58 protein-coding genes and 1 tRNA gene (2 of these 59 running past the window's edge) are annotated in these 54863 nt (G+C 64.8%); 22 read left to right on the forward strand and 37 right to left on the reverse strand.

Annotation, left to right across the window (positions count from 1 at the left end):
• Positions 1 to 1197, forward strand: partial view of a tetratricopeptide repeat protein gene (locus AC13HB_RS14170; protein WP_482950428.1) — the 3' portion only. 588 nt of this gene lie to the left of the window's left edge; the window shows 1197 of its 1785 coding nt (coding positions 589-1785); the start codon falls outside the window, past its left edge; its stop codon occupies positions 1195 to 1197.
• Positions 1198 to 1206: 9 nt separating this feature from the next.
• Here the strand turns inward: AC13HB_RS14170 and AC13HB_RS14175 are convergent, their stop codons facing one another.
• Positions 1207 to 1992, reverse strand: coding sequence for a cytidylyltransferase domain-containing protein (locus AC13HB_RS14175; protein WP_482950429.1), 786 nt, complete (start codon positions 1990 to 1992; stop codon positions 1207 to 1209).
• Between the two features lie 98 nt (positions 1993 to 2090).
• Between AC13HB_RS14175 and pseG the strand changes: the two genes are divergently transcribed.
• From pseG to AC13HB_RS14200, 5 genes are all read left to right on the forward strand, one after another.
• Positions 2091 to 3152 (forward strand): UDP-2,4-diacetamido-2,4,6-trideoxy-beta-L-altropyranose hydrolase, encoded by a 1062-nt coding sequence (gene pseG / locus AC13HB_RS14180; protein WP_482950430.1) that lies wholly within the window; start codon positions 2091 to 2093, stop codon positions 3150 to 3152.
• On the forward strand, positions 3145 to 3708 hold the full coding sequence (pseH, locus tag AC13HB_RS14185; RefSeq protein WP_482950431.1) for a UDP-4-amino-4,6-dideoxy-N-acetyl-beta-L-altrosamine N-acetyltransferase: 564 nt from the start codon (positions 3145 to 3147) through the stop codon (positions 3706 to 3708). Before pseG ends, pseH begins: the two co-directional genes overlap by 8 nt.
• A 4-nt stretch (positions 3709 to 3712) precedes the next feature.
• On the forward strand, positions 3713 to 4795 hold the full coding sequence (gene pseI / locus AC13HB_RS14190) for a pseudaminic acid synthase (protein WP_482950432.1): 1083 nt from the start codon (positions 3713 to 3715) through the stop codon (positions 4793 to 4795).
• Positions 4796 to 4869: 74 nt separating this feature from the next.
• A complete protein-coding gene (locus AC13HB_RS14195; RefSeq protein ID WP_482950433.1) occupies positions 4870 to 5754 on the forward strand; it encodes an AAA family ATPase in 885 nt (294 codons plus the stop codon).
• A 108-nt stretch (positions 5755 to 5862) separates the two neighbouring features.
• Positions 5863 to 6621, forward strand: coding sequence for a hypothetical protein (locus tag AC13HB_RS14200; protein ID WP_482950434.1), 759 nt, complete (start codon positions 5863 to 5865; stop codon positions 6619 to 6621).
• 426 nt (positions 6622 to 7047) lie between these two features.
• On the opposite strand, the gene AC13HB_RS14205 is transcribed toward AC13HB_RS14200, so the two are convergent.
• Positions 7048 to 7476 (reverse strand): MerR family transcriptional regulator, encoded by a 429-nt coding sequence (locus AC13HB_RS14205; protein WP_482950435.1) that lies wholly within the window; start codon positions 7474 to 7476, stop codon positions 7048 to 7050.
• A gap of 76 nt (positions 7477 to 7552) precedes the next feature.
• Between AC13HB_RS14205 and AC13HB_RS14210 the strand changes: the two genes are divergently transcribed.
• From AC13HB_RS14210 to AC13HB_RS14220, 3 genes are read left to right on the forward strand one after another with little or no spacing between them, the layout of a single operon-like run.
• Positions 7553 to 7960, forward strand: a complete 408-nt coding sequence (locus tag AC13HB_RS14210) for a hypothetical protein (RefSeq protein ID WP_482950436.1) — start codon at positions 7553 to 7555, stop codon at positions 7958 to 7960.
• A complete protein-coding gene (locus AC13HB_RS14215) occupies positions 7947 to 8168 on the forward strand; it encodes a GDCCVxC domain-containing (seleno)protein (protein WP_482950437.1) in 222 nt (73 codons plus the stop codon). Before AC13HB_RS14210 ends, AC13HB_RS14215 begins: the two co-directional genes overlap by 14 nt.
• Positions 8169 to 8191: 23 nt before the next feature.
• On the forward strand, positions 8192 to 9367 hold the full coding sequence (locus tag AC13HB_RS14220; RefSeq protein WP_482950438.1) for a vWA domain-containing protein: 1176 nt from the start codon (positions 8192 to 8194) through the stop codon (positions 9365 to 9367).
• Here the strand turns inward: AC13HB_RS14220 and AC13HB_RS14225 are convergent.
• Together AC13HB_RS14225 and AC13HB_RS14230 are read right to left on the reverse strand one after the other, a co-directional pair.
• On the reverse strand, positions 9364 to 9870 hold the full coding sequence (locus AC13HB_RS14225; protein WP_482950439.1) for an NUDIX domain-containing protein: 507 nt from the start codon (positions 9868 to 9870) through the stop codon (positions 9364 to 9366). The genes AC13HB_RS14220 and AC13HB_RS14225 overlap by 4 nt on opposite strands.
• A gap of 4 nt (positions 9871 to 9874) precedes the next feature.
• Positions 9875 to 10507: a glutathione S-transferase family protein gene (locus tag AC13HB_RS14230; RefSeq protein WP_482950440.1), complete on the reverse strand. Its 633-nt coding sequence runs from the start codon at positions 10505 to 10507 to the stop codon at positions 9875 to 9877.
• 145 nt (positions 10508 to 10652) lie between these two features.
• Between AC13HB_RS14230 and AC13HB_RS14235 the strand changes: the two genes are divergently transcribed.
• On the forward strand, positions 10653 to 10985 hold the full coding sequence (locus tag AC13HB_RS14235; protein ID WP_482950441.1) for a chorismate mutase: 333 nt from the start codon (positions 10653 to 10655) through the stop codon (positions 10983 to 10985).
• A gap of 16 nt (positions 10986 to 11001) precedes the next feature.
• On the opposite strand, the gene AC13HB_RS14240 is transcribed toward AC13HB_RS14235, so the two are convergent.
• The gene (locus AC13HB_RS14240; RefSeq protein WP_482950442.1) at positions 11002 to 11337 is read right to left on the reverse strand and encodes an Hpt domain-containing protein; all 336 of its coding nucleotides are present in this window, start codon (positions 11335 to 11337) and stop codon (positions 11002 to 11004) included.
• A gap of 130 nt (positions 11338 to 11467) precedes the next feature.
• Here AC13HB_RS14240 and AC13HB_RS14245 point away from each other — a divergent pair, with 130 nt between their 5' ends.
• Together AC13HB_RS14245 and AC13HB_RS14250 are read left to right on the forward strand one after the other, a co-directional pair.
• A complete protein-coding gene (locus AC13HB_RS14245; RefSeq protein WP_482950443.1) occupies positions 11468 to 12571 on the forward strand; it encodes a Vgb family protein in 1104 nt (367 codons plus the stop codon).
• A 108-nt stretch (positions 12572 to 12679) separates the two neighbouring features.
• Positions 12680 to 12755: transfer RNA gene (locus AC13HB_RS14250), tRNA-Lys, on the forward strand.
• 117 nt (positions 12756 to 12872) lie between these two features.
• Here the strand turns inward: AC13HB_RS14250 and AC13HB_RS14255 are convergent.
• From AC13HB_RS14255 to AC13HB_RS14270, 4 genes are all read right to left on the reverse strand, one after another.
• Complete coding sequence (locus AC13HB_RS14255; RefSeq protein WP_482950444.1) at positions 12873 to 14576, reverse strand: methyl-accepting chemotaxis protein; 1704 nt, start codon at positions 14574 to 14576, stop codon at positions 12873 to 12875.
• Positions 14577 to 14717: 141 nt separating this feature from the next.
• Complete coding sequence (locus AC13HB_RS14260) at positions 14718 to 16733, reverse strand: TonB-dependent receptor plug domain-containing protein (RefSeq protein WP_482950445.1); 2016 nt, start codon at positions 16731 to 16733, stop codon at positions 14718 to 14720.
• Positions 16734 to 16764: 31 nt separating this feature from the next.
• Positions 16765 to 17277: a hypothetical protein gene (locus AC13HB_RS14265; protein ID WP_482950446.1), complete on the reverse strand. Its 513-nt coding sequence runs from the start codon at positions 17275 to 17277 to the stop codon at positions 16765 to 16767.
• 528 nt (positions 17278 to 17805) lie between these two features.
• A complete protein-coding gene (locus AC13HB_RS14270) occupies positions 17806 to 18270 on the reverse strand; it encodes a MarR family winged helix-turn-helix transcriptional regulator (RefSeq protein ID WP_482950447.1) in 465 nt (154 codons plus the stop codon).
• Between the two features lie 97 nt (positions 18271 to 18367).
• Between AC13HB_RS14270 and AC13HB_RS14275 the strand changes: the two genes are divergently transcribed.
• Together AC13HB_RS14275 and maiA are read left to right on the forward strand one after the other, a co-directional pair.
• Entirely contained in the window at positions 18368 to 19003 is a 636-nt protein-coding gene (locus tag AC13HB_RS14275; protein ID WP_482950549.1) for a fumarylacetoacetate hydrolase family protein, read from the forward strand.
• Positions 19004 to 19012: 9 nt separating this feature from the next.
• Positions 19013 to 19663, forward strand: coding sequence for a maleylacetoacetate isomerase (gene maiA, locus AC13HB_RS14280; RefSeq protein WP_482950448.1), 651 nt, complete (start codon positions 19013 to 19015; stop codon positions 19661 to 19663).
• Here maiA and AC13HB_RS14285 read toward each other — a convergent pair.
• Entirely contained in the window at positions 19660 to 20874 is a 1215-nt protein-coding gene (locus tag AC13HB_RS14285) for a DUF418 domain-containing protein (protein WP_482950449.1), read from the reverse strand. The two genes, maiA and AC13HB_RS14285, sit on opposite strands and share 4 nt — an antisense overlap.
• Positions 20875 to 21020: 146 nt before the next feature.
• Here AC13HB_RS14285 and AC13HB_RS14290 point away from each other — a divergent pair, with 146 nt between their 5' ends.
• Positions 21021 to 21275 carry a hypothetical protein gene (locus AC13HB_RS14290; protein WP_482950450.1) on the forward strand — a complete coding sequence of 85 codons (255 nt, stop codon included), beginning with the start codon at positions 21021 to 21023 and terminating at the stop codon, positions 21273 to 21275.
• Between the two features lie 185 nt (positions 21276 to 21460).
• Positions 21461 to 23518 carry a coiled-coil domain-containing protein gene (locus AC13HB_RS14295; RefSeq protein WP_482950451.1) on the forward strand — a complete coding sequence of 686 codons (2058 nt, stop codon included), beginning with the start codon at positions 21461 to 21463 and terminating at the stop codon, positions 23516 to 23518.
• Here AC13HB_RS14295 and AC13HB_RS14300 read toward each other — a convergent pair.
• The 5 genes from AC13HB_RS14300 to AC13HB_RS14320 are packed head-to-tail and all read right to left on the reverse strand — an operon-like array spanning position 23515 to position 28199.
• Positions 23515 to 24141 carry an ABC-type transport auxiliary lipoprotein family protein gene (locus AC13HB_RS14300; RefSeq protein ID WP_482950452.1) on the reverse strand — a complete coding sequence of 209 codons (627 nt, stop codon included), beginning with the start codon at positions 24139 to 24141 and terminating at the stop codon, positions 23515 to 23517. The two genes, AC13HB_RS14295 and AC13HB_RS14300, sit on opposite strands and share 4 nt — an antisense overlap.
• Positions 24138 to 25088 (reverse strand): MlaD family protein, encoded by a 951-nt coding sequence (locus AC13HB_RS14305; RefSeq protein ID WP_482950453.1) that lies wholly within the window; start codon positions 25086 to 25088, stop codon positions 24138 to 24140. The genes AC13HB_RS14300 and AC13HB_RS14305 overlap by 4 nt, the downstream gene beginning before the upstream one ends.
• 3 nt (positions 25089 to 25091) lie before the next feature.
• On the reverse strand, positions 25092 to 25865 hold the full coding sequence (locus AC13HB_RS14310; RefSeq protein ID WP_482950454.1) for an ABC transporter ATP-binding protein: 774 nt from the start codon (positions 25863 to 25865) through the stop codon (positions 25092 to 25094).
• A complete protein-coding gene (locus AC13HB_RS14315) occupies positions 25862 to 27016 on the reverse strand; it encodes an MlaE family lipid ABC transporter permease subunit (RefSeq protein ID WP_482950455.1) in 1155 nt (384 codons plus the stop codon). Before AC13HB_RS14315 ends, AC13HB_RS14310 begins: the two co-directional genes overlap by 4 nt.
• Before the next feature lie 10 nt (positions 27017 to 27026).
• On the reverse strand, positions 27027 to 28199 hold the full coding sequence (locus tag AC13HB_RS14320) for an MFS transporter (RefSeq protein WP_482950456.1): 1173 nt from the start codon (positions 28197 to 28199) through the stop codon (positions 27027 to 27029).
• Positions 28200 to 28319: 120 nt separating this feature from the next.
• Here AC13HB_RS14320 and AC13HB_RS14325 point away from each other — a divergent pair, with 120 nt between their 5' ends.
• From AC13HB_RS14325 to AC13HB_RS14335, 3 genes are read left to right on the forward strand one after another with little or no spacing between them, the layout of a single operon-like run.
• Positions 28320 to 29612, forward strand: a complete 1293-nt coding sequence (locus tag AC13HB_RS14325) for a glycosyltransferase family 4 protein (RefSeq protein WP_482950457.1) — start codon at positions 28320 to 28322, stop codon at positions 29610 to 29612.
• A 5-nt stretch (positions 29613 to 29617) separates the two neighbouring features.
• On the forward strand, positions 29618 to 30337 hold the full coding sequence (locus AC13HB_RS14330; RefSeq protein ID WP_482950458.1) for a class I SAM-dependent methyltransferase: 720 nt from the start codon (positions 29618 to 29620) through the stop codon (positions 30335 to 30337).
• A gap of 2 nt (positions 30338 to 30339) precedes the next feature.
• Positions 30340 to 31440 carry a prenyltransferase/squalene oxidase repeat-containing protein gene (locus tag AC13HB_RS14335; RefSeq protein ID WP_482950459.1) on the forward strand — a complete coding sequence of 367 codons (1101 nt, stop codon included), beginning with the start codon at positions 30340 to 30342 and terminating at the stop codon, positions 31438 to 31440.
• On the opposite strand, the gene AC13HB_RS14340 is transcribed toward AC13HB_RS14335, so the two are convergent.
• Together AC13HB_RS14340 and AC13HB_RS14345 are read right to left on the reverse strand one after the other, a co-directional pair.
• Positions 31397 to 32002 (reverse strand): class I SAM-dependent methyltransferase, encoded by a 606-nt coding sequence (locus AC13HB_RS14340; protein WP_482950460.1) that lies wholly within the window; start codon positions 32000 to 32002, stop codon positions 31397 to 31399. The two genes, AC13HB_RS14335 and AC13HB_RS14340, sit on opposite strands and share 44 nt — an antisense overlap.
• Positions 32003 to 32007: 5 nt before the next feature.
• Complete coding sequence (locus AC13HB_RS14345; protein WP_482950461.1) at positions 32008 to 32664, reverse strand: hypothetical protein; 657 nt, start codon at positions 32662 to 32664, stop codon at positions 32008 to 32010.
• 117 nt (positions 32665 to 32781) lie between these two features.
• On the opposite strand from AC13HB_RS14345, the gene pip reads away from it, so the two are divergent.
• Positions 32782 to 33747 (forward strand): prolyl aminopeptidase, encoded by a 966-nt coding sequence (gene pip / locus AC13HB_RS14350; RefSeq protein ID WP_482950462.1) that lies wholly within the window; start codon positions 32782 to 32784, stop codon positions 33745 to 33747.
• On the opposite strand, the gene AC13HB_RS14355 is transcribed toward pip, so the two are convergent.
• The 18 genes from AC13HB_RS14355 to AC13HB_RS14440 form a co-directional block, all read right to left on the reverse strand.
• Positions 33744 to 35096: a sodium-dependent transporter gene (locus AC13HB_RS14355; RefSeq protein ID WP_482950463.1), complete on the reverse strand. Its 1353-nt coding sequence runs from the start codon at positions 35094 to 35096 to the stop codon at positions 33744 to 33746. The genes pip and AC13HB_RS14355 overlap by 4 nt on opposite strands.
• Positions 35097 to 35213: 117 nt before the next feature.
• A complete protein-coding gene (gene rodA, locus AC13HB_RS14360; RefSeq protein WP_482950464.1) occupies positions 35214 to 36359 on the reverse strand; it encodes a rod shape-determining protein RodA in 1146 nt (381 codons plus the stop codon).
• On the reverse strand, positions 36359 to 38233 hold the full coding sequence (gene mrdA, locus AC13HB_RS14365; protein ID WP_482950465.1) for a penicillin-binding protein 2: 1875 nt from the start codon (positions 38231 to 38233) through the stop codon (positions 36359 to 36361). The genes rodA and mrdA overlap by 1 nt, the downstream gene beginning before the upstream one ends.
• Before the next feature lie 12 nt (positions 38234 to 38245).
• A complete protein-coding gene (gene mreD, locus AC13HB_RS14370; protein WP_482950466.1) occupies positions 38246 to 38767 on the reverse strand; it encodes a rod shape-determining protein MreD in 522 nt (173 codons plus the stop codon).
• Complete coding sequence (gene mreC, locus AC13HB_RS14375; protein ID WP_482950467.1) at positions 38764 to 39780, reverse strand: rod shape-determining protein MreC; 1017 nt, start codon at positions 39778 to 39780, stop codon at positions 38764 to 38766. Before mreC ends, mreD begins: the two co-directional genes overlap by 4 nt.
• 33 nt (positions 39781 to 39813) lie before the next feature.
• Positions 39814 to 40854 (reverse strand): rod shape-determining protein, encoded by a 1041-nt coding sequence (locus AC13HB_RS14380; protein WP_482950468.1) that lies wholly within the window; start codon positions 40852 to 40854, stop codon positions 39814 to 39816.
• Positions 40855 to 40997: 143 nt separating this feature from the next.
• A complete protein-coding gene (locus tag AC13HB_RS14385) occupies positions 40998 to 41753 on the reverse strand; it encodes a TVP38/TMEM64 family protein (protein WP_482950469.1) in 756 nt (251 codons plus the stop codon).
• A 66-nt stretch (positions 41754 to 41819) separates the two neighbouring features.
• Positions 41820 to 42332 (reverse strand): hypothetical protein, encoded by a 513-nt coding sequence (locus AC13HB_RS14390; protein WP_482950470.1) that lies wholly within the window; start codon positions 42330 to 42332, stop codon positions 41820 to 41822.
• Positions 42333 to 42391: 59 nt separating this feature from the next.
• On the reverse strand, positions 42392 to 43384 hold the full coding sequence (gene ilvC / locus AC13HB_RS14395) for a ketol-acid reductoisomerase (protein WP_482950471.1): 993 nt from the start codon (positions 43382 to 43384) through the stop codon (positions 42392 to 42394).
• Entirely contained in the window at positions 43377 to 43898 is a 522-nt protein-coding gene (locus tag AC13HB_RS14400; protein ID WP_482950472.1) for a YybH family protein, read from the reverse strand. Before AC13HB_RS14400 ends, ilvC begins: the two co-directional genes overlap by 8 nt.
• Positions 43885 to 44823 (reverse strand): tRNA (adenosine(37)-N6)-dimethylallyltransferase MiaA, encoded by a 939-nt coding sequence (miaA, locus tag AC13HB_RS14405; RefSeq protein WP_482950473.1) that lies wholly within the window; start codon positions 44821 to 44823, stop codon positions 43885 to 43887. Before miaA ends, AC13HB_RS14400 begins: the two co-directional genes overlap by 14 nt.
• A complete protein-coding gene (locus AC13HB_RS14410) occupies positions 44820 to 46232 on the reverse strand; it encodes a Do family serine endopeptidase (protein ID WP_482950474.1) in 1413 nt (470 codons plus the stop codon). Before AC13HB_RS14410 ends, miaA begins: the two co-directional genes overlap by 4 nt.
• Positions 46233 to 46359: 127 nt before the next feature.
• Positions 46360 to 46551 (reverse strand): DUF2065 domain-containing protein, encoded by a 192-nt coding sequence (locus tag AC13HB_RS14415; RefSeq protein ID WP_482950475.1) that lies wholly within the window; start codon positions 46549 to 46551, stop codon positions 46360 to 46362.
• Positions 46551 to 47429, reverse strand: a complete 879-nt coding sequence (hflC, locus tag AC13HB_RS14420) for a protease modulator HflC (protein ID WP_482950476.1) — start codon at positions 47427 to 47429, stop codon at positions 46551 to 46553. Before hflC ends, AC13HB_RS14415 begins: the two co-directional genes overlap by 1 nt.
• Positions 47426 to 48565, reverse strand: coding sequence for an FtsH protease activity modulator HflK (gene hflK / locus AC13HB_RS14425; protein WP_482950477.1), 1140 nt, complete (start codon positions 48563 to 48565; stop codon positions 47426 to 47428). The genes hflC and hflK overlap by 4 nt, the downstream gene beginning before the upstream one ends.
• Positions 48566 to 48687: 122 nt before the next feature.
• A complete protein-coding gene (locus AC13HB_RS14430; protein WP_482950478.1) occupies positions 48688 to 49212 on the reverse strand; it encodes a dihydrofolate reductase in 525 nt (174 codons plus the stop codon).
• A gap of 25 nt (positions 49213 to 49237) precedes the next feature.
• Positions 49238 to 49564: a phosphoribosyl-ATP pyrophosphohydrolase gene (locus AC13HB_RS14435; protein ID WP_482950479.1), complete on the reverse strand. Its 327-nt coding sequence runs from the start codon at positions 49562 to 49564 to the stop codon at positions 49238 to 49240.
• Positions 49564 to 50430, reverse strand: a complete 867-nt coding sequence (locus AC13HB_RS14440) for a thymidylate synthase (protein WP_482950480.1) — start codon at positions 50428 to 50430, stop codon at positions 49564 to 49566. Before AC13HB_RS14440 ends, AC13HB_RS14435 begins: the two co-directional genes overlap by 1 nt.
• 440 nt (positions 50431 to 50870) lie before the next feature.
• On the opposite strand from AC13HB_RS14440, the gene AC13HB_RS14445 reads away from it, so the two are divergent.
• The gene (locus tag AC13HB_RS14445) at positions 50871 to 51323 is read left to right on the forward strand and encodes a helix-turn-helix domain-containing protein (protein ID WP_482950481.1); all 453 of its coding nucleotides are present in this window, start codon (positions 50871 to 50873) and stop codon (positions 51321 to 51323) included.
• 117 nt (positions 51324 to 51440) lie between these two features.
• Complete coding sequence (locus AC13HB_RS14450) at positions 51441 to 51809, forward strand: VOC family protein (protein ID WP_482950482.1); 369 nt, start codon at positions 51441 to 51443, stop codon at positions 51807 to 51809.
• An 87-nt stretch (positions 51810 to 51896) separates the two neighbouring features.
• Here the strand turns inward: AC13HB_RS14450 and AC13HB_RS14455 are convergent, their stop codons facing one another.
• Positions 51897 to 52919 (reverse strand): hypothetical protein, encoded by a 1023-nt coding sequence (locus tag AC13HB_RS14455; RefSeq protein WP_482950483.1) that lies wholly within the window; start codon positions 52917 to 52919, stop codon positions 51897 to 51899.
• Positions 52919 to 54863: the end of a vWA domain-containing protein gene (locus AC13HB_RS14460; RefSeq protein WP_482950484.1), read on the reverse strand. It continues 2321 nt past the right edge of the window; 1945 of the gene's 4266 nt are visible here — the last part of the coding sequence; the start codon falls outside the window, past its right edge; it ends in the stop codon at positions 52919 to 52921. The genes AC13HB_RS14455 and AC13HB_RS14460 overlap by 1 nt, the downstream gene beginning before the upstream one ends.

Here is a 54863-nt window from a genome sequence, read left to right on the forward strand (position 1 = left end):
GGCACGGTTCTCAGCGATGCCGGCGACCCGCAGCAGGCCATGACCTTCTATCAGGAGGCCCTGCGCCTGAAGCCGGATTACGGGCGGGCCCACAACAATATGGCCAATGTCTACGAACTCATGGGCGAGCCGGAAAAGTCCCTGCCCCACTATGACGAGGCCCTGAAGGACCCCGCCGACGAGATCGAGGAAGCCACCATGCGTCACGGCCGCGCCATGATGCTACTCGCATCCGGCCGGATCGGCGAAGGCTGGGATCACCACGAGACGCGCCTAGACCCGAACCGGGCGCAGGCCACCCTTTTCTCGATCAAGACGCCCCGCTGGGACGGCACCGATCCGGAGCAGCTGCGCGGCAAGACGGTCGTCCTGGTCGGCGAACAGGGCCTTGGCGACGAGGTCCTCTTCATGAATATCGGCCATGACGTGCAGGATATGGTCGGGCCGGAGGGCGAGCTGCGCATCGCCTGCGAACAACGTCTCGTGCCACTCTTCCAGCGGTCCTTCCCGAAGGCGAAGGTCGCACATCACATGTCCGCCAAGGTTGAAGGCCGCGATATCCGCGTCATTCCCGGGCTCGAGGACGGGGCCGATCTCTGGGCGCCCATGGCCACCCCGCTCCGGGCCTTCCGGCGCTCGGTCGAAGCCTTCCCGGACACGCACTTCCTTACCGCCGACCCGGCCATGCAGACAGAGTTCCGCAAACAGATCGACAGTTTCGGCAAGGGGCTGAAGGTCGGCATCCTGTGGAAGTCGCTGAAGATGGATGCCAAGCGCTCGCGCTATTTCTCGGCCTTCGATGCCTGGGAGCCTGTGCTCAAGACCGAGGGCGTCGATTTCATCAATCTGCAGTATGGAGAGGTCGACGAGGAGATCGCGCTGGCCAAGGAACGCTTCGGCGTGACCGTGCACAAGCCGACCGGCATCGATCTCAAGATGGAGCTCGACGCGGTGGCGGCCTATTCCTCGGCCTGCGACCTCGTCATCGGCCCGATGAATGCCACCAGTAACCTGGCCGCCGCCTGCGGCGGGGACGTCTGGTTCATCCACTCGCGTTCAAGCGCCTGGACGCTGCTGGGTACGCACCATCAATATTGGTACCCGCAATCTCGCTCCTTCTTCGGAACGGGCTTCCAGGACTGGTCCAACACGATGAACCAGATTGCCAAGGCCCTGTCGGAGAAGACGGCCAGCTAGCTTCCGCAGCTAGCCCGCCTGCGGGAAACTGTAATCGCGCACGATGGAAGCCGGCGCGGCGACGCTCGTCCGCGACGGATCGGCATGCGCCGAATTGATCGCGACCAGTTCAGGCGCGATCCGGCACAGGGCCGCGAACTCCGGAAAGTCGATCCGCGAGGCCCGGGCATCACCCAACCGCTCGAAAACGGCGCGGCAAAAGGCAAGGTCTTCCGGGTAGTCCAGCGTCCAGCGCAAAGCCTCGGCGCCGCCATCTGGTCCGCGCAGACAGGCCAGTCTCACCGCATCCTGGCGCCGCATCCAGGCGGTGACATGCTCGCGGTCGGCGGGGGCTTCCGCCTCACGCTCCGCCTTGAAGAGCAGCTCCGCCGGAAATGCCTCGCAATCGAGACCCTGGGGAAATCCGGCGATCATCGTGTTGTTGGCGTAATCGGCTCCGCTCTCCCGCCAAAGCGCCACGACCTGGCGACAAACCTCCGGGTCGAAGAAGGGGCAGTCGCTGGTAACACGCACGATCTCGTCCGCCCCGACCGCGCGTGCCGCATCGGCATAGCGCGAGAGCACGTCGGTCTCGCTGCCCCGCACCACCTGCGCGCCGCAGGCTTCCGCCTCGGTCGCCACCGCATCATCACCCTCGCTCTCGGGAATGGCACAGACGAGATGGTCCAGGCCCTCCACCCGCCGGCATCGCGCCAGAACGCGTGCGAGCACGCTCGCCGACCCCAGCGGTTCGAGCACCTTGGACGGCAATCGCGACGATCCGGCCCGGGCCTGGACGATAATGGCGAGCGTCATGAGCATCCTTTCGCGCACTCGGTTCAAGTTTGCCCGTTACACCTAACGACGCATTAACCGGGCAAGCGCAGTCTGGCCACTCATCTGACCCGATCGCCATGACACACGCGCCACCGCACATCATGATCCGCGCCGACGCCTTCCCCGAACTCGGCGGCGGTCACATCATGCGCTGCCTGTCCCTGGCGCGCTGGCTGCAGTCGCGTGACTGCCGTGTCGGCTTCGCCTGCGCACCGGGAAGCGCGGACCTGGTTCCGGCCCTCGCACGGTCAGGCTTTCCCGTGCTCGATACGCATGGCGACAGCGATTTGCCGCTCCCGGACGGCTGGCCGGCGCGCGCGGATGCCGTCTTCATAGACCTGTACAGTTCCGATGAATCCGACGAGACGGCTCTGCGCACCAGGGCGCGCGCTGTGGCGGTGATCGAGGATCTCGACGACCGACCGCATGATTGCGACCTGCTCGTCGATCCGGGGGCCGGGCGTACCGCCGAGCGTTATCGCGGCCGCGTACCGGAACACTGCCGCGTCCTCGCCGGCCCCGGCTTCGCCCTGCTGCGCGACGAATTCGCGGCGGCGCGAACGGACAGTCTCGCCCGCCGCGCCGAGCGGTCGGGCCCGCCCGGGCGCATCCTCGTCTCCATGGGACTGACCGATCTCGGCGGCATTTCCGAACGCATTGCCCGTCTCGTCCTCGATGCACTGCCGGACGCGGCCGTCGAGGTTATCCTCGGACCGCGAGCGCCCAGCCTTCCGGCCCTTCGCACGCTCGCAGCATCCCGATCGCGGCTTGAACTCGGTATTGATGTCGACGACATGGCCCGGCGCATGGCACAAGCCGATATCGCTATCGGTGCCGGCGGCGGGACGGCGCTGGAGCGCTGCGTGCTCGGACTGCCGAGTATTGCGATCATTCTGGCCGCCAATCAGCGGCCCGCTACGTTATACTTGGCCCGAACGGGAGCGCTGCTCGCCATCGACACGATCGAAGCCGTCGGGACCGAGTTGCCCGCCCTGCTGGCCCGAATGACGCCGGAGCGCTGCACGGATCTGACGGAACACGCCGCATCCGTTTGCGACGGAAAAGGTGCGGAGCGCGTCGGCTCTGCGCTTCTGGAACTGGTGAACGGCAATCGCCCGGAGACCCATAAAAATGACTGAAACACCTGCAGCCCCGATCCAGGACGGGCATGTCGCCATCCGCCCGGCCAAGGCCCCCGACAAGGGCCGTATCAGGACCTGGCGCAACAAGCCGCATGTCCGGCGCAACATGTATACCGACCACAAGATCAAGGCCGACGAGCACGAGGCCTGGTTCGAGGCGGTGCAAGCCGACCAGACGCGCGAGCTCTGGGTGATCCAGTGCGACGGCAAGGATATCGGCGTCGTGCTGATCAGCGAGATCGACCCGGCGGAAAAATCGGCGAGCTGGGCCTTTTATATCGGGGAAGAAGGCCTGACCGGGCGCGGTATCGGCACCCGGGTCGAGCGCCTCGTCCTGCATCGCGTGTTCGACGAGATGAAGTACGATCTCCTGCGCTGCGAGGTACTCGAATTCAACTATGCGGTGATCGGCCTGCACCGGAAGTTCGGCTTCCGCGAAACCGGCAAGATCGAAGCCAAGGTCGAGCGCGACGGCAAGAAGATCGCCTCGATCTGCCTGGAGCTGAAGCGCCGCAACCTGCCCAAACTGCCGCCCCTCGAAACGACGGATTGAGATCATGACCCAGGACAAGACCGGTTTCGAGATCGCCGGACGCCCGATCGGGCGGGATCATCCTCCGCTCGTGATCGCCGAAGTCTCGGCCAATCACCTCGGTCGGATCGACCGGGCGCTGGAAACCATCGAGGCGGCTGCGGAATGCGGTGCGGATGCAATCAAGATCCAGACCTATACCGCTGACACGATCACCATGGATCATGACGGTCCCGGTTTCCTCCTGGAGAGTGGTCCCTGGGCCGGCCGCACGCTCTACGATCTCTACAGGGAAGCGGGCACGCCCTATGAGTGGCATGCCGAGCTTTTCGCCAGGGCACGGGAGTGCGGCGTTCCCCTTTTCTCCACGCCCTTCGACTTTACCGCCGTCGACCTGCTCGAGGAGCTCGACGCGCCCGCCTACAAGATTGCCAGTTTCGAAGCTGTCGACCTCCCCCTGATCGCGCGCGTCGCGAAGACCGGCAAGCCGATGATCATCTCGACCGGGATGGCCAGTCTCGGCGAGATCGATGAAGCGGTCCGCACGGCCCGCGAGAACGGCGCAACCGGGCTGGCCCTCCTGCACTGCCTGTCGTCCTACCCAGCCCCGATCGACCAGGCCGATCTGCGCACCATCCCTCACCTCGGTGAGGCCTTCGATGTGGTGCCGGGCCTGTCTGATCATACGCCAGGCACGGCCTGCGCCGTGGCCGCCGTGGCACTCGGCGCTCGCATCATCGAGAAACATTTCACGCTCTCCCGCGCGGATGGCGGTCCGGACAGCGAATTCTCGCTGGAGCCAGACGAGCTGAAACGCCTTGTCGAGGATTGCCACAACGCCTTTCACGCTCTCGGTTCGGTGCGCTACGGCGCGGCCAGCAGCGAGCGCGGTTCGATCACCTATCGTCGCTCGCTCTATGCCGTCGCCGACGTGGCTGCCGGCGAGCCGCTGACGCCTGACAATGTGCGCTCCATCCGGCCGGGCCATGGTCTTGCGCCGAAATGGTATGATCGCGTGATCGGCCATACCGCATCGCGGGACATCAAGCGGGGCGAGCCGCTCGGTCTCGACATGGTAGATTGGCCCGCAGGTTCCGACGGCGCCTGACCCGACTGCTGCATTGCAGAAAAATTCCGTACTCACCTCTGGAGACGGCCGCCCATTCGCGCTAAGTGCGAAGCATGCGCTTTGATGGAACAGATCAGTACGTTGCTGATGCAGAACTGAGTGCCGCGGTCAACGCCGCGGTGGCTCTCGAGCGCCCGCTCCTCGTCAAGGGCGAGCCGGGTACGGGCAAGACCGAACTGGCCAAACAGGTCGCCAAGGCGATGGGCATGCCGCTGATCGAGTGGCACATCAAGTCGACGACCAAGGCGCGCCAGGGTCTCTATGAATACGATGCCGTCGCCCGCCTGCGCGACAGTCAGCTCGGCGACGACCGGGTTCACGACATCAACAACTATATCCGGCGCGGCAAACTCTGGGAGGCCTTCGCGGCGCCCGAGCGTTCAGTTCTGCTGATCGACGAGATCGACAAGGCCGATATCGAATTCCCCAACGACCTCCTGCAGGAGCTCGACCGGATGGAATTCCATGTCTACGAGACCGGCGAGACCGTGAAAGCGGAGAACCGGCCCGTCGTCATCATCACTTCGAACAATGAGAAGGAATTGCCGGACGCCTTTCTGCGCCGCTGTTTCTTCCATTTCATCGCCTTCCCGGACGAGGACACGATGCGCCGCATCGTCGAAGTCCACTTCCCGAACCTCAAGGGCCGCCTGCTCTCCGAAGCGCTCAAGCTCTTCTACGAGATCCGCGACGTGCCTGGCGTGAAGAAAAAGCCGTCGACCTCGGAACTGCTCGACTGGCTGAAACTCCTCCTCGTCGAGGATGTCGACCCGGCCGTGCTCGCCGAACGCGACCCGCGCAAGCTCATTCCGCCGCTTCACGGTGCCCTGCTCAAGAACGAGCAAGACGTCATGCTGTTCGAAAAGCTCGCCTTCATGGCCCGCCGCGGTCCGGCCGGACCGGGCGGAACAACCCCGCGCGGCCCGGGCGCGGCGTGACGCCATCTCGTCAGGCCCGAATTCAGGCCTGACGAGATAGGCCCAACACATTTTGAACACACTTCGTGACCAGCGTGTGCTGATTTCTCGCGCGCACCAAGAGGCCCCATGTCCGCTACCCGGCTCACCGCATCCATTATAGTCCTGGCCGCAATCGCGGCCGGCCTCGGCTATGCCCTGACCCGCGAACCGGCTCCGGCACCCGAGACCGAAGCCCCCGCGGAAGCCAGCCCGGCTGCCTCAAGCACTCCCGGCGACACAGCCCAGCAAACCATGCTGGAAGGCGTGCGCGGCGAGTCCGGCGATTACGACGCCACGCTCAATGTGCGCATGCAGGAAGCCGCGGAAATCTATGCGACAGAGGTCGAGGCGGTGATCGAGGCCGTGGATGCGTATGCTCCCGAGATGCGAGAGCTCAGCTGGGACCGCGTGGTGGATATCCTCGGCCAGCTGGAAAACTGGGCCGGAGTCATTGCGCGATCCGAGACGCATGAGCTGACCGAAGCCCAACGCGCCCGCGTCGCGCATCTGCGCGACCGCCTTTCGCGCCAGCAGCGCCGCCTCTTCCCGCGCCTGCGCGCCGGCCTGCGCGATGTCGAGAGCTTCTATGACGGCGTGCACTGCCACACCACGGGTGATCGCGACCTTGTGGCGATCTGCAGCGCGGAACGCTTCCAGCGCTCGAACGCGGTGCGGAGTTTCCAGTACCGGACCCGGAATCTGTTGCGCCAGATGCGCTTTCGCCAGGTCGTCTATCAGCCCCACGCGGTGACCCCGACCAATTTCTATTCCGACACGTTCGAACCGCTTTCCGACGGCGCCGTCGTCATGTGGACGCCGGCCGGCGAATACCGCGAGGTCGGCTAGGCGCGCTGGAAATCGTCGCAACAGAGCCTTGCATTCGCCCGGCTTTCTCGCGCCCCTGACGGTGCGAGCATACCGGGGAGAGTTCCGATATTCCTGAAAGTGACCGCGTCCGGCGCTGGCGCTCGCACTGGCTACCGCCGGTCTCGTGTATGGCCAGGAAGATACGGCGACCCCGCTCGACGGAGTCGTCGCCGCTTATCGGGCGGGAGATACTGGCACTGCGGGGCGGCAGACCACTAAAAACCTCGGGTGAACAATCGCGGCTAGCCCGCGCCTGCCCGAGGATACGGCGCCCTGCCTGCAGGCGCTCGCCTGGCGGGACCGTCCGGTCGACCGAGTTGGCGACAAAGCGGATGCGCTGAAGAAGGCCGCCCTCGTGGCGCTCGACGGTCTCAAACCCGTCTGAGGACGGGGAAGCCGTCGCGATCAGGGCAACCCGTCGAACAATGCGTCGATCACCGGGCAATCGGCCGCGTCGGCGCCCTCGCACTGGCGCGCGAGGGCACCAAGCCTTCTGTCGAGGCGTTTAAGGCCCGCTATGCGCGTCTGGATCGACTTACGGTGAGCCAGGGCGATGCCGCGGACTTCCCCGCATCGAATGCCCCCATCCACGAGGTCCAGCAGGGCTCTCACATCGTCGAGGGAGAAACCGAGATCGCGGCAATGGCGGATGAAGGCCAGGCGCCGGACATCCGCACCGGAATATAGCCGCCGTCCGCCCCTGTTCCGGGACGGCGGTGCGACGAGGCCGATCCGTTCGTAATACCGGATCGTCTCGACATGCACGCCGGACCGGCGCGACGCGTCGCCGATCTGGACCGGATCCGGGATAGAGGACGGTGTCGATTTTGACACGGCTTGCTCCTGTAGTGGCTACAGATAGTAACCTATGAATTCACCCGCGCGAAGCCGACCGACGAAGGCAAAATCCATGACCGCCGCCCACAAAGACCTGTCCCGAAAACCCCTGCCCTTCCTGTTGGTGTGGGGTTTGCCGATTCTCGTTCTTCTGTCCGTCAACTGGCTGCAATACTACCTGTCCGCGGCGCCGATCATCTTGCTGATGGCGGGCGCCTACGTCTGGATGGGTTCCGGCTGCGCCATCAACGCCCGGCGCTGCGGCCGGCTGCACTGCTACATGGCCGGGCCGTCGATGCTGCTCGGCGGCGTAATGATTCTTCTGGTCGGTTTCGGAATCCTCGATCTCGGTCCCGTGCGCGTGCCGCATCTCAGCTACGCGACACTTGCACTGGTGGCCGTTTCCTTCGGGCTGGAATGGATTTTCGGCCGGTATGTGGAACAATCCCCGCAACGAGGCCCCGACCATGACACGCGCTGACGCTCCCATCCTGCAATCGGTGATAATTTGCCCCGAATGCGGGCATGTCTCCCGGGACGAGATGCCGGTCAATGCGTGCCAGTATTTCTACGACTGCAAGGGGTGCGGCGCGGTCCTGAAGCCCGAGCCCGGGGATTGTTGTGTCTACTGCTCCTACGGCGATGTCCCCTGCCCGCCAATACAGCAGGGCGAGGCTTGCTGCGACTGAGCGGCAGGCCTAGTTTATGCGGTATGCTGCACCAGTTTTTCACCGAGCTTCGCGCCGCCAAGATTCCCGTCACGACGCGCGAATACCTGACCTTGCTCGAAGCGCTCGACAAGGGCGTGATCGAGCCGGATATCGGCCATTTCTACTCGGTGAGCCGCGCCGCGCTCGTCAAGGACGAAAAGGATTTCGACAAGTTCGACATGGTGTTCGGCCATGTCTTCAAGGGCGTCGAGGTTCTGGGCCAGCTCTTCGAGGACAAGGAAATCCCGCCGGACTGGCTGGAAGCCATGATGCAGCGCCTGCTCACCGACGAAGAGAAGGCGGAGCTCGAAGCCCTGCCCTTCGACGAACTCATGGAAACGCTCAAGAAGCGGCTCGAGGAGCAGGAAAAACGCCACGAAGGAGGCTCCAAGTGGATCGGCACGGGCGGCACCTCGCCCTTCGGCCATTCCGGCTACAATCCCGCCGGCGTACGCATCGGCGGGGAGAGCCAGCACAAGCGCGCGACCAAGGTCTGGGAACAGCGCCGCTACAAGGATCTGGACGGCGACCGGGAACTGGGCACCCGCAATCTCAAGGTCGCCCTGCGCCGCCTGCGCAAATTCGCCCGCGACGGTGCCCGCGAAGAGCTCGATCTGGGCAGCACGATCGATGCAACGGCGAAGCAGGGCTGGCTCGACGTGGTCATGCGCCCGGAGCGCCGCAACGCGATCAAGGTGCTCGCCCTCTTCGATGTCGGCGGCTCGATGGATCCCTATGTGAAGATGTGCGAGGAGCTCTTCTCGGCCGCGCGCTCGACCTTCAAGAATCTGGAGTATTTCTACTTCCACAACTGCCCCTATGAGGGCATGTGGCGCTCCAATCTGCGCCGGCGCACCGAGACCGTGCCGACGCTCGACCTGATGCACAAATATCCGCACGACTGGAAGGTCATCATCGTCGGCGACGCCGCCATGGCGCCCTACGAGATCACCCATGAGGGCGGATCGGTCGAGCACTGGAACGAGGAGTCCGGCGCAGTCTGGCTGCAGCGGCTGGCCGATACCTGGCCCCACCTGATCTGGATCAATCCGCAGCCCGAGAAATGGTGGGAGCACTCCTATTCCACGCGCCTGATCCAGGAAATCATCGGCAAGGACCGCATGTTCCCGCTCACCCTGGACGGTGTGGATGCCGCGATGAAGGAGCTGGCTCGCTAGGCCCCGTCCGCCCGCACGCCGGACTTCAGCCATTCCCCGATCGCCCAGGCCGCCGCTTCGTGACGCATGCGGTTCATGGCCTCGCGCGCATCGAGCCAGACGAGCGTGTGGTCCGCTTCGACCTTGCCGTCGCGGTCCGCAACGGCCCGGCACAGATAATAGCGCGCGATATTATGGCGACGCTCGCCGGCGGAGGTCGTGGTGTACTGCCGGGCCGACGCGATCGCCGTCAGCGGTGCAACCTCCCAGCCGATTTCCTCAAGGCATTCCCGGCGAAGCGCCTCCAGCGCCCCCTCTCCCGGATCGAGCATGCCGCCGGGCAAATCCCAGAAATCGCCGGCCGGACGGGCAATGCGTACGGTTGCGATCAGCCCGCCGCCGCTCGGCCCGGCATCGCTCAGGCCGGGAACAATGCCGTATACGGTCGGCCGGTCGTGATAATCGGCGCCCGGTACGGGGCGTCCGAAAACCGGCATTTCCGCTTCCGTGAGCGTGTCCGGCATGCGTCTATCCCGCGACCAGCACGCGGCCCTCGTCATGGTCCAGCGACAGCTCGCCCTCTACACGGGCGACCCAGCCGCGGACATTGAGAAACTCGTCCAGATCGAAACCGCCCTCGTCGGCGACGCGCGTATAGGCGACCAGCGCGATATCGGCGAGCGAGAGCGCATCGCCAACGATAAAGTCGCGCGAGAGCAGCCGCATCTCCATGACCCCCAGCGCCCGGCGCCCCTTGGCCATCAAATCCGGGTCGAGCTCGTCATCGCCGAGATTGAGGAAAGCCTTGCGGAACCGGCGGACGGCGATGAAGGGCTCGTGGGAGTATTGCTCCCAGAACATCCATTCGAGCATCTTCGCCTGATCGAAGGCGTCCGCCGGGATCAGCTGCGCTCCCTCCGTCGTATTGGCAAGGTGATAGATGATGGCATTGGACTGGGCGATGAGGCGGCCATCCTCGCGCTCGAGACAGGGCACCTGGCCGGCCGGATTCATGGCCAGGAAGTCCTCGGTCCGGGTCTCGCCCTTCACCACGTCCACCTCATGCCAGTCGTAGGAAATGCCGAGGTGATCGGCCGTCCACTTCACTTTGAGGCAATTCCCGCTGCGTTGATCGCCGTAGATACGAACTGGCCGGGCCATGCGGCGCGCCTCCTCTGCCATCGCGATTCCATCGGTCCAGCATACGCCGCTTCCTGCGAAGGTCGAACGTTAGCCACTCCCGCCTCCCGCGGGCGAGTGCATTCGCCCCCGCGACAGGCGAGACAGGGCGGGTTATATCCAAGCCATGACCGAGACAGCAGACACTCCCGTCCTTCCCGCAGAAGCCTGTGAAACCATGCTGGAAGTTCGTGCCGGCGTCGACGCGGTCGACCGCGAACTCGTCGCGCTCCTGGTCCGGCGAACAGCCTATATGGATGCCGCAGCGCGCATCAAACCCTCTCGCGACGTCGTGCGCGACGAATGGCGCATCGAAGACGTGATCTCGAAGGTCCGGACCGAGGCCGAAAACCTGGGATTATCGCCGGACCTGGTCGAACCGGTCTGGCGCGAGCTGGTCGAGCAGTCGATCGCGCACGAATTCAGGGTCTGGGACCGCACGCGCGAACCCACGTCCTGACGGGTCAATCCGGCTTTCAAAGACCGGCGAAGACCGCCTCGGTTTCCTTGAAGCATTGCTCGATGGCGAGCCGCGCACCATCCCAGGCCGGTTGCGGCTGGGCCTCGGCGGCCTCGCACAAATCCGCCAGCGCAAAGGCGCCCACGCCGCGGGCGGCGCCCTTGAGCGTGTGCGTCGCCGTCTGCCAGCTGGTCACGTCCTCGGCCGCAGCCATGAGGCCGATACAGCGGCGAGCCTGCTCGCACATCAGGCCGAGCAGCTCGTCGCGAAGGCTTTCATCCCCGCCGGTGTAACCGGCGAGATGAGCCGCGTCGAAGAGCGGAGACGCGTGTGAGGTCGAGTTCGCAAGCATGCCCTTGTGTCTAGAGCCTGAATCTTAACATGGCCTTCCGTTCCGGCCTCCCCTCCGCCCCGCATCCCGAACGGAGATTGCCGTTACGCAGCCTCTGCCCTAGTTTTCCCGCAACAGGGGAGTTGAACCGATGCGCACACGTGATTTCCTGCTGACGGCCCTCGCCGCTGGTGCCATTGCCGCCTGCTCCGAGGCGGGCGAGCCGACATCCGCTGACCTCCCGCCCGCTCCGGATACGATGAATGACAGCGCCGCTGACGAGGAAACGACCCGTCCGGCCGATGGAGTCGAGCCGCCGGAGTCCCTGTCGGAGACGGCGGCCGTAGACATCCAGGAATGGCCCGTACCCTGGGAGGGGCGCCCGCGCGATCCCTACACGCGCGACGGCCGGACAGTCTGGTTCGTGGGCCAGGTGAATTCCTACATCGCCCGCCTCGACACCGCGACCGGCGAAATGGAGCGTATCGACCTGCGCGAGGATGCCGGGCCTCACAATCTCATCGTCGATGAGGCCGGCGACGTCTGGTATGCGGGCAATCGCGACGCCCATATCGGGCGCTACGACGTCGAGGACGGCACGTTCGAGATCATCGACACGCCGGAAGACACCGCCCGCGATCCGCACACGCTCATCTTCGACGGTAATGGCGATATCTGGTTCTCCAGCCAGGGCGCCAATTCGGTCGGCTTTCTCGATGTCGAAACGCGCGCAGTGACCATCCTGCCGGTTCCCACCGAACGCGCGCGTCCCTACGGTATCAAGCTGGCGCCCGACGGTACGATCTGGGTCGCCCTTTTCGGTACCCACAAGCTGGCCTCGATCGATCCGGACACGATGACGCTGACCGAACACGACCTGCCGCGCGAAACCGCACGGCCTCGCCGTATCGGGATCACGAGCGACGGACGTGTATGGTACGGCGACTATGCCGACGGCTATCTCGGCATGCTCGATCCGGCCAGCGGCGACATCCGCGAATGGGCCATGCCCTCGGGCGAGAGTGCCCGCCCCTACGCCATGGCGGTAGACGGTTCGGACCGGATCTGGTTCGTCGAGACCGGCGTCGATCCGAACAACTTCACGGGCTTCGACCCGGCGTCGGAAAGCTTTTTCTCCGTCACCGGCATTCCGTCGGGCGGCGGTGTCGTCCGGCACATGCAATACCTGCCGGACACCGGCGAGATCTGGTTCGGTTCGGACATGGGCACGATCGGCCGCGCCACGGTCGAATAGCCGAAACGGCCAACGTTTGCAGCTTTGCATGCCCGTCATGCCGGGCTGCAAGCGGGTTTGTCTTGATTTCGGGCGGCGCCTGAGTATTTTCCGCGCCTCCCGACCGGCGCGCCTATAGCTCAGTTGGTAGAGCAGCTGACTCTTAATCAGCGGGTCCCAGGTTCGAGTCCTGGTGGGCGCACCAAAATCTCCCGGAATTCCCTCCCGGTACCCGGCCAGCTGCAAAGCGGCCATCCCGATACGAAAACCGCCCGGCTGCTGCCAGCCGGGCGGTTTCATGTTCGGGACTGTCGGAAACGGATCAGCTGGCTTGACGAACCTCGGTGAGGAAGGTCTCGACCGTCCGGTTGAGACGTTCGGCCCGCTCCGACACGGTCCGTACGGCCTGCAGGACATCCTGCGAGGCCTCGCCCGTCTGCTGAGCCGACCGGGACACCCCGTCGACATTCTCGGAGACCGACCGGGCACTCGTTGCGGCATGCGCGACCGAGCTGGAAATCTCGCGGGTCGAGGCGCTTTGCTCTTCGGCCGCCGCGGCGATGGTCGCCGATGCGCGGCTGATCTCGCCGACGGCGCGGGTGACGTCCTCGATCGAGCTCGACGAAGAGGCGGCCGCATCCTGAATCGACTGGATCTGCGCCCGGATATCGTCGGTCGCCTTGGCGGTCTGTGCCGCCAGCGACTTCACTTCCGACGCCACCACCGCAAAGCCCTTGCCGGCCTCGCCTGCTCGTGCAGCTTCGATGGTCGCGTTGAGCGCCAGCAAATTGGTCTGCTCGGAAATATCGTTGATGAGCTGGACGACATGCCCGATCTCCTGGGCGGCATTGCCCAGCTCGGCGACGACCGTCTGGACCGTCTTGGAGCGCTCGTCGGCCTGGGCGGCCATGTCCGAAGAGCTCTGGATCTGCTGAGTGACTTCCTGGATCGACGCCGTCAGCTGCTCCGAGGCGGCCGCGACGGATTCCACATTGCTAGAAGCTTCCGCAGCCGCGGAGGCCATGTGGCTGCTCTGCTCGGAGCCCTCGGAAGCCGAGGTGGACAATTGCTCGGCAATGGCCGCCATGGACGCGCAGGCTTCATTCACCTCGCCCAGCATCGCCATCACGTCGGCATCGAAGGATTTGGCGAGCTCGTCCAGGCGGCTGGCGCGGCGCTCGTTCGCCTCTGCCTGCGCCCGCTGTTCGTCCTCCAGCTGCTCGGCCTTGAGACCATTGTCGCGGAAACGCTTCAGGCTCTCGACGACGGCGCCGAGCTCGTCCGTACGGGCCAGAGCCTCGATGTCGAGGCTGTAATCGCCGTTCGCCAGCGTCCCTGTCGCATCGGCGATGGACCGAACGGACTTGGCGGTACGGCGGCCGAAGAAAACGGCGAGGCTGACGAGGGCAATGCCCACGACCAGCGTCAGACCGATGAAGGCGATGATGGAATTGCGGGCCGCATCGCGCGTCGCGGCAGCATCGAGACGCGCCAGTGCCGCGCCCTCATCGGCCAGCCCCTCAAGGTCGCCATTTATCTCGTCGAACACCTCGTCGAAGGGCTGCAGAAAGGCGACAGAGCTGGCGAAATCGAGCTCGAGCATCTGGCCGACGAAGTCGAGCGCATCATTGTAGAGGGCGAGCTGTTCGATCAGCCCGTTCATGATTTCCGGATCAGCGAGGCTGGACTCGCCGGCATCGACGATAGCCTGCAATTCGGAAGAGAGCTGGGTGACGCGACCGGAGACGGCTTCAAATTCGGACATGACGTCGACTTCCGCATCGGCGGCCTGGCGCGTGACGATCGAAAGCACATCGCCGTTGATGGCCTCCAGGCGTGCCTTGAAACGGGTGAGTTCGATCGCGGAATTGAGATCGGACACGGCTCGTTCCTGATTGGACGAGCCGCTTTCCAGCGACCAGGCGCCAAGGCCGGCCACGGCGATGAGCGCGAGAATGGCCGCGATCGGCGCGACGGCAAAGGACTGAGCGATCGTCAGCTTGAAGATGGAAAATTTCTTGCCCATGAGTGCCTCCAGCAGGGACCCGCGGTCCCCGACGCCGCGCTTTCGCCGGCGTTTCATCTGTCAGGCCAGTCTGACGCGACGAGCCTGAAATCAGGGTTAACGCTCCGGGACCGCACGGCCCCGGAGCGTCGATTTTTCCGGCTAGAAGGACGCCGTGAGCTGCACCCAGTAACGCGCACCGGGCTGATAGTTCACATTGACGACTTCGCCATCGCCGAAATTGGCGTTCTGGGCGTTCACCGACACACCGACATGGTCGTTGAGGCGGTAGCCGGCCCGGAAGGACGCAGAGAGCTGGTCGTCGATCGCCATTTGCGTCACCGAACCGAAGACCGGCTGGATCGGGCTGACGATGCTGGACACATAGTTGATATAGGCATCCGCAGTGAAGCGCTCGCCGGTCCAGCCCAGATGGGCGTTGGCGATATGCTCAGGCGTGACGCCTTCAAAATCCTGCACCGTGTAGAACGGAACCGGTGAGAGGTCGTCCTCGACCGACTGGTAGGTGTAGCTCACATCCCAGTCCCAATGGCCTTCCGGATCGCCGCTCAGAGCCAGTTCAACACCGCTCGTCGTCGTCTCGCCGCGATTGTCGAAAAGGAAGGTCGGGACATTGGCCGCCGGCGGCAGCAGGTCAGGCACACTCCCGAAGACGCCACGGACGTCCTCGGTCTCGACGTGGAAGAGCGCCGCCCGCAGGGACACCGTGTCGGTGAGGTCGCGGTCATAGGCCAGCTCGTAATTGGTCACGGCCGAGGCGACCATGTTCGGGTTGCCCGAAACCGCGACAAGGAAGCCCGGCGAGGTCGTCGTGGACGTGAAGCCGAGATCGAAAGAGGTCGGCGCCTGGATGCCACGGCCGGCCATCAGACGGACGCTGCCGCCGAAGTCCGGCTGCCAGACGAGGGCCGCATTGTAGCTGATCTCCTCGAACGACACGTCGTAATCGGCCTGGGCGAAGGGATAGGTGGCCGGGTTCGGCGCACCGCCACGGCTCCAGTCGACAACGTCGTAGCGCAGGGCGAAGGTCGCATCGAGCGCGTTGGAGAAGCTGTGGTTCCACATCGCGGCGGCGGCCCAGCTTTCCGAGGACATGTCGCCATTGCCCGGCTCCGGGAAGGAGACAGTGTCGGAGGAACGCAGCTCGACGGAAAGACGGACCGTGTCGTTGGCGCCGACCTTGAACAGGTCCTGCGCGCGGAACACCGTCGTCTCCGAGGAGAGCGGACCGAAATCGTAAGCGATCTCGGACTCGTTGCGGTAACCGGACAGCGTCACGAAGCCGTAATCCGTGTCCGCCTCGAGGTCGAGCTTGTAGGAGTTGAGCTCGTAGGCGGATCGCGTCGCGTAGAAGATAGAGGTCAGTTCCTGCTGCTGGACATCCGAAAGGGTTGCCTCGGCGGTCAGGGTGATCTTGTCGGTCACGCGAAAGCGGCCCTCGATTGCGGCCGTCTCGCGGGTATAGCCGCCATCGGCCAGGCCGACCGCATAGGCGTTGCCGGCAACAGGGTCGAACTCGTCGGCTTCGCCATGGCCGTAGCTGACACGGACAGAGGCACGGTCGCCGAAGCTGCGGGCCGCGACGAAGCTGGCATCGGAATAGCCGTCCGTACCGGCATTGACGCGGACATTGGCGTAGTCACCGTGCTGCGGGTTGCGGGTGATGATGTTGACCACGCCGGCCACGGCGTTGAAGCCGTAGAGTGCGGACTGTGCGCCCTTCACGACTTCGATCTGCTGGATCTCTTCCAACTGGACAGGCAGCGTCGACCAGGCGGTGTAGCCATAGCTGTCGAGATAGACTTCACGACCGTTCACCAGAACCAGAAGGCGCGGCGTGTAGCCGGTCGCGGCACCGCGGATGGAGACCTGGCTGTCACCGAAGCTGTAGCGGTTGAAATTGATGCCCGCATAGTGACGCAGGATGCCGGGAATGTCGGCTTCCGGGAAACGCTGGATATCGTCCTGCGTGATGATGACCATGGTCGCCGGGACGTCCGAGGAACGCTGCGGCGCGCCAGTGGCGCCAGCGGTCACCGGCTCACCGAACAGGTCGCTCATGGCTGTATAATCGAGGGACTGGGCGGAGGCGCCGGCCTGGATGGACAGCGGCAGCACGACCGCAGCAAGGGTCGTCGTGAGGAGGATGTTCTTCATGATGGTATCTCTTCTGGATATCGTGAGCGGCCTAGACTTCTTCGATCATCATCGCGAAGGCGGCGGCGAAGGAGACGGACGCGGTATCGGCGGCGGCGCGATTGACCACGATGCGAACGGACGGCGCACTTTGGACGCCCATCACGCACGCGCCGCTCTCTACGCAGCTCATATCGGTCGAAACGGTCATCACGCCGGCACCGCTGGCCGTGGAGAAGACGTTGGCGTCACCCGACGCAGATCCGAGCAGGACCGCAGCATCGGCACCGCCGACGCTGGCGATGTCGGAAACCGGAACGAGGCGAGCGTTCAGCGTCACGCGACCGGCGGACAGACCGCCTGCCATCGTATCGGCCAACGCCTGCGCCTCGGCTTCGCTCGAAGCGTCGTAGACGATGGCGACCGTCCGGTCGGACCCGCTGGCGCCTTCGACGAAGCTGAGCGCACGACCGATCACTTCGATGTCGCGCTGTGATGTCTGTGCCGCGGCCTGCGGCGCGAGGAGGAGGAGTCCGGAAAGAACCGGAATTATGAATTTCAGCATGAGAGCCCCAGTCTTTTTTGACGGGCACGTGAATCAATGTGCCTGGCTCAGCCGTATAGGTAAGAGGTGTTAACCCACTGCTTCCTATCAATCATAGAATATGCATAGATCACTACCAATTGCGCAAATCGGCGTTGCAAAAGTGCATACCGACTGCATAGACGACACAAAGCGCGGCATCACGCGACAATACGCCACGAAATGACTTTATTTTTGCTTGCCGATTAATTTGCTCTGAAAAACATAACGCCCGGACCTTAAGGGGGGAGAGAAGGTCCGGGCGCCGATGTTGCAAGGCGACCTCGAGGGGGGAGAGGGTCAGCCGGCCTCGCTAACTTACTAACCATCACAGGAAGTTACTAACCGAAAACCTTTGGGTGGAGTGACGACGCCGGGGTTCAACGTCCCTGTCCCTGTCCCCGCCGGTTGCCTTTCTGGCCCTGCGATATGAATACCAATAGACGGACATTTATTAACCACCAACTACTTGTTGGTAATTGTATATTATACGACCGGTTCAACGATCGATCACACGTCCATCAGCTCAAGCGCGCGCTCACGCACACGATCGAGAACGGCAGCCAGCTGCTCGATCTCCCCGGCATCGAGCCCCGCCAGCAGGGCCGCCTCCGCCTCGAGCGCGACCGGCGTGATATCACGGTAGATGCCACCCCCTGCGTCGGTGAGCCGCAACAGGCGCGATCGACCGTCGGCGTTATTGCGCTCCCGGTCGAGCAGACCGCGCTCTACGAGCGAACGGACAGCCCGGCTGACCGAGACCTTGTCCATCGCCGCGACATCGCTGATCGCCTGCGCGGTCATCGGCCGCCCTTCACCGAGAAGGGCGATCACGCGCCACTCCCAGATCGTCAGGCCGAAGCGGGCGTGATAGGCGCGCGCCACCAGCCGGCTGACGAGATTGGACGTCACCGCGAGGCGGTATGGAAGATAGTCGCCAAGCCTGAGCGCGGCAGTGTCGGATCGATCGTTCATGCCGGAGTCCTGCCGGAAGCCGGCGGCGGCGGCAAGACCGGGCGGCTCGACTGACGGACGGCTCGACGCCTCACGCGGCCCGGGCTATCCCTTGCGCATGACCGACATGTTTTCCGCCCCCGCCCTGCCCCGCTTGCCGATCGACGGTACGGACCGCACTTTCCCGGTCGGCCGCATCTTCTGTATCGGACGCAATTATGCCGACCACGCCAAGGAGATGGGCGCCTCCGCCGAAGCGATCTTCTTCATGAAGCCCTGGGATGCAGTCACGACCGATACCTGCATCCCCTATCCGCCGGAGACCGAGGATCTTCATCATGAGGTAGAGATGGTCATGGCGCTCGGCGAAGGTGGCCGTCCTGTGGCGGCGGGCGTCGGCGTCGATCTGACCCGCCGCGACCTGCAGGCCCGCATGAAGCAGAAATCCGCGCCCTGGGAGATCGCAAAGGCCTTTCACGCCTCCGCTCCCATGGGATCCCTGCGCGAGGGCATGCCACCGAAGAGCGGAGCGATCACGCTGTCGGTCAATGGCGAGCGCCGCCAGTCCGGCGATCTCGACCAGATGATCATCGCGCCTGACGCCCTGCTGGCGGAATTGTCGCGCTTTTTCGAGCTGCGCGCCGGCGACCTCATCTTCACCGGCACGCCGGCGGGGGTCGGCCCCGTCGCCCGCGGCGACCGCGTCCGCGCAGAAATCGACGGCCTGCCTGCCCTTGAATTCGACCTCGTCTAGGAGACCAGCATGACGGTTACGCTCTACGGATACTGGCGCTCGAGCGCGTCCTACCGGCTCCGTATCGCCCTCAACATGAAAGGCGTCGCCTACGAACAGGTCTCGATCAATCTGAAGGAGGGCGAGCAGCATTCCGATGCCTGGCGGGCGAAGCAGCCGCAAGGCATGGTTCCGGTTCTGGAAGTCGAGGGACAGCGCTTTCTCCAGTCTCCGGCCATTCTGGAGTGGATCGAGGAGAACTGGCCAAACCCGGCGCTCCTGCCCGCCGATCCCGCCGATCGTTGCCGGGTGCGCGGCTGGACCTCGGTCATCGCCTGCGACATCCACCCGGTGCAGAATTTGCGCGTCCTCAAAGCCATCGCCGGAGATCTCGGCCAGGGCAAGGAGGGCATGACCGCCTGGGCACAGCGCTGGATGAAATCGGGCCTGGAATCGCTGGAAGCCATGGTCGCTGACCCCGACCGGACCAGCCCTTTCCTGTACGGAGACGAACCCGGCATGGCGGAAGTTTATCTCGTACCGCAGCTCTACAATGCGCGCCGTTGGGGCACCGATCTTTCCAACTGCCCGACTCTGGTCGCAGCCGACGCCGCGGTGCGCGAACTGCCGGCCTTTCGGGACGCGGCACCGGCCAACCAGGCCGACGCCGAGACGGATTAGGCGGCCCTGCGACGCAGCGGAATGCTCTGCCGTGAAGCGAGCCTCAGCCAGAGCCACTCGACGGGGCCGTGTGTGAAAGCGCGGAACCAGAACCGGACCGCGACCAGCTGCAGCGCCAGGAGCACAATTGCTATCGCCAGCAGGCCGCCCCAGGACACTCTGCCGAAGAGCGACAGACCGGGGATTCCGAAGAAGACGATCGCCAGCGCCAGCGTCTGGGCGAAATAAAGGCTGAGCCAGGCCTCACCTGCCAGGGTCAGCCAGCCCAGCACGCGCGGCAGTACGGACTGCTGCACGCCCAGCACGATAAAACTCATGTAGCCGGCGACCACGAACACGCTGCCGAAGAGCTGTGAACCGGCCCCCTTCCAGGCCGTCGTCGCGGCAAAGCCGGTCTGGAGCGCATACAGGGCCGCCCAACCGCACAGCGGCAATCCGATCCCCAGGCAGACTGCTCCAGTCACGGCATAGACCATCGGCGCCAGCCGGCCCGACAGGAAGCCGGATTTGTGAGCCGCCATGCCCAGGATCTGCACCCCGACGACGCCAGCGCCGAGGAAAACAAGGGCCACGAGCTGATGCTGAAGCTCCAGCGCCATATTCCCGGGAAGGCGCGCGAGGAATCCGCCCCGCCAGGTCGCCTCGATTTCGGCCAGCCGCTCCGGCGAGAGGCCGAACATCTGCGCCGGCGACAGACTGTCGCCCGCAAGCGCGCCGAGGGCGCTGCCGCCCCAGAGCATGAAGAGCGTCACCAGTACCAGCGCGCCGCCCAGAAGAAGCTGGCTGACCAGGCGCATGCGCGAGGCGGTCGCGGCAATCATTCCGGCCAGGGCGAACAGGAATGCCTGGTCGCCATACCAGAACAGAAATCCGTGCAGCAGCCCGGCCAGGCACAGCCAGCTCATCAGGCTCCACTGGCGCCCGCCGACCGGCACGCCTCCCGCTTCCGCACCGGCAGGGTCGAGGCTTGCCAGCCACGCTCCGAGCATGGCCGCGAGCAGGATCGACGCCTTGCCGGTAAAAAAGGTCTGGATGAACCACCAGGACGCGATGTCGAGAGCACCGGTGAGACCGGACTGAAGCGTCGGAACCGCACCGGCCGCCCAGACATAGGCAAAGCCGGAAATATTGGCGATCGTCAGCGCGAGAACGGCCAGGCCGACCAGACATTGCTGCGCGGTTTTGCCCGCTTCGTCCGGCCAGAGCGGCATGATGTCCCCCCATGGCCATATTGAGGCCGCATTCCCGGGTTTCTTACAGAGAATTCATGAAGCTCCCAGTTTCATGAATTGTAATTGCGTATATCACGCGTCATTAAATGACGGTAGCGGTCCTGAGCTGAGGGTGCACGAGGGCTATGGTACAGGTTCTGACATCGGTGATCGAATGGTTCGCAATGCTGGTCCTGACCAGCATCGGGATCGAGTATGAGCCTGACGCGTGCCAGGCCGAACAGCCGACTGAATACCGCCAGACCGCCACAGTTTTCTATACCGACATCAAGGCCGGCTGGGACAGTGTGAATATCGAGGATTGCGCCGGGCGCCTTCTGATGCACACGCAAAGCGAACCTGTCTACGTGACCTCGCCCCGCATCGTTTACGATAGCTGACGGCCCGGTCTACGCGACCTTTCCCCCGCAAATATCCATATCGCATAGATTATCTGTGTCGCTGACGCGCATACAGGCTTATTCTCTGTCATAATGAGCGCAGGGTCCGGCGGTGTGCCGCCGAACCGAGACGTCGGACAGCCGGCACGATCCTCGCCGGCAGAAGAAGGCCAACCGGGCACAGCATGACGAAGAAGACTCGCGACCAATCCATCGAGCTTGCGGAGACCACCATGTCGAAAGAGGCACGGATCACCCCGGCCAGGGACCGCCGACCGCTCTCGGCACCGGCGAGCGAGCCTGAGGACACATCCGGTCCGGGACGGTCCGGCCGCTGGCTGGTCTGGCTCGGCAATAGTTTCGCGCTGCTCTGGATGGGCGCGGCCGCCGCTTTCATCTGGGGCTATCTCGGAGTCCAGTCGCTCGACCGGCTGGCCCAGTACGGCTTCGGCCAGCTGACCGGCCTCGCCGTTTTCGCCTTCGCCCCCGCCCTGCTCTTTGTCATGACCGGCCTGATGGCACGTGAGCTGATCCGCAATGCCCGCAATACGCGGCGCGTCGAAGTCGCCATCGAGCGTCTCGCCGACCCCGCCCGCTATGCCGAGCGCGAGGTTCGCACGCTCTCCAATGCCGTCGCCGGCGAAGTCGAACGGATCAATGCCGCGCTGGAAAGCGCGCTCGCCCGCCTCGCAGCCATGGAAGAAGTCATCAGCCATCACGCGGAGACGCTGGAACAGTCCGCCGGCGATGCCCGCGACCGAACGGAAACGCTGCTCAAGGGCCTGCGCGCCGAACGCCTGCGTCTCGGCGAAGTCTCCGAGTCCCTCGACGACAAGGCGGCGCTGATCGCTGCAGCGATTTCAGACCAGTCCAAAATGGTCGCTGCCGCTGCGGAACTGGCGGCCTCCCAGGCGAGCGATAGCGAGAAGCGCATTCTCGCCAGCGTCGGGCATCTCAACGAGGCCGGTACGAGCGTCGTCGAGAGCGGTGATATCGTCGCCGAGGCCCTCACCCGCCAGACCGGCAATCTTCGCGAGCTGTCGGACACGCTCAAGGAGCGTTCGGAAAATCTCGATGCGGCCTATGTCAAACACCGCAAGCGCCTCAAGGATGCGGGCGAAGCCCTGCGTGAGGAGCAGGAGAAGATCGGTGCCGCACTCGACTTCCACAAGGCCGAACTGGACACGATGGCGGCGACCGCACGCGGCGGCGCCGAGGCGCTGAACACCGCGGCGAGCGAAGGCGCCAAAGCCTTCAGCGAAGCTGTCGATGCAGCCCTCGCCCGCGCCGACACGCTGGCGGATCAGGTTCGCAACGAGACCGAAAATGCCGCTGGCTCTCATGAGGCGGCCCTGGCTCGTCTGGTCGCTTCCGCACAGGAAGCCAAGGAGGTATCCGAAGCCGCTATCGAGGCGATTCAGGCCCAGGCCGATATTGTCTCCAGCAAGGTGGAGCAGACGAATGAGGCTGCTTATGAAGCGGCCCGCCGTTCCGACGAGGCATTCGAGAGCCGCCTGGCCGAAGCCGACAAGCTGACCCAGCGCGCCGCTCGCGCCGCCGACGAAGCCGCCGAGTCAGTCAAGCGCCGTCTCGAAGCCGTGCTCGCATCGGCACGTGCCGAGACGCAGACCGTCGAACGCCATATCGAAAGCATGACCGAGAAGCTCTCGGAAATGCCCAATATGGCCAGCGACCGGGCACAGGAAGCCGTGGACGCGCTGCGCCGGGGTCTCGATGGCCTCAATGCCGCCGCCATGACGGCCGCCGAGGAGGCCCAGGAAATCGATGCGGCCTTCCAGGCTCGCATCCGTCAGAATTACGAGCTGCTCTCCGACTTCATGCTTCGGATGGGTTCCGTTGCCGGCGGTCGCAAGGCGCCGGAACTGGGTCTCAATGAATTGCCCGATCCGCTGGCCGCACGTCGTCGCCCTGACGCGCCGTCCAAGGGCAAGCCGGATCCCGAATTCGGCGATGAGATGGATCAGCCGCTCGGCGGTGTCGCGCCGGTCCCGTCCGGTGATCGCAAGTCAAAGCGGGACAAGCCGTCCGAGTCGGTCGAACAGGCGCCGGGCGCCCGGGCCGCAGAGCACTCGGTCGGTTTCCCGGAACGCGGTGTAGGTCCGCGCAAGCCGGGCGGCGAGCCGGGCTGGCGCTGGAAGGACCTGCTCTCGAACATGCCCGAGGACGAGGACGCCGACGCACCGCGTGAGCGCCCCGGCCGCAAACCCGGAAAGAAGAGCTAGTCCGTCTGGACAGTCCGCTCAGCGGACCAGTCCGCAATCTGGGAACTGACCTGGCTGGAGGCTTCATCGAACGCCGCGACGATGGCGCTCGTCCGGTTGGACGAAGCCGGTACGTCCGCCGAGAACACGCGGGCCCCCACGAAGCGGCGCCCACGCTCCGCGATCAGTCTGGCGGCAATGCGGACCCGCACGACCGGAGCGGAATTCTCGCCGTTCACGTAGGCCGCCTCGAACTGGCGCAAATCCAGCCGCAACTCGTAATCCGCGCGCGTACCGTCTTCCGGACGGGCGGGGGCCAGGCGAGCATCGTCGGCATTGAAGCTGTCGATTACCAGATTCTGGACCAGGGCGGGTGCCGGCGAAATCCATCGCGCACCCTCGATATAGGCCAGATTCCGGTCGTCCCGTGCGATGGCGATGGTATCGCCCGCGAGCCCGCGCGGCGCCAGCGGCGCCTCGATCTCGACGATGACCCAGTCGCCACCGCTCCACTCACGCGGCTCCGGCGAGGACAGACGGTAGACGGTCACCGGCTCGCTTTCCGGAAGCACGGATACGCATGCGGACACGGAAAGCAGGCTCAGCCCGGCCAGGACCGGTTTGACGAGATGAATCGGGTTCATTGTGGGACCTCCACGGTTTCACGCGGCGAGCCGGCGATGAAACCTCCGGGATTGTTTTCCAGCTCGAGCGCAATGCGCTCCAGCGAAGCGATCAGGCGGCGCAGTTCGGAAGACGCCTGATTGAGGTCTTCCAGGCCGTTATCGGCAAAGTCCTCGATCGCAGGCGTCACACTGAGCACGAGTGCGTTCGTGTCGGTTGCGGCCTGGTTGACTGCGATGGCCGCCGCCGTCGTCTCATTGACAGCCGGAGTCACGTCATTGACGAGGAAGGCCTCTGCCGTAACGCCGAATTGTTGCAGCGAATTGGCGGCGACCGAAATATCGGCTGCGGCCGTATCGATGCGCTGGATGGCGGCGCGCATGTCGTCGATCAGGGCCTGCTCGGCAGCAAGATTGTCTGTGATCTCGCGCAGATTCCCGAGCGTGGCGGAGACCTCTTCGATATTGTTCTCGCTCAGAAGGGCCGACAGGCGGAAGAGCGTCGTCTGGGCCGCGTCGAGCACGTCCTCGGAGCCTTCGAAAATACCTTCCAGCTGGGCCCGCCGGGCGAAGATGCGGGGCGGCGGACGGCTGGCCGGGCTGAGCAGTCGCTCTGCGTCCGGCGTCCCGCCAGTGATGAGGATGTAGGACAGGCCGGTCAGGCCCTGCGGTTCGAGCTGGGCGAAGCTGTCCACGCGGACCGGCGTCTGCGCCAGTACACGCACGCGCGCGATCACCCGGCTCTGATCGTCCAGTTCCAGCTCGATGACCTCGCCGACCTGGATACCGTTGAAACGGACCTCGCCGGACTCGCGCAGGCCGCGCACCGGTCCGTCAAAGACGATGTCGTAATAGGCGTATTCCTCGTCGAAGGAGACTTTCGAGAGCCACAGGACGAAAAAGCCCAGCGCGGCGCAGAGGAGGACGGCGAAGACACCGACCAGGACGTGATGAGCCTTGGTTTCCATACGCTAACGCTCCTTGCCGGTTCCGGCCCGGCGGCCCCGTGGCCCATGAAAGTATTTCTGGATCCACGGGTGTGGGTTGTTCAACAGCTCTTCGATCGGCGCAACCGCTTCGACTTTCTTGTCGGCCAGCACGGCGACACGATCACAAATGGCATAGAGGCTGTCGAGGTCGTGAGTAATCATGACGACGGTCAGGTCGAGTGCACGCGACAGTTCGAGAATGAGCGTGTCGAAGGCTGCCGCGCCGACCGGATCGAGGCCGGCGGTCGGTTCGTCGAGAAAGAGAATGTCCGGATCCAGCGCAAGCGCGCGCGCCAGGGCCGCGCGCTTGCGCATGCCGCCGGAAAGCTCCGACGGGTAGCGCTGGGCGGCATCCTGGTCGAGCCCCGCCAGGCCGATCTTCATACCGGCGATCTCCTCCATGAGCGCGTCCGGCATGTCGATATGCTCACGCAGGGGCGCCATGACGTTTTCAAGCACGGTCAGTGAGGTGAACAGCGCGCCGCCCTGGAAGAGCACCCCCCATCGGCTGTCGATCTTGCGGCGTTCGGCCTCCTTCATGTCCGACAGGCGCCGCCTGCCGAACAGGATTTCGCCGCCGTCCGGCTCCTTGAGTCCGAGAATGGAGTTGAGCAGAACGGTCTTGCCCGTGCCGGACCCGCCGACAATGCCGAGGATCTCGCCCCGGCGGATATCGAGGTCGAGATGGTCGTGGACCACATGCTTGCCGAAGGCCGAGTGCAGGTCCCGGACGGAGATGAGGACGTCCGAACTCATATGCCCAGCTCCAGATACATCATGGCGAAGAGCGCCTCGAGCACGATCACGGCGAAGATGGACTGCACCACGGACGCCGTCACGCGGCGCCCGAGCGATTCCACGTCGCCGCGCACCTGCATGCCCTGACGGCAGCCGATGATCGCCACGACCAGGCCGAAGACGGGCGCCTTGGACATGCCGACCCAGAAATGGCTGATATCGAGTTCCGAATTGAGGCGCGAGAAGAAGAGCGCCGGCGAGATGTCCTGGGCGGTCCAGGCGACCAGCATGCCACCGATCAGGCCGGAAATCATGGCGCCGAAAGTCAGAAGCGGCGCCATCAGCACGCAGGCGACCACGCGCGGCAGGACCAGGACCTCGAACGGATCAAGACCGAGCACACGCATGGCGTCGATCTCCTGCTGCATCTTCATGGCGCCGATCGAGGCCGTGAACGCACTGTCGGACCGGCCGGCCAGCATGATGGCGGTGATCAGCACACCGAATTCGCGGAGGACGGAAATCCCGACCAGTTCGACGGTGAAGACGGAAAAGCCCACGCTTTGCAGGAGATTGGCCCCCATATAGGCGACCACGGCCCCGATAAAGAAAGCCAGCGTGGCGACGATTGGCAGCGCGTTGACGCCCACCTCTTCCATCGCCCAGACGGTGGGCGTCAGGCGGAACCGCCAGGGCTGAACCATGGCCCGGAGACCGGTCGTCAGGGTCCGCCCGAGAAAGCCGAACGTGTCGACCGCCTCCAGATACGCCATCTCCAGCCCGGCCCCGATGCGGCCCATCGCCTTGACGAAACCGCCCTGCCTGGGCCGTTCCGGCGGGCAGATTTCGGTGCGGCCGCGGACTTCATGAATCAGGCGGCGCGCCGTGGGGTGGGAGCCGGTGAAATGGTACTCGCCATCCGGCTCGCCGCAGCGCCGCGTCGCGCGACCCAGAAGATAGGCGCCGGCCGTGTCGATACGACCGAGATGGTCGAGATCGATGACGATGAGATCGGGACGCACGGTCTCCTCGACCTGGCGAATGGCAGCATCCTGCCGGCCGATCGTTTCGATCAGCCAGTCGCCATGCGGTTCAAGGACGGTCTTGCCGTCTTGCTCACGTACGACCAGGCCCGCCGGGTCCGGCCCATCCAGTTGATGTCCCCTCATAAATGCGACCCTAGTCGATTTCTTTCGCGGGCGGGAGTGGGGAAACGCGATGCAATGCAATTGCGGCAGCGAGGCCCAGAACAGCCGGCACGATCATGATGGCGAAACCGCCCGCGCCGATCCGCGCGAAGAAATACCCCGAGACCGCCGACGCAATGGCCATGACGACGCCGCCGGAGAGCGCGGAATTGATCGCTTGCGCCGTCGCGGCCTGATCATCGGGTACGGCCGTCGCGGCGTATCGGAGAAAGCCGAGATAGCTCGCCGCGAAGGTCAGCGCATGCAGGCCCTGGAGCGCGAACAGGATCAGCAGCGGAGGGGAGAGCGCCGTCAGTCCCCAGCGCAGAATGGACGCCGCGGCGCCCAGCCCCAGCATGGCCGCGGCGCTGAGCCGGCCCAGGCGTCCCTTCCCGGAGAGCCAGAGGAAGACGACCTCGACCGCGACGCCCGTCGCCCAGAGCGCACCGATAGTGATGTCGTTGATTCCGGCATCGCTCCAGGCGACCGCGGAAAAGGCGTAGTAGAAACCATGCCCGCCCTGCACGAATGCCGAGGCCAGCAAGGCGAGCCCGAACGGACTGCGGATCAGCCGGCCCAGCTCGCCCCATTGCGATCGCCGAACCGTCTGTCCCGTCATTCGTCGACCGGGCGGCAACCAGGCGGCGGCCAGGACGAGAAGCCCGGCTCCGGCGATCATCCAGGCCAGGACGCTGCCGGTGCCTTGACTGTCGATCAGCGCGCCGGCTGCGAAGTTGGACAGGATAAAGAGGATTGATCCAACCGAACGAACCGGACCGAACTCGAACCCCTCATCGCGCGCCTGGCGCAGGGCGAAGGCGTCGATGAGCGGGATTTGCCCGAAGAGCAGCGCCCCGCTCATGAAAGACAGTGCGAGCAGCGGCCAGGGCGAGGCGAAAGGCGCGTGCAGGATGAAGACGAGACAGCACAGCACCGCGAAAACGAAAATCGGATCCTTGCGCCGCTTCGCCGTATCGCCCCAGCGCGCGCCGAGCGGCGAAACCAGGGTTCGTCCGGCAAGGCCCGCAGCCACGATCCAGCCGATCCATTCCGGCGAGAGCCCACGTCCGTCCAGCCATTTCGGGAAATATGGCAGGAAGGCACCGAGCGTCAGATAGAAGGCCCCGTAATAGGCCGCAAATCGGAAGGCGGGCGTCTTGTGCATGTCGTGCTCACTTGCCCCGCTTTAGCCGTGAGGTCCAGCCTCCGGTACTGCGCGCTTGGCGAACAGTGTTCACTTCGCTAGTTTCGCGCTCCCGTCATCGAATTCCCGGACCCGCGCGACATGGACCGAAACATCGCCGCCTCCGCCCTCCCGGAGGTCCAGACAGATACGGCCCCCGTCCGCCCGCTGCGCGTTCTCGTCACCGGCTATCGCTCGCACCCCCACGTCGGAGGTCAGGGCGTCTATATTCGCGAACTGACACGCTCGCTGCGCGATATGGGTCACGAGGTCAGCGTGGCATCGGGCCCGCCCTATCCCGAGCTGGATGCCGGGATCGAGCTCTACCGTCTGCCCTCGCTCGACCTGTTCGCCGAAGAAAATGCCTTTCTTGCACTGCGACCGCGCCATTTGACGTCCTGGGCCGATCTGTCGGAATGGCTTGCCCACAATTCTGGCGCCTTCGGCGAGCTCTACGCCTTCGCCCGACGGCTCGAGCGTTTCGTGGCCGAGCATGGCGACCGGTTCGACGTCATTCATGACAACCAGACGCTGGCCACGCCCTTTCTCGAGATCGACCGCCGTCTGCCCGTCATCACCACCATCCACCATCCGATCGCCATCGACCGGGACTATGCCCTCGCTGCCGGCCGGAAATGGTGGGAGCGCCTGCTGACGCGCCGCTGGTATCGTTTCGTGGGCATGCAGGCCCGTACCGCGCGCCAATTGCCGCGACTGCTGGCTGTTTCGGGGGCCGCGCGCGATACCCATGCCGAGCGTTACGGCGTCGACCCTGAGCGTGTCCATATCGCCTTCAACGGCATCGACCACGAGACCTTCTCGCCGGCCCCGTCCGTCGCGCGCGAGACCGGACTGATCGTCACCACGGCCAGCGCCGACGTGCCGATCAAGGGGCTGGACGTCCTGATCGACGCACTCGCCCAGGTCGCTGCGGCCCGGCCGAAAGCCCGTCTTCACATCGTCGGCACGCTGCGCGACGGGCCAGCCAAGCGCATGCTGGCCGCGCGCGGTCTGAGCGATCGCGTGAGCACCAGTTCCGACCTGACCCGGGCCGAGATCGCCTCGCTCTATCGCCGCGCTCATATCGTCGCCTGCCCGGCCCGGTTCGAAGGTTTCGGATTCCCGGCCGCCGAGGCCATGGCCTGCGGAGCGGCGGTCGTGTCCAGCGATGGCGGCGCCCTTCCCGAAGTGGTTGGCGATGCCGGCCTGGTCTCGCCGTCCGGCGAAGCCGAGCCGATGGCGAACAATCTCGCCCGCCTGCTGGACAATCCCGAGGAAGCCCGGGCCCTGGGAGAGCGGGCCGCCGAGCGTGCCCGCGCCGAGTTCAACTGGTCGGGTCATGCCCTGGCCGCCTCCCGGCTCTATGCCGAAGCTCTCGCCGATAGACGGGCCTGACCGACATGATGACGATCAAACTCGAGCCGATGGAACTGGAAGCGGGCATGCGCGTGCTCGATCTTGGCTGCGGTCAGGGCCGGCACCTGCATGCGCTCTACTGGGACGAGACGCCCGTCCATGCGGTCGGCGTCGACCTGTCACACGAGGACGCCTCCATCGCGCTCGACAAGTTCTTCGAACTACCCCCGCCCGAGCCGGCCTCCGCGCTGCGAGCGGCCACCTTGTCCGCAGGCGATGCCGAGCAGCTCCCCTTCGAGGCGGGCACGTTCGACCGCATCGTCTGTTCCGAAGTGCTCGAACACGTGCCGGACCCGGATGTCGTGCTGGCCGAGATCGCCCGCGTGCTCAAGCCCGGCGGCATTTTCGTCGCCTCGGTGCCGCGCTACTGGACCGAAGCGATCTGCTGGAAATTGTCGACCGGCTATCAGAACACGCCCGGCGGCCATGTCCGCATCTTCCGTTCGAACGGTTTGAAGAACTCGGTCGAGAAACAGGGCTTCCGCCGCTTCAAGCGTCACTGGGCGCATGCGCTCCATTCGCCCTATTGGTGGCTGCAATGCGCCCTCTGGGACAGCCGCGAAACGAGCGGTCTGGTGCGTCTCTATCGCAAATTCCTCGAATGGGATCTCATGCAGCGGCCCTGGCTCACCCGTACGCTGGAACGCCTTCTCGATCCCGTCCTCGGTAAATCCGAGGTGATGTATTTCCGAAAGACCGCCTGACCATGGCCAAGACCGTCAATATCCGCGCCTGCGCCGATCATATTGTCCGCCTGCAGCGGCCGGACGGCGCCATCCCGTGGATCGAGGCGGGCATCTGGGACGCCTGGAACCATGGCGAAGGCGCCATGGCGCTGGCCATCGCGGGCCGCGAGGCCGAGACCCGCAAGGCGCTGGACTGTCTGGCCGAGCGTCAGGAAACCGATGGCGGCTGGACCGGCGATCTCGGCGCCTCAGTGCCGCTCGACGATGCCAATCGCCGGCTTGTACCTGGCACGCCGGAGACCGCCCGCGACACCAATTTCTCGGGCTATGCCGCGGTCACCGTCCTGCGCAGCCTGCTCGCCCTTCGCGCCCTGTCCGACCTGCCTCGCTACTGGCCCATGGTCCGCAAGGCGATGGCCTTCGTGCTCGCACACCAGACGTCGCACGGCGATATCGTCTGGAATGCCCGCAAGGACGAGACCTCGCTCGATACGATAGACTCCCTGCGCGCCGGCAATGCCAGCCTCTACAAATCACTGGAATGCGCCATTCTGATGGGCCGGCTCATGGAAGAAGACGTCGGCGGCTGGATCGAGGCCCGACGCCGCGTCGGCGCGGCCCTGCGCGAGAACGACGCCCGTTTCGATCGCCATGGCACGGACCGGCGCCGCTACGCCATGGACTGGTATTATCCCGTCCTCGCCGGCGTCCTGGGACGCGAGACCGCGCAAGCGCGCCTCTTCGCGCGCTGGACGGATTTCGTGGAACCGGGACTGGGGTGCCGCTGCGTCTCCGACGAGCCCTGGGTCACAGCAGCCGAGACTGCCGAACTCGCGCTCGCCTGCCTCGCCGCCGGCAAGACGGATCAGGCGCGTCAGCTGATCGAGAACCTCGCCCCGCTACAGGCAAAGGATGGCGGCTACTGGATGGGCTGGCAGTTCGCGGAAAATGTGGTCTGGCCCTATGAACGCCCCAGCTGGACCGCCGGCGCGCTCGTCATGGCTGCAGACGCACTGGACTCGCTGACGCCGGGCTCGGATCTGCTCATCCGCAATCATGTCGCCGAGATACCGCCCGTCAGGCCAGACGGCGAAGCGCTTCCAGTGTTCCTGTCCGCCTGACCGGCTCGAACAGGCCGGACGCAACGGCCAGTTTCCATATTTCATAGGGCGGACGGCCGCCATCTTCCGGATTGGGGAAGACGTCGTGGATCGCCAGGATACCGCCTGGCGCCACACGTCCGGCCCAGCCGCGATAATCGGCCAGGGCCGCCTCCATGGAATGGCCGCCATCGATGAAGACCATGCCCAGAGGCGTGGTCCAGTTGGCTGCGATGGTCGAGGACCGCCCGACGACCGGGATCACGCAATCCTCCAGCTCGCCGCGGAACAGGGTCTCGCGCAATGCGGGCAGCGTTTCGACCGCGCCGAGTCGCTCATCATAGAGATCTGGATCGTGATATTCCTCGCCGCGCTGGTGCTCCTCGGAGCCGCGGTGGTGGTCGAGCGTGTAGAGAACGGTTCCGGTCTCGCGTGCGGCCGGGCCGAGATAGAGAGCCGACTTGCCGCAATAGGAGCCGATTTCCAGGATCGGACCCAGCTTGCCGCATTCGCGCGCACAGGCCGCAAGCGCCTCGCCCTCTACCGGATCGAGGAACCCTTTCACGTCATCCGGTGAAATCATCGGGATCAGGAAACGGGCTGACGCGAACCCTGGCGCCGCAATGCCGCGAGGGCATCCGCGTGATCGCGCAGACGGGTCGCCGTAACAGCCAGCTCGGCGCGCTGCGCCTGCAGCTCGCCCAGCATGCCCGCATCATCGCCGGTTCCGACACGCGTGATCAGGCTGTCGAAGAGATCGAGCGCATCGCGCGACTGCGCCATGGCCGTCTCGACATCGCCGAGGCTGCGATTGAGCGCAGCCCGGGAAACGCCGCCACCGGTCTGTACGACATCGGCCGCGGAGCGATCGACCGCAGCCGCCAGTTCGCAGGCATAGCGAAGGTCGGCGAGCACCGTACCGGCCAGGCCGTCCCGGGCGAGATCGGCTTCGTGCGCGTCGAGATAATAGGTCACCGCATCGACCGGGGCGTCGTCGCCTCCATGGCCGGTCAGACGTCCCATCCAGTTCATCGCGGTATCCATGGCACCGGCGTCGCGGATCAGGCCGGCTTCGCGGTATCCGGCTTCCATCGCATCTGCGGAACGGGAAAGGGTCTGCTGATCAGGTGTGGACTGGAGCGCAATGCTGTCGGTCCGGGCAGCCAGCGAGATCGGCGCACTGGCGCAGCCAGCCGCCAGGCAGCAGGCACTCATGGCTATCAGGACACGCCGGACTGAGATCATTAAGACTGTTTCCCAAAACTCGAAAAGATGTCCCCAAACGCGTGGATGATAACGCGTGGGCAGCGATTAAGCTACGCCTTATTGCGTTTATGAGACGCTAACATCACAGTGCCGATCATGGATGCATCCTACACAAGACGCCTGCTCTATCCGCCGATCCGTCCCAACCAGACCTATCGCCTGAACGTTGGTGACGGACATGAAATCTACGTCGAGGAATGCGGCCGTCCGGACGGAATTCCGGTCATCACTCTGCACGGCGGCCCCGGCGGCGGAAGCTCGCCGGCGCTGCGGCGTTTCTTCGACCCGCGACGCTATCGCATCATCCTGTTCGACCAGCGGGGCTGTGGTCAGTCGACGCCGCACGGCGCGCTGGACGCGAACACGACGCAGCATCTCATCGACGATATCGAGCGCATTCGCGAACAATTACGTGTCGACAAGGCCTTGATTTTCGGGGGTTCCTGGGGCGCAACACTGGCGCTGGCCTATGCCCGCGCGCATCCCGACCGCTGCCTCGGTCTCATCCTGCGTGGGGTGTTCACCTGTACCCAGGCCGAGCTGGACTGGTTCTACAAACAGGGTGCGAACATGCTTTTCCCGGACGCCTGGGAGCGTCTCGTGGGACCGCTCGCGGCGGAGGAAAGAGGGGATATAATCCGGGCCTATTACGAGCGGCTGGCGGAGCCGGACATCGTCCGCCGGCGCCCCGACGCCCTCGCCTGGGCCCGCTGGGAGAGCGCACTGATCTCGATGACGGGAGACCCGTCAGCCCCCCTCGCCGACCCCGTCAGGGCCGATGCGCTGGCGCGTCTGGAAAGTCATTATTTTATTAACAGAGGCTTTCTGGAGCGCGATGGAGAGCTGATCGAGGATTCACACCGCTTCAACCATCTGCCCGGTGTGATCGTCCAGGGCCGTTATGACGTGGTGACTCCGCCCCGGACGGCATGGAGCCTCGCCCGGGCATGGCCGCGAGCGAGGCTCCAGATAATCGGCGATGCCGGCCATGCGGCCGGCGAGCCGGGCATCGTCGACGGGCTCGTGCGCGCCACCGATGCCTTTGCCGATCAGTTCGGCTAGCTCAGACCCAGCATCCCGTTCAGGGTGCCGCCGAAGAAGCGGGCATCCAGACCGAGCACCAGGATGGCGCCGATCGCGATCGGAACCACATAGCGCACCGCGAAGTGGAAGAAGGCGAACAGCTTCGGATTGGTGTGCGACAGCTCTTCGCGCAGCAGGGATTTGGGAATGACCCAACCGGTGAAGGCCGCGACCAGGAAACCGCCCAACGGCAGCAGGATTTCGCCGGAAAGCACATCGACGAACCCACCTGCGAAGCTCGACGAATAAACAGCCCCTGCGCCGATCATGAAGGCGAAGCCGCCCAGTATCCACGCGGCCATCGGACGCGAGAAGTCGGAGTGCTCGTCAATGAAGGCCACGGTGGCTTCCAGAAGCGAGATCGACGAGGTCACCGCCGCGATGAAGGCGAGGCCGAAGAAGGCACCACCGATCAGATTGCCCGCCGGCATGTCGGCGAAGACAGCCGGAAGCGCTTCGAAGATCAGGCCAAGACCGGCGGCCGGATCGATACCGACCATGAACACGATCGGGAAGATCATGAGTCCGGCGATGATGGCGACCACCGTGTCTGCAGACGCGATGGTCACGGCGGAGGAGCCGATATTCGTGTCGCGCGACAGGTAGGAGCCGTAGGTGATCATGATGGCCGAGGCGACCGAGACCGAGAAGAAGGCCTGGCCGAGCGCGGAGACGAAGGTGGCGCCGTTCACCGCGGAGAAGTCCGGCGTGAACAGATAGGCGATCGCGTCGCCGGCGGATCCGTTCGCCAGGGAATAGCCGGTCAGGCCGAGCAGGACGATGAAGAAGACCGGCATGAGCAGGGTCGCAACCCGTTCGATACCACCCTTGAGCCCCTGGGCGACGATGAGGATGGTGATGCCCATGAAGATGGCGTGCCAGATCATCTGTGAGCCATAGCCCTCATAGAACATGGACGCCCCGCCCTCCTGAGCGAAACCGCCCATGAAGCCGGCGGCGGAATAGGCCATGATCTGGCCGGCGATCACCGAATAGGTCGTCAGGACGAGAAAGCCGGCGGCGGTACATACCCAGCCGACCACGGACCATTTGCCGGACTTGCCGGCATCGATGGCCATCTTGCGGGTCGAGGACACGGCGGACATCTGCGCGTGACGGCCGATGGCGATCTCGGCCATCAGGACCGGCAGGGCGAAGAGGATCACACAGCCGATATAGATCAGCACGAAGGCCGAACCGCCGTTCTGGCCCGTCATGAACGGGAAGCGCCAGAGATTGCCGAGACCGACGGCGGAACCGACCGCTGCCATGATGAATGCAAATCGCGATGACCAGTGCGCGTGCGAAGCCGTGGGCGTAGACGCCATGAAACTCTCCCCTCACAAGGCGCGATTGGCCGCGCCGGTATTGTGTAAATTTGTCGCGCACACTTCCCCAAGCGCACGGCTTGGTCAAGTTGGTTGCGTCAGCGATGCGGAGCGATTTCAGCCGAAAAGGCCGGTTCCGCGCGGCGGTTCCGCGTTGCGGTGGATGTGGGCGCCGAGGATGAGGCCGAAGCCCGCAAGGACGGCCAGCATGACCGTACCGCCATAGGAGATCAGCGGCAGCGGCACGCCGACGACCGGGAGCGTTCCCATCACCATGCCCACATTGATGATTACATAGAGGGCAAAGGTGGTCGCCACGCCCATGCAGACCAGACGCAGGAAGGTGGATTTGCAGCTCGCCGCGATGGCGACCGTATTGGCCAGGACGAGCGCATAAATCGCCAGCACGACGATGCCGCCGACAAAGCCGAACTCCTCGCCCAGGATCGTGAAGATGAAGTCGGTCTGCTTCTCCGGCAGATAGTCGAGCTGGGACTGGGTGCCTTCCATGAAACCCTTGCCGGTAAAACCGCCCGACCCCAGCGCGATCTTCGACTGGAGGATCTGGTAGCCCGCCCCTAGAGGGTCCGCGTCCGGATTGAACATCGTCATGATCCGTTCGCGCTGATAATCGTGCAGGAAGTTGAAATAGAACACGATCCCGCCGACCAGACCGGCCGCACCCGCGATCGAGATCACCCACCAGCTGAGCCCGGCGAGGAAGACCACCGCCGCCCCAGTCGCCACGAGAAGCAGCGTCGTGCCCAGGTCGGGCTGGTTCGCGATCAGGGCCGCCGGCATGCCGATCAGGGCCGCAGGAACGATCAGCCCGCTCAGCGTCGAGACCTTCTCCATCGGCAGGTCATGGTAGAACCGCGCCAACGCAAGAACGACAGCGATTTTCATGATTTCCGAGGGCTGGATGCGGATAGGCCCGATATCGAGCCAGCGCTGCGAGCCGTTGATGGTAACACCCGCGACCTCGACCCCGACCAGCAGGATCAGGGCAAGGAGATAGACCGGATAGGCGACGCCCATCCAGAAGCGTGGCGGGAAGAGCGCGATTACGGCCATGCCGCCGAAACCGACGGCGAAGCGGATCGCGTGTTTGGTCGCCCAGGGGTCCCAGCTGCCGCCGGCCACGGAATAGAGCATGCCGATACCCGCTGCGCCGAGCAGAATGAGAAGCAGGACCAGGGTCCAGTTCAGCTCCATCAGCTTGCCGGTCAGGTCGCGCGGGACGCTCTCTCGGAAGACGGCCATCAGGCGCCTCCCCGGTCCGGATCGCGGACTTCGGCGAAGACGCCGGGCCGGCTGGACGGGTCGCGGGCGATAACACGGCGCAGGATATCCCGCGCCGGACGCGTCGCCGCACTCGATCCGCCGCCATGCTCGACCACGACGACACAGGCATATTTCGGATTGTCGGCCGGTGCGTAGCACATGAATAGACCATGATCGCGCAGACGCCAGGGCAGGTCTTCCTGGTCGCGCACGCCAGCGGCACGCTCTTCCGCGGTGATGGAATAGACCTGCGCCGTACCGGTCTTGCCGGCCATCTCGATCCCTTCGATGCCAAGACCGCCCAGCGAATAGGAGGTCCCGCCCGGCTCATGCACAACGGCGCGCAAGCCCTCTCGCACACGCTGGAGGACACCGTCGCCGAGCGTGATGCGCTCGGCCGGCGGCGCCATGGCATTACGGTAGAGCGAGGGCGACACCGCCCGCCCGGAGGCTACGCGCGCCGTCATCACGGCAAGCTGGAGCGGCGACATCAGGACATAGCCCTGTCCGATGCCTGTATTGTAACTGTCGCCGGTCGACCAGCCCTGGTTATAGCGCGCCCGCTTCCAGGCCGGGCTAGGCATATTGCCCCGCCGGACGCCGGAAATGCCGATCTCGAATTCCTGGCCGACCCCGAACTGGACCGCCATCTCGTAGAGACGGTCGATGCCGAGACGTTCCGCCATCTGGTAGAAGAAGATGTCGCAGGACGTCTTCACGGCCTCGTGGAGATTGACCGGGCCGTGCCCCCGGCGACGCCAGCAGTGGAATTCGCGATTTCCCAGCTGAACGGACCCGTTGCAGCGAATGGTCTCGCCCGGATCGACCAGCCCGTGCTCCAGCGCCGCAGCCGCAACCACTGCCTTGAAGGTCGAGCCGGGCGGATATGTGCCCTGGATCGCCTTGTGGAAGAGCGGGTTGTGATCATTGTCGCGCAGCGCGCCGTAATCCTCCGACGAGATACCGCCGACGAAAAGATTGGGATCGAAGCTCGGCGTGGAGACCAGTGAGATCAGCTCGCCCGTATTGACATCGATCACGACGGCCGAAGCACTCTCCTCGCCCAGCCGCTCATTGGCATAGCGCTGGATGTCCGCATCGAGGGTCAGGACCACGTCCTGTCCCGGCTGCGGCTCGGTGGATTGTTCCGGCAGTTCGCGGATCACGCGGCCGCGCGCATTGACCTCGGTCTTGAGAGCGCCCGCCGCACCGCGCAGATCATGCTCGCGCGCGATCTCGACGCCAGTCTTGCCGACCCGGAAGCCCGGATGCCGAAGTAGCCGTTCCGCCTCGCGATTGTCATTGGCGATATCGTCCTCGTTCGGCGGCTGCACATAGCCGACGACGTGAGCGAAGGAGAAGCCGTAGGGATAGTTCCGCACCTCCCCGACGTCCGGCGTGATACCGGCCAGGTCGGGGGCATTGAGATTGATCGCGGAAAAGGTCTGCCAGTCGAGGTCATCCGCGACGGTGATAGCGCGGAAGCGCGGCTGTCGCGCGGCGGCGCGTAGCACGCGTTCGCGTTCGCGCTCGGTCAGCGGCATGAAGCGCGCCAGCCGGTCGAGGGCCGCTTCGACATCTCCGGCCTGTTCCGGAACGACGAGCACGCGGTAACTGTCGCGATTATCCGCCACGGGAACGCCGAACCGGTCGAGAATTCGCCCGCGCGAAGGCGGCAGGAGGCGATAGTTGAACTGGTTGTCCTCGGACAGGAGCCGGTAACGCTCGGCCTCGAGAACCTGCAGCGAATAGAGCCGCGCACTCAGTCCCAGGAAGGCAAGCCCGCCCGCGCCCGCCATCAGCAGCGCGCGGCGCGTAAACTTGAGATCCTGTTCCTGACGGTCAGCGCGCATCGTGTCCTGCCATTACCCTCCGATAAAGCCCGTGCGGCTGGACCGGCGACGGCGCAGCACGAGATAGGCCAGCAAGGGGAACATGAGGATGGTCGCCACGATCTCGGTGAGCAGCGGGCGGATATCCGCCATCTGCTCGAGCGCGAAACTGCCTGCTGCGAATGCGATGGCATGGGCCAGGAGCAGCGTTCCGGCAAAGCGCAGGAAGATAGGCGGAAGGTCGCGCGGCATCCCGTCCTCGCCGCGGAATCGGAAGACCGCGATCGAGACGAGATAGGACAGCGCCCAGACGCCCATCGGCGCGCCGGTCAGAAGGTCCTGGGTCAGACCGATCGCGAAGACGGCGATCGGCGGCATGAATTGCGGACGAAGTCCGGACCAGAGGAATATCGCGATCAACGGCCAGGTCGGCATGATTGTGACGCTGTCGAGCAAACGCGTCGGCGCCGCCTGAACGAGCAGGGCCAGCAGGACCGACAGCACGCATCCGGCTGCCGCCCAATAGGGTTCGCTCCTGTCTGTCGGCTTCCTCATTCCGTGTCCTCCGGCGCATCGGTCGCAGGCACATCGGTGGCATCGCCGGTTTCAGTCTGCCTGGCGTCAGCCTGCTCCGCGCCACCCTGCGGCGTCCCGTCGACATCCGCGACCGCCGGCCCGAGCGCATCCGGATCGACCAGTTCCGCCTCGCTGGTATCAACTTCCTCGTCCGGCGGCGTGATCCGGTGATAGGGCCAGACCCAGACGAAATCGATCGGCGCCTGATCGGAATAGAGGCGGACGCGCCAGCCGCCCTCGCGGGTCGGAATCGCCTCCCCGACCGGCAGGCCGCGCGGCAGGATGCCGTCATCGCCGGAACTCACGATCCGGTCGCCTTCCTGGATGTCGGGCGCGCGGCCGACATATTCAAGACGCGGATAGGGCGAATTATCCCCGATCAGGATGGCCCGCGCATTCGACCTGTCGGCCATGACCGGCACGCGGCTGTTGAGATCGGTGAGAAGCAGAACCCGCGCCGAACGGCGCCCGGTCTCATACACTCGCCCGACGAGACCGTAGAGATTGATGACGGGATAGCCATCCTCGATCCCGGCCTCCGAGCCGCGGCCGATCAGGCGGGCGCGCACGAAGGGGCCGCGCGGGTCGGCAACGGTCCAGGCTCCGATCCGGTCCTGTACGGCCTCACCCTCGACATCGAGCGCGTCCTCATAGATCTCGATCCGGTCGCGCTGGCGGTAGGCGAGGTCTTCCCAGTAGCGCGCCTCGATGAGCTGCTGGCGTAGCTGGGCATTTTCCTCGGCCAGTTCGCCCTGGAGACGGAAATAGGGACCGATCCCCTTCACCACGCGCAGAGGCTGGGCAGCGAGATCGAGCAGCGGTGCGGCGATGTCGGTAAAGCCGGCCCGGAAACTTTCGAAAGCGCCCGACCGCGAATTGGGCCGGTCGAAGGCGATCAGGGCGCCGGAGACGACGAGTAGGGCGATGAAGAGCGTCCGCGAGAACCGGACACCCTGATCACCATCATGTCGTGTGGAGCGTCGAGACGCCAACGCAGCACTCCTTCTCTCCCGCCAGCCTTTATACTACACGGCTTCGGAGAGGATGGGCCGCCAGATACGCAAATCTTCCACAGCCTTGCCGCACCCCAGGACGACGCAGGACAGGGCCTCGTCGGCGAGGCTCACAGGCAGGCCGGTCCGCTCGCGCAACTCGGTGTCGAGATTGCGCAACAGTGCACCGCCACCCGTCAGCACGATGCCCTTGTCGACGATGTCCGCAGCCAGTTCCGGCGGCGTCGCCTCGAGGGCCTGCTTGACCGCTTCGACAATCTGCTCGACCGGCTCGGACAGCGAATCCGCGATCATGGCTTCGGTGACCGCGATCTCGCGCGGCACGCCGTTCATGAGGTCGCGGCCCTTGATGTCGAGCGAAAGCCCTTCGCCTTTCACCGGCGGCATGGCCGACCCGATTTCCTTCTTGATCCGCTCGGCCGAGGTCTCGCCGATCAGGAGGTTCGCCGAGCGGCGGATATAGTTGATGATGGCTTCGTCCATCTTGTCGCCCCCGACGCGCACGGAGCGCGAATAGACGATGCCGGAAAGCGACATAACGGCGACCTCGGTCGTACCGCCGCCGATATCGACGATCATGGAACCGGTCGGCTCGTCGATCGGGAGGCCGGCGCCGACCGCGGCAGCCATCGGCTCGTCGATCAGATAGACCTTGCGCGCGCCCGCACCGAGGGCAGATTCGTGAATCGCACGGCGTTCGACGGCCGTTGCACCCGAAGGTACGCAGATCACGACCTGGGGCGAGACCATGGCACGGCGGTTGTGCACTTTCTGGATGAAGTGCTTGATCATTTCCTCGGCGACGTCGAAGTCGGCGATCACGCCATCGCGCATCGGCCGGATGGCTTCGACATTGCCCGGCGTCTTGCCGAGCATGAGTTTCGCTTCAGCACCAACGGCTTGGACCTGCTTGCGTCCCTTGTCGACCTTGTAGGCGACAACGGACGGCTCGTTGAGCACCACGCCACGCCCCTTCACATAAACGAGCGTGTTGGCAGTACCGAGGTCGATCGCGATATCCGCGGAGAGCAAACCGAAAAGGCTGTTGAGCATAGCGTGTAAAATTCACAAGGTGTGGCGGCAAAGCCGCGGTGCAACTATTTTTCTTGTGCGATGCTCCGCGATGGATTGCAAGGGGTGCATCCGCAAAGCCGCACATAAATAATCAGGCGTTAAAAGGCCTTTTCGGGGCAGGATCAGTTTTTATCGATCTCGGCAGCAGCAGTTTCCACACCATCCTCGCCGCCATCTTCCACCGGCCGGTTCCGGCGCAGCCAGCGCCGCGCCAGCAACATGACGCCGATCCAGACGACCACGGCTACCGCCAGCGCCACTCCGAGCAGAAGCTTTCCTTCCGACAGCATCGCCAGAATGCTTTGCCCCGCGAGCCCGACGACAAAAATTTTCGGCCCGGTGCCCATCGCCGTTCCCAGCGCGAACGCCCAATAAGGCGTGCGCGCGACGCCGAAGCCCATATTCACGACGATGAAGGGCCCGGACGGCACCCATCGCACCAGCATGCTGGCCAGCAGGCCGTTGCGGCCGATGAAGTCGGATATCCGGTTCGCCCAGTCGCCGCCATAACGTTTGAGGATATCGGCACCAAAATACCGCCCCAGCACGTAATTCACGCTCGCCGCACTCAAGGTCGCAATCCATGCATAGACAAAGCCGGTGCGCGGACCGAAAGCGACGATCGCGGCAGCCATCAGGCCGAATTGCGGAGCGCCCAGAAACGACAGGGCGATGAAGACGAGAATGGTCAGCGGCAGGGCATACCATTGCGATGCGGCCGTCTCGAACCAGCTGCCGGCTGCGCCAGGCTCTATGTCGAGCACGAAGCGGCCCAGCACGAAGACCAGGGCCACGACTGCGAAAAGGGCAACGGACACGCCGACCGCACGGGCCGCCCGCGCGTCCATCCGCATGATGAAATTGAAAAAGCCGTTCATTCCGTCCACGACCCTGCCTGGCCCTTGCGCCTAACTAAGCACGGTTCGGGCCAGGAGCAATCCGCTTCAGCTCTCGGTGGGATAGTCCGCGGTCGTATCTTCTGCCTCGCCGGACGCGATCGCCGACAGCTTGGCGCGCTGGATGGCGAGAATACCGAGCTGCTCGTCGAGCACTTTGAGAATTTCGCGCGCCTCGTCCTGATCGACCCGTCCCGGGGAGCGCTCGGTTTCGCTGAGCGATTCCATGAGCGCGCCGATATTGCGGGCATTCGACCGGCTCGCCTCTCCGGCCAGAGCCAGCCAGCCGGCTTCCTCCGCCTTGTCGATCGGCAGGAAGACACCGCCGGCAAGCGCCGCCAGATGCTGCGCCGCCGCCGTCGCACCGGTCTCCGTCAGCTTGGCAACACGGGTGTAGGAGATCTCATTGGTCGAGTCCGGGTCGGCCAGGGCGTAGACACGCGTCCGGCTGAGCTCGAGCAGTTCCATGACCTGCGGGATACCGCCCACTTCCTCGAAGAGCCGCGCCACAACCTCTTTCGGTTCGCCGTATCGCCGCACTTTTACCGGATTGAAAGCCATCCCTCGCCCCCGCCATGAACAAATCAGATCAGTTGGATACAGATGTATCCGCTTATTGGCTATTTCGTGGCACCGTATATGCGGGCCCGAAGTTCAGCGCCAGCCGCCTCGATCGGCAAGGCCCGGTCCTGCGCGCGGTCCGCCTGCATGGCGTCGCCCGCTTCATGGGTTTCTACCCATTGCCGCGCAAAATCTCCATTCTCGATGCGAGCCATGGCCTCATCGAAGACGGCCCGCAATTCCGGACCGGCGATCTTGTCCTCGATCAGCCGCGCGCCGAACTCCGCCGTGTCGGAAATGGCCTCATACATGCCGGCGATACCGCGCGCCTGGATCAGGTCGGCGAGATATTTGATCTCGTGGACGCAGTCGATATAGGCCATGCGCGGCGAAACACCGGCCGCGACCAGGCGTTCGAAACTCGCCTTGGCCAGCGCCACCATTCCCCCGACCAGGACGACCTGTTCGCCGAACAGGTCGGAGACCGTCTCTTCACGGAAGCTGGTCGGGAATATGCCGACATTGCCCGAACCGATGCCGGCCAGATAGGCCAGGGCCAGATCGCGCGCCTGACCGCTCGCATCCTGGTGCACGGCCCAGAAGCCGATCAGCCCGCCCCCTTTTTCGAACTCCTGACGCACCGCACCGCCGGGCCCCTTGGCCGCCGCGAGAACGATATCTGCATCCGCGGGCGGTTCGATCAGGCCGTAATGGATGGAAAAGCCGTGGCAGAGGATCAGTGCCTGGCCCGGCTTCCGGTTGGGCAGGATCGCTTCGTTCCAGATCTGCCGGTGCGCTTCATCTGCCGCCAGCAGCGAGATGGCGTCAGCCCAGCCGGCCGCTTCCGCCACCGTCACCACCTCGAAACCGTCCGCCTCGGCCTTGGCTCGCGAGGGCGAGCCTTTGCGCAGGGCGATACGGATGTTCCCGGCGCCGCTGTCGCGCAGGCACAGCGCGTGCGAGCGCCCGTGATTGCCGTATCCGACGATGGCGAGCTTCAGCTCGCGGATCGGGGCGATGTCGATATCTTTCGTGTAGAGCGGCTCAGTCATCCTCGGGGGCGCTTTGCGAATCGGCTTCGGTGTCGGGAGGCCGATAGGACGGGTCATTGCTGCCCATGTCCAGCAGGCCGCGCCAGACGCCGTTCGCGTCGCGCCGCCAGACCGTGACATAGGTCCCGCGAGCGGCAGCGGCGGTCGACCGGTTCCCGTCCGGATGAAGCTCCCACTTCCCCCAGGTTACGCCGAAATCATCGCCGTCCGAGACGAAACCTTCCTGCGGTTCCCAATGGAGCAAGGTCTCCGGCGGGGTCGCGGCGAAGTATTCGCGGATCGCCGCCTCACCGACGACCGTATCCCCGCCGCCGCGCACCATGCGGCCGTCGACGGCATCCATGTATTCGGTGAAGGCGGTCTGCACGCCCGCTTCAGCCGCCCGCGCCGCGAAATCGCGGTCGGCCTGCATGATCCCCTCTACGCCCGACGCCGTCTGCGCCGTCGCCGGCCCCGCCGCAAGCGCGACCACCATGACGACGCCTGCCGTCCGCATTCCCTCAATCCAGCCCATTCCAGTCTCCCTCCCTCAGAATGTCGGCCAGCTGCACGCTCGCGGCAGCCGGATCGCAGGACCGTATGCGCGGCCATGTGGCTGTCTGATTACGGAACCATGTCATCTGGCGCTTGGCATAGCGGCGACTGTCCTGCTTGGCCTGCACGACCGCCGCGTCGAGCGGCATGTCGCCGTCTATCGCGGCAATGAGCGGCGGCACGCCGAGCGCCTTCATGGCGGGCAGGTCGGGCGAAAGCCCGCGTGCCGCGAAATCGCGAACCTCATCCAGCGCGCCGGCTTCCATCATCCGGTCGAAACGCAGCTCGATACGGCGGTAGAGCTCATCGCGGTCGGGTTCGATGACGACGCCTTGCCACTCGGTTTCAGCCAGAAGGGGACGGGTCTCCGCCTGGAATTCCGACAGGGGCCGCCCGGTCTCGTATCCGACCTCGACAATGCGTAACAGTCGCTGCCGGTCGGCATCTGCCACCCGCGCCGCCGCGACCGGGTCCAGCCGGTCCGCCTCGGCCCGCAGCGCTGTGAGGCCGCCTTCCTCAAGCAGATCGGCCGCCCTCGCCCGGGACGTCGCTCCGATTTCCGGCACGAAGGCGAGCCCCCTGACGAGAGCCGAGAAGTAGAGACCCGTGCCGCCGACGAGTATCGGGACCCGGCCGCGCGACCGGATGTCCGCGATGCATCCCAGCGCCGCTTCGCTCCACATGCCGACCGAAAAGCGCTCGGACGGGTCGACAGTGCCGAAGAGATGATGCGGTGCCTGTGCGACTTCCTCCGGCGACGGGCGCGCCGTGATCAGCGACAGGCCCGCATATATCTGCATGGAGTCGGCATTGACGATCTCGCCGTCGAGACGGCGGGCGGCTTCAAGCGCAAGTGCTGTCTTGCCCGACGCCGTGGGCCCGGCGATCAGGAGGCAACGCGTCACGGCCGGATCGATTGCAGAACGTATTGTCCGCCGCGATTGAGCTGGACACGGATCGGGCCGTCATCCTGCCCCGCGAGAATCTCGCGGATGTCTTCGACGCTGGAGACGCGGACGAATTCCACCTCCTCGATCACGTCGCCGGGGCGGACCTTGCCGGCTGCATCGGAGGAGGGATCCACCTCCGTCACCAGCACACCCTCGGCATCCGGATGGACCCGGTAGCGGCGGCGGGACGGTGTATCCAGCACGGCCAGAGTCATGCCCATGACCACATTCCCGGCCTCGGGGACCGGATCGATCACGCTTTCTGCCGGTCCCGTCGCGGCTTCGCCGGATTCCTCGGAGAGTTCGCCGACCGTGACCTGCAGAGTCATCTGACGGTCGCGGCGGATGATGTCGACGGGAACGGTGCGGCCGATCTCGGTCTCCGCCACCATGCGCGAGAAATTTCGGCTGTCGCGGACGCGCCGGCCGTCGAAACCGAGCACGAGATCGCCGACGCGCAGCTCGCCCTCATCGGCCGGGCCATCCGGTTCGACGCGGGAAATGATGGCACCATAGGGCGTATCGAGTTCGAAACTCTCCGCCAGTTCCGGCGTGACCAGCTGCACGCTTACGCCCAGCCAGCCGCGGCGCGTCTCGCCGAACTCGATCAGCTGGTCGACCACGCGGGTCGCGATATTGGACGGAATGGAGAGCGAGATACCGACGCTGGCCCCGGTCGGCGAGAGGATGAGCGTGTTAACGCCGACCACATCGCCACTCATATTGAAGAGCGGGCCGCCGGAATTGCCCGTATTGATGGCCACGTCGGTCTGGATGTAGTCGTCGTAACGGCCTCCGGCCTCCCGGCCGCGCGCCGAGACGACGCCGGCGGTCAGGGTGCCGCCAAGACCGAACGGGTTGCCGATCGCGATCACCCAGTCGCCGACGCGCGCATCGTCGCTGTCGCCGAACTCGACATAGGGCATGGGCTCGCTGACCTGCATGCGCAGGACGGCGAGATCGGTCACCGGGTCGATGCCGACGATTTCCGCCGGGAAGACGCGTCCATCCGGCAAGGAGACTTCGACCTCGTCCGCGCCGTCGATGACGTGATTATTGGTCACGACCAGGCCGGACGGATCGACGATGAAGCCGGACCCGAGCGAATTCGCGATGCGCGGCGCATTGCCGAAAATGTCGTTGAAGCGTTCGAGCGGAGAACCTTCCGGGAAGTCCGGCAGGCCGTCGCCGCTGTCCAGGCGCTGGGCCGCCGAAATATTGACCACGGCCGGCGAGAGCCGCTCGGCCAGTTCGGCAAAACCGTCGGGCGCCGGATGGGCGAGCGCTGCTGGTGCGAGACCAGCCGGAACCGGCGCGGCCGGAGCCGCCACCGCAAGAAGGATCAGAAAAAGAAAACGCCGCATCGCTACCCGCCGGTCGGAAGTCGTCAAACGCAAGTGGTTAATGTGAATACATCCAGCCGCGCCTGCGCCGCAACCGCAGTAACAGGATGGTGCACCCTGAAATCTGCGTCAAAACAAGCCCGAATTCCTATCCGCTCAGAACCAGCCAGGCGATCAGAACACCAGCACTGAGCGCAAAAAGCCCGGCCAGCCTTAGCTGGTCCGGGCTCAATTGCGATATCTGGCGAAGGAAATCCTGCATCTTTACCGGGGCAAGGGCGTAGGCTGCACCTTCCAGTGCGAGCGCCACACCCAGCCCGGCGATGAGGATGGTCCACACTATTCGCCGGCTTCGCTGCGGAAATAGCGGAAGAATTCCGAATCCGGCGGGATCACGATCGGCGTCCCGTCCGGAACCGCCAGTTCGTAGGCCAGCATGGAACGGTAGAAGGCGAAGAATTCCGGATCGCGATTATAGGCCAGGGCGTAGATCTCGTTCCGCCGGGCATCGCCTTCACCGCGAATACGTTCGGATTCGGCGCGGGCCTCGGCCTCGATGATGCGAGCCTGGCGATCCGCATTGGCGCGGATTTCCGTGGCACGTTGCTCACCTTCGGCGCGAATGCGGGCCGCTTCCTGTTCACGCTCGGAGCGCATGCGCTGGAAGACATTGTCCGCGATCTGCGGCGGCAAATCGGCGCGCAGGATGCGCACGTCGATCACCTCGATGCCGAAGCTGCCGGTACGGACCTGTGCTTCCACGGCTGCCTGCACCCGGTTCATCAGATTGGCACGCTGGCCGGAGATGACGTCGGAAGACGGGATGGAAGCGATCACGCCGCGCAGACTGTCATCCATGATCTGTTCAAGGCGGACACGGGCGCCGCGCTCGTCACGGAAGGTCTGGTAGAAGCGCAGCGGCTCCGTAATCCGGTAGCGCAGGAAGGCATCCACGATCAGGCGTTCCTGGTCGGAGGCGAGGATTTCCTCGGCATCCAGGTCCAGTTCGAGATTACGCTTGTCGAAGATCAGCACGTCCATGATGAAGGGCGTCTTGAAGTGCAGGCCCGGATCGGGCTCTGCCACCTCGTTGACGGCATCGACCGGTTCGCCGAGACGCAGGATCAGGGCCTGCTGGGTTTCATTGACGGTGTAGACGCTCTGCAGCCCCACGAAGACCGCGGCCGCAAGAATGATGATTCCGAGTGTGCGGATCATTGGTTGTCTCCTTGCGTACGGTTGCGGCCCAGCTGGTCGAGCGGGAGGTAGGGCAAGGCCCCGGCCTCGCCGTCGAGAACGATGAGTTCGGAATTGCCGAGCACACGTTCCATGGTTTCCAGATACATCCGGCGGCGCGTCACGTCGGGCGCTTCCCGGTACTGGTCATAGATGGCCACGAAGCGGTCGGCCTGACCCTGTGCCTCGGCGATGACCGAGTCGCGATAGGCTTGGGCCTGCTGCGTCACCTGTGCGGCGGTACCACGCGCTTCCGGAATAACCCGGTTGGCGTGGGCGGTCGCGTTGAGCTGGGCCCGTTCGGCTTCCTGCTGAGCCACGTCGACGCCGCGGAAGGCGTCGATCACGCGCTCCGGCGGCTGTGCGTTCCGCAGGTTCACCTGAAGGATCTCGATCCCCGCCGAATAGTCGTTCAGTGTCTCCTGCAGGAGTTCGCGCGTCCGGCGGGATACCTCGGCGCGACCCTCGGTGATGATGAATTGCAGATCGGACGTGCCGACCACTTCACGCATGGCACTCTCGGCAACGGCGCTGACCGTGCCGCGCGGATCGCGGACATTGAAGAGATAGTCGCGGACACCGTCCGGATAGCCCAGATCGACCCGCCACTGCACGGCAAAGTCGATATCAACGATGTTCTCGTCGCGGGTCAGCATCTGGCCTTCGGAGCCCTCACCGATCGTCATTTCATTGGTCGTCGTGACCTCCGGCAACATGACCGTCTCGATCGGGCTGGGGAACTTGAAGCGCAAACCCGGCGTGGCCGTGCGATCGTACTCTCCGAAGCGCAGAACGACACCGGCCTGGTTCGCCCCGACCTGATACCAGCCGCCCGTATTCGGGATGATGAACCAGACGCCGATCAGGATCATGATGATCAGGCCGAATCCGAAAGCGCCGGCACCCTTGCCGCCGCCCTTTCCGCCACCGGAGCCGCCGCCGCCGAACATGCCGCGCATCTTGCGCTGCAGATCGCGGACGACCTCGTCGAGATCGGGGCCCTCATCGCCGCCGCCTCCCTGCGGCCGGCGGCCCCAGGGATTCTGTCCGTTGTTGTTTCCTCCGCCGGAGCCCCATGGGCCTCCGCCGCCACCACCCTGATTGTCGTTCCACGGCATGGGTCGCGTTTATCCTCTTGGTTGTTCGACGCCCTACATGAACGCATGCGCCGACCGGTTCAAGGGTAATCGGGCGGGACTCGGCAGACGGCGTGTCCCCCGTTACCTCCGGCAGTGAAGTTTCAGAGCTTGTGAAGCGCCCGGAAGACGAAGTCGTGCTCGTCCTTCTCGCCGGCCGGATAGGCCTCGCGTTCGACTTCGCGCCATTGCGCCTCGTCGAAAGCCGGGAAAACCGCCTCCCCTTCCGGTTCGGCATCGACCTCGGTGAGATAGAGCCGGTCGGCTAGGTGAATGGACGCGGAATAGATCTGCGCACCGCCAATGATGAACACTTCATCCACACGGTCCGCAATGGCCCGCGCGAAGGCAGCGTTCATGGCATCGGCGAGATCGGACACGACATATGCACCCTCGGCCTCATAGCCGGCCTGGCGCGTCATCACGATGTTGAGCCGCTGCGGCAGCGGGCGGCGCGGCAGGCTCTCCCAGGTCTTGCGGCCCATGATGACCGGTTTGCCCCGCGTCGTCGCCTTGAAGAGCTGGAGATCGGACGACAGCCGCCAGGGCAGATCGCCCTCTGCGCCGATAACATTGTTCCGGCCGCGGGCAGCGATCAGGCAGATTTTCGGAACGATGGTCTCGGTCATGATGAATGAAGTCCAGGCTTTCGCGTCAGGCCGGTTGCGGCGTTTCCAGCCAGCCGAGCCACTTCTCGGCAACCGCCGCATCGAGGTCAACGCCTTCATCGCGAGCCAGCAGGAGAAGCATGCCGAGCACGTCCGCCATTTCGCGTTCGAGCGCCTTGCGCGCGGCGGCATCCGCCGGTCTGCGCGTACGCCCCTGGACGGTGAGGTAGGCCTGGGTCAGCTCGCCCATCTCCTCCTGAAGCTTGAGCAGGTGCCAGTCGCCCGACCGGTCGATTCCGTAGCGTGAGGCATAGATATCGGAGACGGCTGCGATCTTCCCGCCGAGGGCACCGAGCGGTGCGGCCTCCGGCATCAGACAGCCACCGGCGCCGATATCCGCGGATGAGGCTCGTATCCCTCAAGCCTGAAATCCTCGAACTCGAAATCGAACAGGCTCTGGCCGCGATCCGCCAGGGTCAGCGTCGGCAGCGGGCGCGGATCGCGCGAGAGCTGTTCGTTCACCTGGTTGATATGGTTCGAATAGATGTGGGCATCGCCGAAGGTGTGCACGTATTCGCCCGGCTCCAGCCCGCAGACGCGCGCCACCATCATGGTCAGCAGAGCATAGGAGGCGATGTTGAACGGCACGCCGAGGAACATGTCGGCCGAGCGCTGGTAGAGCTGGCAGGAGAGTTTCCCGTTGGCGACATTGAACTGGTAGAGCGTGTGGCAGGGCGGCAGCGCCATGTTCGGCACGTCCGCCGGATTCCAGCCGGACACGATCAGACGCCGCGAGGACGGATTGTCCCGGATCTGGTCGAGGATGTTGGAGAGCTGGTCGATCTCGGTCCCGTCGGGACCTTCCCAGCGACGCCACTGCTTGCCGTAGACCGGTCCGAGATCGCCGTTTTCATCGGCCCACTCGTCCCAGATCGTCACGCCGCGCTCCTGCAGCCAGCGCACATTCGTCTCGCCCTTGAGGAACCAGAGGAGTTCGATGGCGATCGACTTGAAATGCACCTTTTTGGTGGTCAGGAGCGGGAAGCCCTGCGACAGGTCGCAGCGCAATTGACGCCCGAAGACGGAGCGCGTGCCGACGCCGGTCCGGTCATGCTGCTCGGCACCGGTCTCGAGAATGTCGCGCAGTAGGGCTAGATAATCACGCTCGATGGCGGAACCGGCTGCACCGGCGCGGGCCCGCACTGTATCGATCGCCGTAATTGCTGCCGCTTCTGACATCCTGCCGGCTCCCTTATTCGCCGCTGCGCGAACCGCGCGCGAGTGATTCTCTGATCCATCAGTCTAGCGATTGCCAAGCCGGGCGAGAGGCCCGGTCGCAGCCGCAACTGTTGGCGAGTCCGGACTAGCCAATTGTCACAAGCGGTTCCCGGACACAGCGAATGCGGGGCGGCGGACCCGGTGACGATGGCCCGAGTGACGATGGCCCGAGTGATGATGGCCCGAGTGACGATGGCCCGGTTCCGGCTTCCACTCGTGCCGGGCGCCCGGGTCGCGACCTCGCCTATCCCCCCGCAAACAATTGCCCCGGCTTTTCCCTCCCTGGCGGCCTCCTGACGTACGTGTGGCGGGCCGCTGGCGCGGCCATGGCGTGGTCTGGTGACGCTTCTACTGGCCTTTCAGGCTGACCTGATTACAAGCAAGAGCCACAGGAGAATTTCATGGCTTTCAAGACTGACGCGGCCAAGATCAGACGCTGGCGCGAGGAACGTCACTGGTCCCAGGAACACCTCGCCGAATTGGCCGGGATCGGACTGCGCACCGTGCAGCGGGTGGAGAATTGCGAGCCCGCCTCGCGGGAAACCGTCATGGCCCTGGCGGCTGCCTTCAATGTCGAGGCCATCGCACTGTGCCTCGATCCGGAAGCAGAAGCCGCAGATATCGTCCAGCGCAAGAACGAAAAGGTGACGGCCGCGCTGCGCCTGTCCCTGTGGATACACCTGGCCGGTTACATCCTGGGGATGATCGTCTTTGCGGGCATCAATCTGGGTGTCGGCGCCTTCGTGATGAAATGGGCGACGATCTGGTGGACAGTCGGCGCAGCGGCACACGCAACGACGGTCGTCATCGTGGAACTCGCAACCCGCTTCACCGAACAGCAAGCTCGGGGGTGATCGCACCTCTGCCGCTTTAGCCGAAAACAGGCGACGACGATTTTACTGGACACCCGCCCTCCGGGCGTTAAAGATGACTGGAACATTTCAAGAACATTCTGCAAGGGAGAGATCGGAATGCTGGGCTACGTAACCCTCGGAACCAACGACCTGGAGCGCGCGGGCGCCTTTTACGACAAGCTGTGTGGCGAGTTCGGCGTCGGCCGGATGATGGACTTCGACAGCTTTATCGCCTGGGGCAAGCCCGGCGGCGGTTGTGGCATCGCTCTGACCAAGCCTTTCGATGGCAATCCGGCCACGGTCGGCAATGGCGTCATGGCGGCCTTCCAGGCGGAAAATCGCGAGCAGGTCGACAAGGTCTACAAGCTGGCAATCGAGCTGGGCGCCCAGAACGAAGGCGAAGCCGGTCCGCGCGGCGATGACGGTTTCTATGCCGGCTATTTCCGCGACCCCGACGGCAACAAGCTTAACGTATTCTGCATGTAATTCCCGCCCTCTTGCGAAGACGGGACATAGCGAAGGTGAACGCCATGTCCCGATCTCCGATTATGATTTCTTCGGTGATCGTATTGATCACCGAGTGGTCTGATCCCTGAGTATCTGATCGGTTTTGGCCGACCGTCGGCGATAGAAATAGGCGCCGCAGAGATAGCCGCCGCCTGCCAGCACGATCAGAAGCAGCAAGGCGATCCAGGGGTTTATTCCGCCCTCGTCGCGGCGTTCCACTGCCCGCGCCAGCTCGCTCGCGACGGCTTCCGCCTCGTCGGCCGTGTGAACGGGACTGCCCAGCGCCTCGCCGACCAGGTCAAGCTGGAAAAAGGACGGGTCGTCGGCTTCCAGTCCCAGCGTCACCAGACTTCCGCTGACCGCACCGGTCGGTGCATAGCGAACGATTTCCAGCGTCTTGAAACCGCCCGCCTGATTGTCACGCCAACTCCGATCGTCGGTCACCCCTATATAAAGCGGACGCCCCTCGGCCCGGACATAGCGCATGCCGCGCCAGGACCAATCGGTATTGGCGGTCCGGAAAATCTCTTCCCGATCGGCATCGAGAACGCGAATGCCCGGCCCCGTGTAATCGCCGCCCCAATAGTGGAGATGGATGCCGACCACGCCGCCGCGCCCCGGATCGACGCGGAACCAGTCCCACTCCCCATCGGCCAGACGGACAATCCGGTGGAAGGGCAAATCGATCTCCGCCGCGGCGTCCGGCGTATCATTGGGCTCGAAGGCATCGAGCGCCGGGTCGATGCGCAGACGCCCCTGTATCTCGGCCGGGCCGCCATCATAACCTTCGGCTGCGGACACCAGCAGATCGTGACGCCCGGCGGGCAGGATCGGGATACCCTCCGGCGCTTTCAGCGCTTCCGCGTCTTCGACCAGGCTCAAGCGCAATTGCGTGACGGAGGGCGGGGCGGAAAAGATATCAAAGGCCGGAACGCCCGGGTGGTCGATATCGACCCGCAGCACGGCCGAGCCCGTCTCGTCCAGTACCACGGTTTCGATCCGCCCTGGCTCGACGCGGTCCGGCCGCTGGCCCGATACCGAAAACAGGCCGGCCGATGCGGCCAGGAAGGCGAGAAGAATTCCGCGCATCATCCACTCCCCGGCTGAGCCGCCTCGACAGCCTGCTCGATCCGGTTGCGGGCGTCTTCGAGGGAAACCAGGTCGCTACGGGCGCGATCGGCTTCGTTGCGAACTCGCAGGAGGTCATCCTCGCCCAGCCGGCTGGTGCCGAAATTGGTTCGGGTTTCGCTGGGCCGGGAATTGACGCCCCAGCGGGACCGCGCACGGCCTCCGGACCGGTCGCGGATGGAGCCGTAATAGACGCCGTATGTGTCGATCTGATGCCGGGCAATGCAGCGCCCATCGGGCAGAGCCCGCTCCAGATAGGCATGTTCAATCAGCCGGATCTCGTCGACGTGCCGGCCGCCATCGCGCACCCGGACCTCATATCCGCGCCAGGTCGCCACCTGGCAATCGACTGGCGGAGGCGGCGGATCGGGACGTTCCGGTTCCGGCGGAGGATCGCTGTCCGGCGCCTGATGGCGATTGACCAGGGTCTGGAGACGTTGCACGGCGCCGGCCACATCGCCGTCGCAGGTTTCAGCGCCGTCGGTAAAAGTCGCATAGCGCCACTCCTCCGCGCGCGGATCCGCCAGGGAGGCGAACATCTCCCGCGCCTGGTCATGCGCCGCGGCGAGCGGCGTGCCGGATGACGGGGAGGCGGAAACCAGAAACTCTCGAATACTGTCCGCATCGCGAGTGAAACTCCGGGTCGAGAACGACCCGCATCCATAAAAGATGACGGCTGCGAACTCGATCAGCTGGTCCTCGGGCAGATTGGCGAAGGTCTGGTTGATACCCGCACGGGCATTGGCCATGCGGTTGTTCTCCTCCATCGAACCCGACGCATCGAGCACGACCAGAAGCGACAGGCCGGGCGGCTCGCCCAGTCGGTGCCATTCATCCGGCCCGCCGGTGGGAACGGTTTCGCCGCCGCGCTCGCTCTCCAGGCCGGCCCAATAGGTTTCCCGCCGCCATTGAGCCGGATCATTGATCACCGTCGCCGTACGAGGGTCGGCATCCTGGGTCCGCTCGAAGAGCTGGATGCTGATCGGGATATCGCCGTTTTCGTCGGTGCGGGTATTGGCTTCCGTGTAGTCGAACCTGCCCTGCCAGCGGCGTCCCTCACCTTCCATGACAATACGGGCACCGCCGACCGTCACCTGGGGCGCCATGTCGATATCGCGCGAGGTCTCGAAGCGCAGGCGTCCTTCGCCCTCCGCCGGTGCGGCTCGCGCCACTTCAACGTCCAGAATGCGCTCCGGATCGCCCAGGGCACGCCGGGTCAGATTGTCTTCGGACTCATAGTCCGGCCCGCCATTCCACTCCGCCCGGTAAACCGTCGACCCGCCGCCACGCACCTCGATGCGTTCGACGAATACCGGCAGCCGGTCGATCAGAATCCGGTTCGACGTGTCGGGCTGCGCGTCCGGGCTGTCGGGATCGCCATCAATCCAGGCGCCGCGATCGGAGCGGGCCATGACCGACAAGGGTCGGCCGCCACGCGGCGTATCGATTTCGCCATCTTCGGGAACCGCCCATTCGCCGCGCCAGACCTGGCGGCTGGTCCAGCGACCGGTCAGAACATCGTCGCCGAGCCGGAATTCCTCCCCGTCGGCGTCTCTTTCCATATCCGTATTGAAGCGAACCTCGATCGTCACGGTTTCGCCTGGCGGGATCGGCCAGAACGCCTCGTCCGACGGGTCCGGCATTTCCGGCGGCTCGCGGTCGAAGAACCAGCCGGGCTCATCCGTGCCGGCTTCCATGTCCTCGTCGACCGGATTGATCTGTCGATAATAAATGTCGCGCCGCGTCCCGGTTATCTCGACCCGGGCGATCTCCGGGGGATGCACATCGCGCTGAATCGCGAAACGCCCGACACTGGCCCGGCCCGGGTCTTCTCCGCCTTCGGGTGCGGCCCGCTCGATGAAAACATAGCTCAGGCGGTCTTCGTCGAAATCGATGTCGGAAAAG

The organism is Maricaulis sp. B-26, from assembly GCF_056857855.1.

What these genes read in the sequence shown, in the direction of transcription:
- AC13HB_RS14175 (WP_482950429.1), bottom strand. Translation starts at nt 1,992, where the DNA reads ATGACGCTCGCCATTATCGTCCAGGCCCGGGCCGGATCGTCGCGATTG.
- pseG (WP_482950430.1), top strand. Translation starts at nt 2,091, where the DNA reads ATGACACACGCGCCACCGCACATCATGATCCGCGCCGACGCCTTCCCC.
- pseH (WP_482950431.1), top strand. Translation starts at nt 3,145, where the DNA reads ATGACTGAAACACCTGCAGCCCCGATCCAGGACGGGCATGTCGCCATC.
- pseI (WP_482950432.1), top strand. Translation starts at nt 3,713, where the DNA reads ATGACCCAGGACAAGACCGGTTTCGAGATCGCCGGACGCCCGATCGGG.
- AC13HB_RS14195 (WP_482950433.1), top strand. Translation starts at nt 4,870, where the DNA reads ATGCGCTTTGATGGAACAGATCAGTACGTTGCTGATGCAGAACTGAGT.
- AC13HB_RS14200 (WP_482950434.1), top strand. Translation starts at nt 5,863, where the DNA reads ATGTCCGCTACCCGGCTCACCGCATCCATTATAGTCCTGGCCGCAATC.
- AC13HB_RS14210 (WP_482950436.1), top strand. Translation starts at nt 7,553, where the DNA reads ATGACCGCCGCCCACAAAGACCTGTCCCGAAAACCCCTGCCCTTCCTG.
- AC13HB_RS14215 (WP_482950437.1), top strand. Translation starts at nt 7,947, where the DNA reads ATGACACGCGCTGACGCTCCCATCCTGCAATCGGTGATAATTTGCCCC.
- AC13HB_RS14220 (WP_482950438.1), top strand. Translation starts at nt 8,192, where the DNA reads ATGCTGCACCAGTTTTTCACCGAGCTTCGCGCCGCCAAGATTCCCGTC.
- AC13HB_RS14225 (WP_482950439.1), bottom strand. Translation starts at nt 9,870, where the DNA reads ATGCCGGACACGCTCACGGAAGCGGAAATGCCGGTTTTCGGACGCCCC.
- AC13HB_RS14230 (WP_482950440.1), bottom strand. Translation starts at nt 10,507, where the DNA reads ATGGCCCGGCCAGTTCGTATCTACGGCGATCAACGCAGCGGGAATTGC.
- AC13HB_RS14235 (WP_482950441.1), top strand. Translation starts at nt 10,653, where the DNA reads ATGACCGAGACAGCAGACACTCCCGTCCTTCCCGCAGAAGCCTGTGAA.
- AC13HB_RS14240 (WP_482950442.1), bottom strand. Translation starts at nt 11,337, where the DNA reads ATGCTTGCGAACTCGACCTCACACGCGTCTCCGCTCTTCGACGCGGCT.
- AC13HB_RS14245 (WP_482950443.1), top strand. Translation starts at nt 11,468, where the DNA reads ATGCGCACACGTGATTTCCTGCTGACGGCCCTCGCCGCTGGTGCCATT.
- AC13HB_RS14255 (WP_482950444.1), bottom strand. Translation starts at nt 14,576, where the DNA reads ATGGGCAAGAAATTTTCCATCTTCAAGCTGACGATCGCTCAGTCCTTT.
- AC13HB_RS14260 (WP_482950445.1), bottom strand. Translation starts at nt 16,733, where the DNA reads ATGAAGAACATCCTCCTCACGACGACCCTTGCTGCGGTCGTGCTGCCG.
- AC13HB_RS14265 (WP_482950446.1), bottom strand. Translation starts at nt 17,277, where the DNA reads ATGCTGAAATTCATAATTCCGGTTCTTTCCGGACTCCTCCTCCTCGCG.
- AC13HB_RS14270 (WP_482950447.1), bottom strand. Translation starts at nt 18,270, where the DNA reads ATGAACGATCGATCCGACACTGCCGCGCTCAGGCTTGGCGACTATCTT.
- AC13HB_RS14275 (WP_482950549.1), top strand. Translation starts at nt 18,368, where the DNA reads ATGACCGACATGTTTTCCGCCCCCGCCCTGCCCCGCTTGCCGATCGAC.
- maiA (WP_482950448.1), top strand. Translation starts at nt 19,013, where the DNA reads ATGACGGTTACGCTCTACGGATACTGGCGCTCGAGCGCGTCCTACCGG.
- AC13HB_RS14285 (WP_482950449.1), bottom strand. Translation starts at nt 20,874, where the DNA reads ATGCCGCTCTGGCCGGACGAAGCGGGCAAAACCGCGCAGCAATGTCTG.
- AC13HB_RS14290 (WP_482950450.1), top strand. Translation starts at nt 21,021, where the DNA reads ATGGTACAGGTTCTGACATCGGTGATCGAATGGTTCGCAATGCTGGTC.
- AC13HB_RS14295 (WP_482950451.1), top strand. Translation starts at nt 21,461, where the DNA reads ATGACGAAGAAGACTCGCGACCAATCCATCGAGCTTGCGGAGACCACC.
- AC13HB_RS14300 (WP_482950452.1), bottom strand. Translation starts at nt 24,141, where the DNA reads ATGAACCCGATTCATCTCGTCAAACCGGTCCTGGCCGGGCTGAGCCTG.
- AC13HB_RS14305 (WP_482950453.1), bottom strand. Translation starts at nt 25,088, where the DNA reads ATGGAAACCAAGGCTCATCACGTCCTGGTCGGTGTCTTCGCCGTCCTC.
- AC13HB_RS14310 (WP_482950454.1), bottom strand. Translation starts at nt 25,865, where the DNA reads ATGAGTTCGGACGTCCTCATCTCCGTCCGGGACCTGCACTCGGCCTTC.
- AC13HB_RS14315 (WP_482950455.1), bottom strand. Translation starts at nt 27,016, where the DNA reads ATGAGGGGACATCAACTGGATGGGCCGGACCCGGCGGGCCTGGTCGTA.
- AC13HB_RS14320 (WP_482950456.1), bottom strand. Translation starts at nt 28,199, where the DNA reads ATGCACAAGACGCCCGCCTTCCGATTTGCGGCCTATTACGGGGCCTTC.
- AC13HB_RS14325 (WP_482950457.1), top strand. Translation starts at nt 28,320, where the DNA reads ATGGACCGAAACATCGCCGCCTCCGCCCTCCCGGAGGTCCAGACAGAT.
- AC13HB_RS14330 (WP_482950458.1), top strand. Translation starts at nt 29,618, where the DNA reads ATGATGACGATCAAACTCGAGCCGATGGAACTGGAAGCGGGCATGCGC.
- AC13HB_RS14335 (WP_482950459.1), top strand. Translation starts at nt 30,340, where the DNA reads ATGGCCAAGACCGTCAATATCCGCGCCTGCGCCGATCATATTGTCCGC.
- AC13HB_RS14340 (WP_482950460.1), bottom strand. Translation starts at nt 32,002, where the DNA reads ATGATTTCACCGGATGACGTGAAAGGGTTCCTCGATCCGGTAGAGGGC.
- AC13HB_RS14345 (WP_482950461.1), bottom strand. Translation starts at nt 32,664, where the DNA reads ATGATCTCAGTCCGGCGTGTCCTGATAGCCATGAGTGCCTGCTGCCTG.
- pip (WP_482950462.1), top strand. Translation starts at nt 32,782, where the DNA reads ATGGATGCATCCTACACAAGACGCCTGCTCTATCCGCCGATCCGTCCC.
- AC13HB_RS14355 (WP_482950463.1), bottom strand. Translation starts at nt 35,096, where the DNA reads ATGGCGTCTACGCCCACGGCTTCGCACGCGCACTGGTCATCGCGATTT.
- rodA (WP_482950464.1), bottom strand. Translation starts at nt 36,359, where the DNA reads ATGGCCGTCTTCCGAGAGAGCGTCCCGCGCGACCTGACCGGCAAGCTG.
- mrdA (WP_482950465.1), bottom strand. Translation starts at nt 38,233, where the DNA reads ATGCGCGCTGACCGTCAGGAACAGGATCTCAAGTTTACGCGCCGCGCG.
- mreD (WP_482950466.1), bottom strand. Translation starts at nt 38,767, where the DNA reads ATGAGGAAGCCGACAGACAGGAGCGAACCCTATTGGGCGGCAGCCGGA.
- AC13HB_RS14380 (WP_482950468.1), bottom strand. Translation starts at nt 40,854, where the DNA reads ATGCTCAACAGCCTTTTCGGTTTGCTCTCCGCGGATATCGCGATCGAC.
- AC13HB_RS14385 (WP_482950469.1), bottom strand. Translation starts at nt 41,753, where the DNA reads ATGAACGGCTTTTTCAATTTCATCATGCGGATGGACGCGCGGGCGGCC.
- AC13HB_RS14390 (WP_482950470.1), bottom strand. Translation starts at nt 42,332, where the DNA reads ATGGCTTTCAATCCGGTAAAAGTGCGGCGATACGGCGAACCGAAAGAG.
- ilvC (WP_482950471.1), bottom strand. Translation starts at nt 43,384, where the DNA reads ATGACTGAGCCGCTCTACACGAAAGATATCGACATCGCCCCGATCCGC.
- AC13HB_RS14400 (WP_482950472.1), bottom strand. Translation starts at nt 43,898, where the DNA reads ATGGGCTGGATTGAGGGAATGCGGACGGCAGGCGTCGTCATGGTGGTC.
- AC13HB_RS14410 (WP_482950474.1), bottom strand. Translation starts at nt 46,232, where the DNA reads ATGCGGCGTTTTCTTTTTCTGATCCTTCTTGCGGTGGCGGCTCCGGCC.
- hflC (WP_482950476.1), bottom strand. Translation starts at nt 47,429, where the DNA reads ATGATCCGCACACTCGGAATCATCATTCTTGCGGCCGCGGTCTTCGTG.
- hflK (WP_482950477.1), bottom strand. Translation starts at nt 48,565, where the DNA reads ATGCCGTGGAACGACAATCAGGGTGGTGGCGGCGGAGGCCCATGGGGC.
- AC13HB_RS14430 (WP_482950478.1), bottom strand. Translation starts at nt 49,212, where the DNA reads ATGACCGAGACCATCGTTCCGAAAATCTGCCTGATCGCTGCCCGCGGC.
- AC13HB_RS14435 (WP_482950479.1), bottom strand. Translation starts at nt 49,564, where the DNA reads ATGCCGGAGGCCGCACCGCTCGGTGCCCTCGGCGGGAAGATCGCAGCC.
- AC13HB_RS14440 (WP_482950480.1), bottom strand. Translation starts at nt 50,430, where the DNA reads ATGTCAGAAGCGGCAGCAATTACGGCGATCGATACAGTGCGGGCCCGC.
- AC13HB_RS14445 (WP_482950481.1), top strand. Translation starts at nt 50,871, where the DNA reads ATGGCTTTCAAGACTGACGCGGCCAAGATCAGACGCTGGCGCGAGGAA.
- AC13HB_RS14450 (WP_482950482.1), top strand. Translation starts at nt 51,441, where the DNA reads ATGCTGGGCTACGTAACCCTCGGAACCAACGACCTGGAGCGCGCGGGC.
- AC13HB_RS14455 (WP_482950483.1), bottom strand. Translation starts at nt 52,919, where the DNA reads ATGCGCGGAATTCTTCTCGCCTTCCTGGCCGCATCGGCCGGCCTGTTT.